This window comes from Nostoc sp. FACHB-280, from assembly GCF_014697615.1.
Lineage (GTDB): Bacteria > Cyanobacteriota > Cyanobacteriia > Cyanobacteriales > Nostocaceae > Nostoc_B.
Window position 1 is genome coordinate 173015 of record NZ_JACJSD010000003.1, and the last position, 57671, is coordinate 230685.

Here is a 57671-nt window from a genome sequence, read left to right on the forward strand (position 1 = left end):
GTGTTGTTAATCAATGGCAAAGCATCGATATCTTAGTGGCGAATGCAGGTATTTTAGCAATTGGTTCTCTAGAAAACGCTTCCGATTCTGATTGGGATAAAGTTTTAGGAACCAATGTTAAAGGCTATGCTTTTTGTGCTAAGTATGCCATCCCTCACATACGTCAGCGTGGTGGTGGTGCCATTGTCAATGTTGCATCTATAGCGGCTTTGATTGCTTTTCCCAATTTTGCATTGTATAACACTACCAAAGGTGCAGTTGTCCAATTAACCCGCAGTTTGGCGCGTGACCTCGCAACAGAAAATATTCGAGTTAATTGTGTTTGTCCAGGTGTAATTGATACATTACAGGTGCAACAATTTGCTGATTGGCAAGGTGTGACCAAAGAAGAAGCAATTAATCAACTCGCGGCGACAATTCCCGTACAGAGGGTAGGAGAACCCCATGAAGTAGCTCAAGCTATTTTATTCCTGGCTTCTGACAAAGCCTCATATATTACAGCAACATCCTTGGTGATAGATGGGGGTTATACGGTGCAGTAGTTAAGGGGGATAAGGGAGACAAGGTAGACAAGGGGAGGGTTTCGACACTTCGCTTCGGCAAAGCTCAGTGACCGAAGCCTATCGAGCATTGAGCGTTCACGTAGCGTCTCCCTTGGGGAGAAGTCAAAATGCTTCTTTTAGCTATTTATAACCTGTAACCTGTAATACTAATTTTTTATTAAGCTGCATAGAATCCGATCCCCTTGAGCATCCCCTTCAAAAGGGGGAAAACGGAAGAAAATATATCAAAGTCCCCCTTTTTAAGGGGGATTTAGGGGGATCGAAATATGTGCAACTTCACATTAAATTGGTATAACCTGTAACCTATCACCTGTAACCTATCACCTGCTTTGATTTTGCAACTCATAGCCCCCAGCTTTAATTGTCAATTTACCTGATTTCCATTCTTGATAAATTGGGCTTTTAACACCATCAGCACTTTGATAAACAGCAAAATGTTCTCGCCAATTATGCTGTTTGCCATTACGCCAAACTTTCGGTAAATTTGCACCTTGATATTGCATTTTTACCTTACCGAAAACACCTTGATATTCCACTTCTCCCTTATCTAGTTGCTGGAGATTTAAGCAAGATTGAGAAATGACAGACTGTTGAAATTTCTCCCAACTACCGTGGGTTGCTGGTTCGCCAACTTCTAGGGCAAAGCCTGTGTATTTTTTACCATTACCTGTTGCTGTCAAAATTTGGTCATCAGGATATCGCTTTTGAATTTTTTGAGTTGCTGTTGTATTCACTCCTTCCACAACTAAATTAATTGGTGTTAATGCCAGCCATGTTTTTTCGTATTTAATAAAAGTTATGCCCTTATTCGTTTCGACCAATGCAGATTTAGGGAGCAAGAATTGAAATGGTGCTTTTGGTTGGTGATTTAGCCAGATTACCAAATTACGATATTGAGCAATGTTTTCACCGCCAACGGAAGCTGTAGAGATTTTTGTGGGGTCGGTTCCTGTGGAAGCAATAAAATAATCTACCCCACGTTTAGAATTAAACGCCATCATTTTAAAACCGTTCCAGTCGCCGCCAGAACCTTGGGCTAATGTTCCTAATTGAAATGTCTGACCAAAATAAAGAGTTTCATAAAACTGTGGTGCAGTATCATTTCCCGGTTTCCAGTTTTCGTAAGTGGGTTTAGAATTAAGTAATTCCACTGGTTTGGGAAATTGCTTTTTCGCTAAGGCCACAATTGCTGGTGGGGGACGGTAGCTGCTGGTAATCAGGTGTACTTCGTCTGGGGATGAGTTGGGATCTAAGATGGGGGAATCACCAAAATATAGTCCTAATTCATGAGTTGCTAAGGCACACCAAACGCAGTTACCGCCGCTATTGTCGCGCTTTGAGGGGCCACCAAAACCACCTCGCCAATATTTCAACGCGCCAGCCGCAAAAAACCAATCAAGTGCAGACTTAGCCAGAGATTTGGTTTCTGGATCTTGAGCAAAATCATAGAGGTTGATATAGCCTGTAATGGTATGTCCCAGGTAGTTTTCTGAGTCCCATTCGCCTTGACCAATTTGGTAGAGAGTGTGGATATCGCGCCGAATACGTTCTTTATAGATTTTGCGTGTGGCTTCGTTACCTGTTTCTTGAGCAAATAAATAAACTGCTACATCCCGCATTCCTTTTAAATTATCAGTGTTACGGCAGTCTACCCAAGTATTGCAGTTATCAGATGATTTCAACCAAAATTTGCGAGGTGTGCTGAACTTGCGTGTCAATGGGTCTTTTTCGGTAAAAATTGCCATTGCTTTTTTCATACGCTGACGATAACTTGGGTCAAGATATTTGCCAAAGTAGAAGTATTTACGGACTTGACCTTTGAGGGTAAAGCTAGAGTAAAAATCAATACCCAATGTATGTTGATGAAATTGCGGATCTGCGTCTTCCGATTGTAAAAAAGCGATCGCCTTTTCTCGATTACCTGCTAAAAAGTCCATCATCGCCTTGGGATAAGACCTTTTTTCATTCTCAAAGGCGGTTGAACCGTAGTTCTTACCAGCAAATTTGGCAATTGCTTGTTGAGAGCGGTCTTTAAACTCAGCTTCCATCTGCGGTGTCCATTGCGACTCAGGTTTAGGCCGGGTAGCTCCCAAACATAGCAAACAGATGATAAAAGCTAAACCAGGGTGTAACTTGTTCATAAGTAATATATTACACCTCAAAAAAATTCCTCTCCGATAAATTACTGCTCAGTAGTAGTTCTACAACAGAACCTTCCAAAGCTGGGAAAAAGAAATATCCTTGTCCTTGGTCGCACTGTAAGGCTTTGAGTTGGGCTAATTGTTCTACTGTTTCAATGCCTTCGGCAGTAACTGACATATTTAAACTGTGGGCTAATGTAATAATGGCTCGCACAATTTCTAAATTTTCCCCTCGACTACCGATATTACTAATAAAAGAGCGATCGATTTTAATCGTTCTCAGTGGTAAGCGGTGTAAATAACTTAAGGATGAATAACCTGTGCCGAAATCATCCATGTGTAACTCGATGTTCAAGGTAGTTAATTGCGAAAGCATCGCGTTGGCTAATTCAAAGTTATCCATTAGCAAGCTTTCGGTAATTTCCAACTTCAAACTACTGGGTTCTAAACCCGTGTCTTGCAAAACTTGTTGTACTTGTTTGACAATATCCGGCTGCATAACTTGTTTACCAGAAAAATTGACACTAATTGTCAAGGGTAAACAAGTTGGAAATTGTTGATGCCAAACTTGCAATTGACGACAAGCTTCATAAAGTACCCATTGACCTATAGAAGCAATCATTCCGGTTTCTTCTGCTAAAGGAATAAATTCTTCTGGAGAAATCATGCCTCTTTCGGGGTGATGCCATCTAATTAAGGCTTCAAAACCAATAATTCTACCCGTCATGAGGGAAACAATAGGCTGATAGTGTAGGCGAAATTCTTCTTGCTGAATCAGTGCATGACGCATCGCTGTTTCTAACTGCAATAGCAGAGATGCAGTTTCGTGCATAGTGGGGTGAAAGATTTCATAACGTGCTTTACCGCGAGATTTTGCCGAATACATAGCCACATCAGCATCTCGCAGGATATGTACAGCTTGCTCATAATTATTTGTACTCAAGGCAATACCCATACTTGCGTTGGTAAATACTGTGTGTTCACTTAATTGAAAAGGTAAAGCGAGTAAATTGTGAATGCGTTCGGCGACTTGAATTGCACCGTTGATGCCATCGATTTCTTCCAGTAAAATTGTGAACTCATCACCACCAAACCGCGCCACCATATCGCCTGCACGTAAAATTGATTGGAGTCGATGGGAAATGGCAATTAACAGTTGATTGCCGAGTAAATGTCCTAAACTATCATTAATGACTTTAAAGCGGTCTAAATCTAAAAAGATGACAGCAAAGACATAATCTTTTTGTTGTTTGCTGCGTTCTAGAGATAGTTTAACTCGCTCCATAAATAAAGATTGGTTGGGTAGTCCTGTGAGGGCATCATGTAAACTGTTGTGCAGCAATAGTTCTTGGGTTCGCTGTCGTTCGAGAATATCTTGTTGCAGCTGTTGATTAACTCTCATCAGTTCAATGGTGCGTTCTGCAACTAACTGTTCCAGCTGACAACGGTATTGTTTGAGTTCTTCTTCGGCTAGTTTGCGTTGAGTAATATCTCGCAGAATGACAACATACTGTCGTAATGACAGGTGAGAGGGCTGGGAAACAGTAGATTCTACAATGTATGAACCATGCTTGGTGGTAAGAGTTTGTTCACTACGCATCGACCATTGTTCTGGTTTACCATGATGGTTGACGAGAAAGAGATTTAAGCTCTGTCCGATTAATTGCTGGGTACTAATTTGAAATAATTCTTCAGCTGCTAAATTGGTTTGGAGAATTGTACCTTGTTCATCCAAAACTAAAACAATATCAGGAACAGTATTGAGGGTAGTAATAAAGAGATTTTTGGCTTGTTGGCGTGCCTGATCAATGGCGGCAATTTGTGGTAGGGTAGTCCAGCAGGCGATCGCTACCCCCACAAACGAAAGCATAACTAACACAATAGCCAGTAAAGAATTGCGTGAGTTGTTATGAAATTCACCCAATAAATCACGCAAAATCCAACTGCCAATGGCAGAAGCACAAATGAGCGATACTAAAACAATTACCTGAAGTACAACAAAATCTGGGCTATTACTAGTAAATTTTTCGGTGTAAACTTCTGTCCACCATTGGGGATGAAATGGCGCAAAGCTACAGCGACGCAAGGCGATATCTCCTATGATTAGCACCAAAGGAATAATCATTCCAATTAATAAATCTTGCCAACTCCAAGCTAACCCACCAACTACTAAAACTACTGCCTCTACCAAAAAAAAACCCAACGACCACCAAGGCCACAAAACTTCTGCTTGATTACGACATAACCACAAGCCAAAATGTAGCCCCATAATTGCTAACAAATAGCATGTGCCTGCCACTGTCACCAGGTGAGATACACTGCCTAAATTCAAACAAAGCAAACTGAGTACAAAAGTAATAAAAATAGCTGGCCCCAAAATACCTTGGCGGGAAACTACCGTAAACACAGGTGATAATTGGCCATCCAAAGCCAATTGGTAGAGAATCCGAGGAGAATTGGTCACGGCTGTGGCACAACTTAGCAGACAAGAAAATGCAATTAGTAATGTGACTAAAAAAGGGGCAAATTGTCCCCAAAAAGGTTGTGATGCCGCTAATAAATTCAAGAATGTATCTTCACCAATGTTGGTATCGGTAACAGTACACATTAAGACCCATGAACCACCAAGAAAGACGGGGGGAATTAGCCAAGTTGCTGTGGTTAAAAACTTCAAAGTTTTTTGTGGAGAACGGCTATCAGCCACAAACGAAGATGTGGTTTCGCAAGCATAAACTGAATAACTGGCAAGAAAAAACCACTTTGCCCATTCTGCAAAAGTTAGGCTATGGTTACTAGCTGGAAATAAATTAATTTCCTGAGATAAAACTAACCAAAATATGCCTTGAGTACAAAACAAAAGTACTAACGAAATTGCCGGGATCACAAAAAATAAGTGCAGTAGTGCCACAGCACGAGTCCCGCTAAAGGCCACAATAAAGGGAATCGCTGTGAAGGCAATTTTTAAGAAAGTCTCTGGACAAGAAATACCTAAAGGTTGAAAATTAACTTTAACTAAGTCTGTGAGGATAATTGCGTATAATGCTGGTGCGGCTGCCCAGCTAAAATAATATGCCAAAGCAACATAGAGACCCAAACTAGGATAGTTTTTGAGTAGCCGAGCCGTATAATTAGGTGTTCCTCCGGTTACATCCAGCCAATGTTTACCCAAACTTTGGATTTGTAAGTTCAAAATACAAGAAACAATTGTCCCAAACACCCACACGAAAATAGCTTTAGATCCCAGTGCTGCATGGATAACAGGTGCAGTGCCAATCCATCCTACATGACCCGTCAGCCCAAAACCCCATGTTTCTAGATAACTCAAGGTACGTGGCAGGCGCATTACTAACCTTTGGGTTTTGTCGGCCTGCACAGAACTATTACTGACCATTGTTTTCTAGCTAGATGTACTGACTATCATCCACTGAATAACTGATCTGGTTTGTTATGGCTTCCGTATAACTGCTGAACTTACCTGGAAAATCTTAAGTGTGAGGGTGAAAATGGGGGAATTGGGAGTGGTGATACAAGGGTTTAGGGGTATAATGGAGAATTTTGACCAAAACAGGCAGAGTACAGGAGGCAGTAATCTATTTTCCCTCTGTCAGGAGTTGCCCCTAAATTTATTTATGGGAATTTCCTCATACCCCTCTGGCTTCTTTAACCGACTCGTTCTATCTCATCTATTTCTTTGGGAACTCCAGCAGTTAATACTTCATGGCCTGTGGATGTGACGAGTACATCATCTTCGATGCGAATGCCAATGCCAATCCAACGTGGGTGGGTTTGTGGTTGGTCTTCGGCTAGTTTTGTATCTGGGACGATGTATAGCCCTGGTTCGACGGTGAGGACTTGACCGGGTTGTAAAATCTGCGGTTTGTCATCACCATGTTGGTAAACGCCAACATCATGCACATCTAAGCCTAACCAATGGCTGGTGCGGTGCATATAATATGGTTTGTATTTTTCTTCTTCAATAATTTTGTCAATTTCGCCCTGGAGAATGCCAAGGTCAATTAAGCCTGCGGTGAGGACGCGCACAGCAGTATCGTGGACTGCTTTAAAGGTGTTACCTGGTTGGACTTGGGCGATCGCTTGTTTTTGTGCTTCTAGTACAATCTCATACAATGTCTTTTGTTCTGGCGTAAACTTACCGCCTATGGGAAATGTCCGGGTAATATCGGAGTTGTAATAATTGTAGGCACAGCCAGCATCAATTAATAGCAGTTCACCATCCTGCATCTGACGATTATTTTCAATGTAGTGGAGGACGCAAGCATTCGCCCCTGAAGCCACAATCGAAGGATAAGCAGGCCCCATTGCACCCCGGTGGCGAAACAGCCATTCAATTTCGGCTTGGATTTCGTATTCATAACGTCCGGGTTTGGTAATTGCCATTGCTTGATTATGTGCTTCAATAGCGATCGCAGCTGCTTGGCGCATCATTTCTAATTCGGTTTCTGTTTTAATTAGGCGCATACTGTGAAGCACTGTACAGGTATCTTCAATGGCAATTGGCCCTGTACCTCGTTTGGGATAAGTCCGCAGTAAACTTTGATAATGTTCTAAAATTTTTTCATTAAATTGGCGATCGCGTCCCAAGTGATAATAAATGCGATCAGACTTTTCTAGATATTGCGGCAACTTTTCATCTAATTCATTAATGGGATAAGCCGCATCAGCACCATAAATTTCTTTCGCTGCATCCACACCACAGCGATAACCAGACCAAACTTCTTTTTCTCGGTCTTTTGGTTGGACAAACAACACAAAGCGATGTTCGGGATGATTTGGTGCTAACACTGCCACGGCTTGCGCTTCATTAAAGCCTGTTAAGTAAAAAAAATCACTATCTTGACGATAAGCATATTCGACATCGTTGTGCATTACTGCCATTGGCGCACTGCGAAAAATCGCCGTACCATTGCCAATTTTCGCCATTAATTGCTCCCGACGCTGCCGATATTCTAATTGCATAGTTTTTCAATTTGTCAGTTAAATACTGTGTTATTTTACCTTACTTAGTACTGAAGGCTGATTCAAAAATAAGTACTCAGCACACTTGATACTGTTTCTAACCTAGCTATGATTAAGCCTCTCAGTAGCGACTGATTGCTGTTATTTTAACGAATATTTTCTCCTGCTTGAGCGATTGTACTCAGAACTTTTTACTCAGATGAGTTTTGTCTGAATTGGGCATTCTAAATTTTGCTTGCTGATAAGTAGATAACAAACTTATTTTATATATTTAAAGCCTGACATAAATAAAAAACGCTGACAAATTACATGATTGATTATCTCGGACTTGCAAAAATAAATAAAATGATTTATACAAACAAAACTTGTATATAAACCTTGATATTTTAATTTGCAAAATGTTTAATTGAAAAACAGTAAAAAGAGAATAACTGTTATTAAATTACAGAAATGACTATGAGCTTTAAGTTAAAACTTTGAGGACAACCAGTGATCAGAACGCACTATGTCTTCAAATTCAAAATCATCTGCATTACAAGCAAATACATTTTCTGACTCTTTGAGAAAATCAAGTGAATTGTTAGATGTTCTAGACAATGCTCAAGGAATTGGCAAAACTTTTTTAGGCAGTAGTTCAGCTTCAATATTAGAAACAAGTTCTTTATCAACACAGCAAAGTACAACCTCAAAAGTCACAGCCAGCGCCAATCCCAACCCCAACCCTTACTTAAAGAGTGCCGCGATCGCGCCTGATTTTAATGGTGATGGTAAAGTCGATAAACTCTGGGTTAATGCTCAAACAGGTGAGATTGTAATTCGCCTCATGGATGGTGGACAAATTGTCTCCCAAGGTTCTATGGGTAAGTTTGACATCAACGCTTGGACTTACAGAATTGCCGATTTCAATAATGATGGCAAAACCGACTTTTTGTTGCGGAATACCCAAACAGGCGAAAATAGAATTGTCTTAATGGATGGTACAAAAGTCGCTAGTACCGCCGCTTTAGAAAAAGTTGATAGCAACTGGAATCCCTTAATTGGTGATTTCAATGGCGATCGCAAAACAGATATCTTCTGGAACAACGCTAAAACTGGTCAAAATGCCATTTGGACAATGGATGGTACAAAAGTTGCTAGTGCCAATGTTCTCGAAACCACAGCAGTTGGTTTAACTCCAACCGTTGTTGATTTTGACGGTAACGGTAGAAGTGACATCTTCTGGCGCAATGCCAATACTGGCGCTAACAGTGCTTGGTTCCTGAATGGCACACAAGTCAGCAAATTTAACCTACAATCTCAATCTTCGGCTTTAACTCCCATTCTGGGTGATTTCAACGGTGACTTAAAGACTGATATTCTGTGGCGTAACACTTCCACCGGCCAAAACAAAATTTGGACTATGAACGGTATCGTTGTTACTGAAGGCGCAGCTAAGACACTAGATTCCTCTTGGCAAGCTAACATTGGTGATTTTGACGGTGACGGCAAAACCGATATCTTCTGGCACAATCAAAAAACTGGTGAGAACACCGCTTGGTTAATGAATGGTACATCAGTTAAGTCTGAAGCCTTCCTTCCCAGCAACAGTGCATCCTTGACACCATCCTTTGGCGATTTTAATGGCGATGGTAAAACCGATGTCTACTGGCGTGATCAAGCTTCTGGTGCAGATAAGATTTGGACAATGAATGGCACAAAAGCTACAGAATCTACTGTCGCTACAAAAGATAGACTTGGTGCTGCTTGGTATACCGGCTAAAAATTGGTGATTTTGGGTGCGATTCTGACCACAGAAGGTAACAGTGATAATCAAGAGTCAGAATTTAGAATCAGTACTCTACTAAAAATTTCATAGCCTCATAGTACTGATGATCAAACTCTGATTAATTCTGATTTCTGTATTCTGGATTTTTACCGTTTAACCTTCTGTTATGGCAGTATGTTCAAAGTCAGAGCATACTGCTTATTTAAAATTAGACGCATTTTAGTAACGTCTTGTATAAGCGAGATCAATCGCTCTCTGTTCATCTTTGATTTATCAAAAAAATATTACACTGACATACTCCTTCTTTCCTATTCCTGACTCCCCATTCCTAACTCCCTGCCGACACAAGTAGATTCAGAAATCAAACCGGATTACTATATATCTCCAGATAGAGTTAATAAACTATCTCTAAGTGGGAATACTAACTTTAACCAACATCACTGGTTATGTACATTGTGAGGTTTATACCCGTGTCAGAAATTAATATCGGTGATTATTTAGCTCACCCCTTGGTGAGATATCGCAATCATCTAGAATTCAATGGCTATCATGTTGATGAAGAAGATGAATTACTGTTATGTCGTCACGCCAGAAAGCATGGTTTAATCGTTAAAAATGTACCAAATCGAGGTGTATTAATTAGAATTCTTTATTCTTGTAATCTGAATGTAGATAGACATAATCTTTTAGAATATGTAAATGAACTGAATTTATTATTTATGTTTATGAAAGCATATATTGATAATTCAGGCAGTAATTTATATATGGAAACTTTTTGTGAGGGTGAATATGATAGAACTAATTTTTCAATAGTTCTAGACAATATTGACTATGACATGGAAATGTTTATCAATCATCATCAAACTAGAGAATGTTTATTATAAAATAAAAATTAAATCGAGATTTTTGGTGGGTTATGCCCACCATTATTTTTCAATTAGAGGTTATTAATCAAGTAAAAATAAATTGTCTCTTATGTAAGGAGATACAGTAATTAGCTACATTTGTTTATACCAAAAAATCGACAATTTCAGTATTTTTAGCCATGAAATCTGCGATCGCACTGGCTCGGTATTGAAATGCGATCGCCTGTGACTTGTCTATACTCAGCATAAATAAATATCACCTTCATATTTCGCAATAATTAATAACTGGAAAGCAAAAATTTATCCTTTGTATTTGTTAACAAGTATTAAGCAAAAATTGATAGATAATCTGTATAACCCAGTGATGTAAAATCCAGAAGATAGTAAAAGGCGATAACAGAGTCTGAATAGCAATGGCACAGGATCGGAAGTCAACGGTTGTAATCACAGGTGCGTCCTCTGGAGTAGGTTTGTACGCGGCAAAAGCATTTGCTCGCAGAGGATGGCACGTTGTCATGGCCTGCCGAGATTTGGCAAAGGCTGAAAAAGCTGCTCAAGAGGTAGGTATACCCAAGGACAGCTATACCCTTCTGCACATTGACCTGGGTTCTTTGGATAGTGTGCGCCAGTTTGTTAACAACTTTAGAGCCAGTGGCAAGTATTTAGATGCGGTGGTGGCGAATGCGGCGATTTATATGCCATTAATCAAAGAGCCATTACGCAGTCCCGAAGGCTACGAATTAACCATGACCACCAATCACCTTGGTCATTTTCTGCTGTGCAAACTCTTGCTGGAGGATATGAAAAAATCTCCGGCTGCGGATAAGCGAATGGTGATTTTGGGAACAGTTACCCACAACCCAGACGAACTAGGTGGTAAGATTCCACCACGTCCAGACCTGGGTGATTTAGAAGGCTTCGCCGCAGGTTTTAAAACACCAATTTCGATGATTGATGGGAAAAAATTTGAACCCGTTAAAGCTTACAAAGATAGTAAAGTCTGCAATGTGTTAACCATGCGGGAACTGCATCGACGCTATCACGAATCAACTGGTATTACCTTCACTTCGCTATATCCGGGATGTGTAGCTGAAACACCACTATTCCGCAACCACTATCCTTTATTCCAAAAACTCTTCCCCTTGTTCCAGAAATATATTACTGGGGGATATGTTTCTCAAGATACGGCAGGAGAGAGGGTTGCAGCCGTGGTGATTGAACCAGAATATAAGCAATCTGGTGCTTATTGGAGTTGGGGAAATCGCCAGAAAAAAGAGGGTAAATCTTTTGTGCAGACAGTTTCTCCTCAAGCGCGGGATGATGCGAAAGCTGAACGTCTGTGGGATTTGAGTGAAAAGCTAGTTGGGTTAGCGTAACTAAGTTACGGTGATGAAGATAGGGTGTAAGGGGTTTGGATACATATACCCTTACACCTTACAAGTGATGAGATGAGAGGTAGACAAGGGGGACAAGGAGGACAAGGGAGACAAAACTGATGACTGGGTTTGGATAAGATATTTTAGTCAACAAATGATAATTTTAATCATGGGAGTGGCTGGTGCTGGTAAAACCACCATTGGTCAAGCATTAGTAGCCGCAACAGGATGGGAATTTTGCGATGCTGACTGGTTTCATTCCACTGCGGCGAAAACCAAAATGAGTCGAGGGGAAGCATTAACGGATGTCGATCGCCAACCTTGGTTACAATCATTGCAAACTGCGATCGCTCAATGGTTACAAGCAGAGAAAAACGTGATTTTGGCTTGTTCAGCACTCAAAGCAAGTTATCGTGATCTTCTTTGGAATCATGATCCACGGGTAAAGTTAGTATATCTTACTGGCAGTTATGAGTTAATTGCCGAAAGATTGCGCGATCGCCACAGTCACTTTATGCCAGCCAATCTTTTACAAAGCCAGTTCGATACCTTAGAAGCACCCACACCCCAAGAAGCCATTTATATTGATATCTCTCAAGATTTAGGTGCGATTTTGCCGCAAATTAGAAATAGCCTCAACGTTTAAGCGCCTGTTCCCAGATTTTTTCCTTACAGCAGTTTGTATATTTGGGGAATACTGTAGAGATGTTATGTGTAACGTCTCTACATAATTTTGGGTTTTACCCGCGATACGCTGTAATAAATATCACACGAATTACAGCATTCGCTAATAGGTAAGAATATTCAAGATAATCATCAAAATTTACATTTTTTTGGATTGAATGTGTATATCAGTGTATTTTAATTTCGTATAAATTGATATAATCTTCCATACCTAATAAAATCAAGCGCAGATTATACATATATTTTTATAATTCTGCAATATCAAGTTGCCTATTAATTAAACTCTTAAAGCAGTCAGCAACCTATTCTGAATTGAGCCTAATTGCCGCAAAAAATATTATCAATAACTCATGCAGATTTTGATTTATTCCTATAACTATCATCCAGAACCAATTGGAATTGCACCTTTAATGACGGAATTAGCAGAGGGACTAGTAAAAAAAGGTCATGAGGTGCGGGTGATTACAGGAATGCCAAACTATCCACAACGGGAAATTTATCCAGGGTATCAGGGTAAGTGGTACATTACCGAAAAAATTAATGGTGTCACTGTGCAGCGCAGTTACTTACGCATCAAGTCAAAACCGAATTTGCTGGATAGATTACTATTAGAGTTAAGTTTTATTGTGACAAGTTTACCGCAAGCCTTGAGAGGTAAACGACCAGATGTAATTTTGCTGACGATACCGCCTTTATTAGTCACATTACCTGCGGCTTTATTAGGAAAAATATACAATTGTCCGGTAGTGTTGAATGTGCAAGATATTCTGCCAGAAGCGGCGGTGCGCGTCGGGTTAATGACAAATAAACGGATGATTAAATTTTGTGAGTTCTTAGAAAAATTTGCTTATAGAAATGCTCAAACCATCAGCGTTATTGCTGATGGTTTTTTAGAAAATTTAGTGAGTAAAGGCATATCTCCCAAAAAAATTATTTGTATTCCCAACTGGGTAAATGTCAATTTTATTCATCCTTTACCACCAAATCAGAATACCTGGAAAATTGCTCACCAATTAGAGGGAAAATTTGTGGTGATGTATTCAGGTAACATTGCCTTAACTCAAGGTTTAGAAACAGTAGTGGCGGCGGCGGCTAAGTTGCGTCATCTTCCCGAAATTACCTTTGTGATTGCCGGTGAAGCGATCGCTCTGCGAAGATTACAACAATATTGTTTAGCCTGTGGCGCAGATAATGTTTTACTCTTACCGCTACAACCGCGTGAACAACTCCCGCAAATGTTAGCGGCGGCTGATATTGGCTTAATTGTCCAAAAACGCAACGTCATTTCCTTTAATATGCCTTCTAAAATTCCTTTGCTGTTGGCGAGTGGTCGTCCAATTGTGGGTTCAGTACCAGCCACAGGTACGGCGGCGAAAGCAATTCGAGACAGTGGTGGTGGGGTAATTGTGGAACCAGAATCTCCACAAGCGTTAGCAGATAAAATTTTAGAGTTGTACCATCAACCACAGCTAAGAGAAAATTTAGGCCAGCAAGGTAGACAATTTGCGGTGGAAAACTATGCTTGTGAACAAGCAATTACAAAATATGAAGAGTTGTTTATGAATGCGATCGCTAAACAGCAATCAAATGTTGATCATGTTTTAAAATTAAATTCTCCAGACTCAATGATTGATATTCACCAAACTCCAAAATTGCGCGATCGCCGTACGGTTAAAACTGGAAAATAGAAACTATAAACTAGAAAGGTTTTATGCCAGAATTACCTGATGAAAATTTATCCACGCCAATATATATTCAAGTTGTTAGTCAAACTCCAGGACGGCTAAGACTGCGAATTTCTCCTCAAAATCCAGAACAAGCAGAAATTCAGTTAACTGCTAATTATCTTAAAACTTTTTTCCCACAGGTTGAACAGTTAAAGGTAAATTCTCAAACAGGCAGTGTGACATTTTATGCTGATACAGATACTAATTTTCCAGAAATTCTTGATAAATTGCAGACTCAAGGCATCATTATTCTTGAGCTTCCTAGGGAAAAAACCCAGTCGGTAAATTTCACCACTAGCTTATCGGCTCTGAATGAGCAAGTTAAAAAAATTACCAAAGAAAGCGTAGACTTACGAATCATTATACCTTTTACTGTCGTGGCGATCGCGCTCCAGAGAATTTTGCCTCCGTTAGCGCGATGGAAAACAACCACTTTATATTTACTTTTGTGGTATGGCTTGGAAAGTTTGGTTAAACTCAGTGATCAAGAGAAGCCACCGGATGGGGAATAGGTGACAGGTTAGAGGTGACAGGTGACAGGTTACAGGTGACAGGTTACAGGTGACAGGTTGCTTTCTACTTCCCAGTTGATTGTGCATAAGCTTCATACACACCTTTGACGTTGTACCAGTTGAGAAAAATCCGAGCTACTTCCAAAGCCAATTGGGGTTTACCTAATTTAATTAGCCAACGTAAAAAGGGAGCCATTGTGCGTTCATTCAGCAGGCCATTAAGAGAGAGAATACCCCAAAGTAAACGGTGCAGCCATGTCATTTGAATCATCATTCGCACTTCCCAAGTGGGATGCTTTTGATAAAACAAAACTCCCATCCGTCCGCGTTGAATTTCTTTTTCAATCAAGTTAGGAATTTGTTCTAAATTAAATGGTGGATGCCAATGATAGCCTACGGCTGCGGGACATTTAATTAGTTGTAGACCTAAGTTTTTTAGTCGGACACCTAATTCTAAATCTTCCCAACCATACAGTTGGAAACCAGTATCAAATAACCCAGATTTTTCTAACCAATGTTTAGGAATAGCAACATTACCTGTAGCAAAAAAAGCCGCAGAGAAATCGGTAATTTTATAAGGTTCCGCAGTGGGATTCTCAAAATTACAAGTATTAATTACTGCACCGTAAGTAAAAAAGCGATCGCTTCCTAATTTCTCTTTTCCCTGCAATAATGCGTCAGCATGAGCTTGCAGAAAGTTTTCCAACACTACTAAATCGCTATCGATAAATATAATCGTATCACCAAGTGCCTGTTCTACCCCCAAATTCCGCGCCGCCGCCGGGCCTGCATGGTCTTGCTGAAAGCATCGCACATGGGGAAACTCTTGTTTATTTGCTGCCAACCATTCTAAGGTTCCATCTGTAGAACCATCATCTACTAAAACAACTTCGTAATCACTCACGGTAGTTGACGCACTCAATTCCTGCAATTCCAAGGCTCGGAGGCACTTTTCTAAAATCGGCAGACGATTATAAGTTGGTATCACAACACTGAAAAACACATTCTCACCCACAACAGAAATTACCCATCTCCAGCTTATGACAATACTGTACTAGACACGGTTCCTGATTGGTAAAGGAGTTGGGAATGGGGAGAGACAAGGTAGACAAGGGAGAGGGGGTGGACAAGGGAGAGGGGGTAGACAAGGGAGAGGGGGTAGACAAGGGAGAGGGGGTGGACAAGGTAGAGGGGGTAGAAATATTGCTCCGTTATCTTCCTTGTCCTCCTTGTCCCCCTTCCCTTGTCCCCCTTGTCTTCCTTGTCCTCTTTGTCCCTCTATTTCACACTTAAAATGAAACGGTATTAGTTCAACCAAAATCCAGCTATTTTTGCATCTTTCAGGCTAAGTCTGGCTAAAATATCATCGCTGCCATCTTTAAATGACAATTTCCATAAGTAAACTTGATAGCCTTGCTGATTCAATTTTGTTAAGAAAACAGAGGTATAACCTTTCTTGAGGCGCGGTGCTAATTGTTCACTAACATGGGTAAATATTTGTTTTGTTAGACCTTTCTTGAAATCTGGACTTCCTTGAGAGATAAACTGGGTATAATTGTTTTGTTCAATGGCATTAATGAGATTTGTAAAAGTTTTTTGTACAGATTGTTCTGGTTGATTAGCTGGTGTTGATTTGACTCGTGCTTCCACAGCAACAGCCTGCACATCGTTTGCCATTACTAAAGTCAAGGGTGACATAGTAATGACTGCTGCAAGTACTAAGGCTATGTTATTCATTTGCATCAAAATTCTCTTAATTGATATATTATCTGTCACCGATAATAGCTCAAAAAACCTCGACTCCCCGACTTTCTGAGCAAGTTGGGGAGCTTGTTAGCTAATTATATCTGCAATAGCCCTTCAGGATTTACAGAGAAGAGCGATCGCCTCTGCAAACCTTCCCGGTGTAAAATCTCGTTGGCGGCTAATAAACCACTACTCACAGCACGTTCCATTAAACCGCAGGGAAAAGGCATTTTCACCCAGTCACCCGCAAATATTAAGTTCGGAATATTAGTACTGCTTTCGGGACGTTCAGCATAACTATGAGGTGGATATCCCGAAAAGTTATGTTGGTTGACTAATTCTCGATGCAATATTTTGGCTTGTCTTAACTCTGGCACAATATCATATAGTTCTTGTTCAAAAGTTTCTAGCAAAGCTGCTTGGGTAGGAAATTGCTTTTCTTTGTAACAATAAGCGTGTAATTCAACCACACTACCACCAGTACGTTGTGACCAATCAATAAATTGTTGTTGAATGCGATGATAAAGGGTGATACTGTCTGTTAATTGATAGCCAGATAAAGAAGTAAAATTACTTTGTTGCCATGCAAAATCGCGGTCAAACCAAAAGCGACATACCGCAAAAGGGTCAGCAATACTCAAATTTTTTACTTGGCTTTGTACTGTTTTATCAACATCGCCATTGATGCGCTGAAATAATGTTTGTACTCCCGGAACATCGGTAGCAAAGACGTAATAATCAGCTTGGATTTTTTCTGGCGATGGCAACTCTTGATTAACTGCTACTAATTGCAATTCATCACCATCTCTTTGTACTACTTGAAACTTAGCTAAATCTCGTTTAGCTGGGCCTTTGATAACTTTACCATCTGCCGCAAATTTAGCCCCATGACAAGGACATTGAAAACTACCATCCTCTGCTTTTTGGACAGTGCAACCTTGATGAGTGCAGGTGAGAGAAATTGCTTCTTGAGAACCTACAGGTAATGCAAATACTTCATCAGCCGCGCCAAAATATTCTATCTTGTCATCTGCGATCGCGGTATTTTGTTTAACCGTCAACGGCGCAGAATTATAATTACCATCAGTGCTATATTTTACGCCGTCAATTTTACCGTCTACAGCCACAACTTCAGTCACAGTTGCATCGGTAATAATTTTACCACCACGCTGCACAATTGCCTGAGCGATAGGTTGGACTAAACTTGTCCCCATATCATCTTTAGTACCATTAAAAGCCAGTCCTTCGGGGTTGCCAAAAAAGTAAAAATGAAAGAACTGCATCAGTTCTCCCACACTCATTAAATCTGGTGCATTCAAGCTAGATTTGGCAAAAGGCAGAAAATATAAATCATATAAACCTTGGGGAAATTCTGTTTCTACCCAATCAGCCACAGATATATTATCAAATCGCTGATAATTTTTGTCTCTTTGAAAGCCAGTGATAGCTTGAAAGACTTGCAGATGTTTGATTTTCGTTAAATTAATACCCCAACGCAACCGATTTGGAGATGCGATCGCTAAATCTATAATATTCCAAGGAAAAGCCGAGTGACTGGGGCGAAATACCTCTGGTTTGTATTTAGCATCTTGATAAACCACAGAATAAAAATTCAGCGATTGAAAATTATCCTTTATCCCCAATTCTGCAACTAAACTATTTAAATTATAGTACTGGGGAAAAAAGCCATGAAACCCATGTTCCATCATAAAGGTTTCACCAGCCGCCTCGATTTGCCAACTAGCAATTTTGCCACCTAATTGGGGAGATTTTTCTAACAGAGTGACAATAAATCCTCGCTGACTTAATTCATAAGCACAAGCTAAACCTGCTAAACCACCCCCAATCACAACAACAGTTTTAGGTTTATTTAATATTTGTGGCAAATCTAGAGTATCTTTTTGAAATACCGTTGGTTTAGGCTTACTAAACCGCGAGTATCCTGTAACTCCAGCAACTGTACCGACACCGAATAACTTCAGCAGTGTACGACGGGAGATAGTAGATGACTCCAGCAAATTAGGTATTTGGCTCATTGGTTACAAAATTAACTTTTCCCATCTAACAAAGTCGTGAAATGATCACTGTGAGTTCGCAGATTGTATTGTTAAGAATATTTCTGTGATCACCGTGCTAAATCCCGAACTGAATTATTTTGCCAGAATGGCAGAAATTGTCAAGAGTAAACAATCCTATAGACTAAATGAGATGAAATATTGGCGCGAAACTATCGCTGTCACCCAGCGCATTTTAATTGAATTACTTCGTCGGCGACGTAGCCTCATTTTTTGGAGTATTTTTCCAATTTCCGTCTTAATTCTTGGTGGTTTTATTTTAGCAGAACGCGCAAAATTGCCAATCAACGCAGCTTTTGAATATACAGCACCTTCCACATTAGTCGGTGCGGCTTTATTTTTCAGTTGTTTGGGTGGGACAGTTGCAACTGTCGTTGCAGAAAGAGAACAACAAACCCTCAAACGTTTGTTTCTCTCGCCATTGAGTGGTGTATCCTACTTTCTTGGAATTTTTTTAGCTCATAGTTGCATTGGCTTAGGACAAGCTTTACTCGTGTATACTGTTGCTGCATTTTGGGGTGCGACATTTAAAGGTTCAATTTTTTTAGGATTAATCATTATTTTGATGAGTATCGCCGCTTATGTCGGCTTAGGTTTTATTTTAGGTACACAATTAGCTAGGCGAATTGAAGATGTAAATTCTTTAGTTGCTGCCTTTGGTGTACCTTTATTAATCTTAGGTGGAGCCTTTCTACCAAGCTCATTGTTTCCAAAAAATTTAATCAAAATTGCCCAATACAACCCGATTTATCACATGAATGAGGCATTTGTAGGAGTTTCGGCTAATGGCAAGCAAATTAATGAGATTGCATCACATTTTTTGTTTTTATTAATTTTTACTTTGGTAATGATAACTAGTGGATGGTTATCTTATCGCAGAATGTTACTGGTAGAAAGAAAATTATGAAGAAGAAGTCAGGAGTCAGGATGGTTAAAGAATCAGAAGAAAATTGATTATTAATAGACTTAAATAAACTATGGATTCTTCAATAACAACAAATTCTAATTCAGACCAATTACGAACTAAGCGAATCATCTCCCTAGATATGCTGCGCGGATTAGTAATGGTGTTAATGGTACTAGACCATGTGCGAGATTTCTTTACTAATGTTCGGTTCCAACCCACAGACTTAACAAAAACAAATATACCCTTGTTTTTGACACGTTGGGTAACTCATTTGTGCGCTCCCACATTTATATTCTTGGCTGGAGTCGCAGCTTATCTTTATTTTGAGAATCGACTGCAAACCAAGCAAGAATTATCACAATACCTCATAATTCGGGGACTATGGTTAGTATTTTTAGAGTTAACAATAGTGCGTTTTGGCTGGACATTTGAACCTACCTACTCTTTTTCATTAGCCGGGGTACTCTGGGCAATTGGTTGGTCAATGGTTGTGTTAGCAGCATTAGTTAGAATGCCAATTACTCTCATAGCCTCTTTCGTAATTGTGCTGATATGTGGACACAATTTATTTGACCAAATTCATGTTGAACAACTAGGAAGATGGGGTTGGTTATGGGCAATTCTTCATGAACCCAAAAGGCTGATGCTTTTTGCTAATAAAAATTTATTTATTGGCTATCCTCTGATTCCTTGGATTGGGGTAATGGCAACAGGTTATGCTTTTGGCACTTTCATGAAGCAGGAAAAAAGTTTGCGACAGCAATTATTTTTACGGCTAGGATTGGGTTTAATTGCTGGCTTTGTGGTTATCCGCGCTATTAATATCTATGGCGATCCTTCACCTTGGACTGTACAGAATAATTTCTCGTTTACCATACTATCATTTATTAACTGTCAAAAATACCCACCTTCATTGCTGTATTTGTTAATTACACTTGGTATAGCAATGCTCTTGCTTTATCTATTTGAAAAGTACAGATTCAGGATTTTTCAACCTCTTGTTTTATTCGGTCAGGTTCCTTTATTTTTTTACATATTTCACCTTTGGATGATTCATTTAGCTGCCATTTTGCTGGCTTTACCCAAATATGGTTTAAAGGCAATTAATCTACCTTTTATTGTTTCTTCCCGAATGCCTAGCGACTATGGATATGATTTACCAATGATCTACAATTTCTGGATAATTATGATAATTCTACTTTATCCTATTTGTAGTTGGTTTAGAAGTTACAAAGCCCAGCATTCTCGCAAGTTACCATCAAACTAACTGTAACGTGAGACATACCTATCCCTCTCCTAAAAGGTGCTACAGTGTACACCGTAGGCTTTTTAAGGAAGGGTCTTAACTATGACTCTCGATTTTTAATATATCAAACAGAATTGCTATAGAATTATCTTATATAGCTGAAAGCTGAGTTCAAGCTGGTCAATAATTTAATTCAAGTGTCAGAACAATGCTAGAAATAAGTAAAAATTACGTTATGGATGAAAATCAGCAGCCTATTGCTGTACAAATTTCTATTGCTGACTTTGAAAAAATTGAAGAAATATTAGAAAACTACGGCTTGGTAAAGTTAATGGACGAGTCAGAAAATGATGAACGACTGAATAAAGAGAAAGCATTGAAATATTACCAAAGCTTAAAGTAAAAGAATGTGGCAAGTTGAATATACTAAAAAGATTATTTATAATATTTTCCTTAAGAAAATATTTTTGAAAACTATATATCACACATAGAAGTGTTGAATTTTAAGTGAAAATTTAGGTTAGGTGAAACGAAGAGGAACCCAACAAAACCTACCTTGATGATGTTGGGTTCCCAAGTTTTAATTTTGCTGACTCACCTGCTATTTTACCAGTTGCGTAAGTCCAGGATTGTTAGCTAATTTCTAATTAGCAATTTTATTCAGTTTTCTCGTCATTAAAAAGCCTTTAAACCTCCGCCAGGTGGCTTTGACAACTTTCCATTGTTGTAGGATATGCAGAAGAATCAAAGCTAAAAATGTATAGGCTATCCAAAAATGAATGCTTCTCCCTAAGTCTACTAAACTAGAGTTTTGTGGAAAAAAATCGGGTAAATTCAACCAAAAAAAATTGACATTATTACTTTTATAAGAGTTGGAAAAGAAGAACCCACTAACTGGAACTGCAAACATCAATAAATAAAGCAGCGTATGGAGTATAAATTTACGTGTCCATTCAGGCGTAAATCTTGGCAAATTTTTAGTGTATTTTCGCCACCATACCTGTAACAACACTAAAATCCGCCAAGTTAGCAAAGCTACTACCAAAGCTCCGATTGATTTATGAAAATCATATAGTTCTGATCTGAATAAAGTTCCACGGGATAAACGCGCCATACCTGAACCAGTTATAAATAAAACTAAATAACAGGCAGACATGATCCAATGTACAGACATGAGTTGCTTAAACGCAGAATTAATCCTACCTTTCTTAACTGCTGATGTTAAATTCATATCAATACATCTGAATTTTGTTATGGTTTTACTTCGCAGTGCTATTGGGCGTTTTTTCTGTTTTGTCGCTAAGTGAGTAATTGTCTTACTTAAATAATCTTAATATATTTTATTTTTTTTGGCGGTTGTGTGAAAAGTAGTTGGTTGTGATTATTAGCACGTTTACGCTGACAAGGGTGGAGGAAATCGAATATCTGCATTGAAATTTTCTATATTTGCTGAATGATGAATAGGTAAAACGTATTCGAGATTTTCGTGAGGACGAGGAATAATATGACAAGAAAGCACCTCACCACCATTGACGCGAGATATTGCTGCTAGTCCTGAGACAATCGCAACGTTAACTTCCCCAACTTCTCCCCGAATCAGTACGGTTATTCTGCCTAAATCAGTATTTTCGTAACCAACCAAAGTGATACAGGCAGCTTTGCACATAGAATCTGCCGCTTCTACTGCGGCGGGAACTCCATAAACTTCAATCATCCCTAGTGCAAGTGTCATACTAATTTTCTCTACCCGAATCTGTTCTGCTGTTGTTCCAAATTGTAAATCAATGAGAACATAATGTTTAGCGCCATTAACTAGGTTTACTACATAATCAAAAATTTAAAATATGCTAACTATTAAAAGCCTGAATAAATCTTATTCTCAAAGAAAAGTTATTCAAGATTTAAACCTGCATATAGCAGCAGGAGAAATTTATGGCTTACTCGGTGCGAATGGTGCTGGTAAGACAACCACAATTAATATTATTTGTAATTTACTGAAAGCTGATAGTGGTGATATTACAATTAATCATCAGCCAATCTCCGAGGCTACAAAAAAAATCATTGGCATTGCACCCCAAGAAAATTTATTGTATAAAACTCTGACTTGCGAGGAAAATTTAAAATTTTTTGCCGATATTTATGGATTAGATAAAATAACTCGTCAGGAACAAATACAAACCACTCTCGCGGCAGTAAATTTATGGGATAGAGCCAAAAGTCCGGTAGAAACTCTCAGTGGCGGGATGCAACGACGGTTGAATATTGCTGTTGCTTTGGTTCATCAACCAAAGTTTTTAATTTTAGATGAGCCAACTACTGGGTTAGATATTGAATCAAGATACGAGATTTGGGAATTAATTAGGCAGTTGAGTAATCAGGGAATGACAATTTTATTGACAACGCATTTATTAGATGAAGCAGAGCGGCTTTGTCATAAAATTGGTATTCTCAAAAATGGGCAAATTTTGGCTGAAGGCAGTTTAGTCGAGTTACGGAAATTAATTCCAGCCACCGAAGTTTTAGTTTTACAAACTGCTGAAAAAGAACAAGCGATCGCCCGCGCTCAAGAATATGGTTTTACACATAAATATTACGGTAATGAGTTAGCTTTTTGGCTACCAGAACCTTTGGAATTAAAAGAAATTCTTGACAAATTTGCCGGGATAAATATTGAGGCGATCGCTCGTCAGCCTGTGCGTTTAGAACATATTTATTTGGAAGTTACCCAAAATGCCTATTCTTGATGCTCACTATGATGATTTGTTTGCAAAAAAGGTGACAGTTCTTTATTTAACTTTCCTGCACGTACAAACTCAGCGTAGGTTTCTGCTTGCACAGCTAACAGTTCTCCTCGCAGTTCTTCAATGGTGAAATCTTGTAAATTTGGATATTCATCCAACAATTTATCAATTTTTTATTGTAAAAAATTAATCTCTCCTACAAGCCGAGTTTTTTGATATAGGACTAGTATTTGATTTCTGAAAAAGCACCGTACATTTGAAGAGTCGCAAAATCGAAGTTAGTGTGTCGGAGAAACCACTTAAACATCCACTTGAGATGAGAAAACGAAGGAATCAAAGCACATAAACGGCGCATCCAGGTTTTAGCTTGCAACCAAATATCCTCAATTGGGTTTTGTGATAGGCAATTAGGAGCGAAGCGAACGCAATGAATTTTCCACTGCTCTGGAGACAAATCACGGTTTATCTCTCCTAAAAAGTTTTGAACTAGATGTGAACGATGGTAAGAAGCACCATCCCAAAAAAGAAGTAATCGTTGGTTGGGAGAAGCGTCTAATAAATACCGCACCGTAGTATGTCTGTTTCTCTCGTTCGTTAACAATGCCAATTGCTATTTCTTGGTCTGAATCATGGCGTAACTTAGAAATTATGTGCAAGTTAACAAGACGTGCCATCTGCAAACTATTGTTGTTACCAAAATGACCATCTAATACCAAGTATGTCAGAGGAATGAAGTTACCTACTAAATTATTAGCTATTTTGTTAGATAAAAAATTCAATCTTTTATGGAAAAGAAAACTCAATAATAAATATTTTTATGTCTGCATATTTCTGTGAGCTTGTGATTAGTATTAAGCACAATATGGAACTGAACAAAAATTCAAATCATTTCTCAGGGCTGTTTACTATCTATTCACAGCGTATCGTGAGTTATATTTTTTACAACCTACCCAAATTTACAAACACACTGTTAGCGTGGAGATACAAACTTTCTTTTCATAGCAATACCAAAGCCAGCAGCAGTTAAGCTGCCAAAGATGGTTAGAGGTTCGGGTACAGATGAGCCTGTTGATTGAGTAAAGTGGACATAAGTTCTAGTACTTAATAAATATGTGCTAGAACCAAATGGGCCTTTTCTAGCTAAACCAATAGAATCACCATATACTAACCCTTCCCACCAAAATCGCTCACTAAGAGATGAAACAGGAATATTCCAAGTACCCCGTAAATTTCCATTAGTATCTTCTATGCTTAAAAAAGCATGATTTGATGAGTCATAGAAATTAATTAATGCTTGCCAAAGAGTTAAACTAGCATTTTGAGCATTATCATAATCTTGGGAAAAAATTAAAATTCCGCTGCTATAGGGTGAGTAAATCTCCAAACTTGTATTAACAAATTTTATATCATACTTTTTGTTTAAAATTTTTAAGCCTTTGATGGCCCGTAAGGCATATTTCTCTTCATTAAGAATAAAAGTTGGCTCGTTTTCATCAGGAGTAATGCTAAAAGCCTCAACCTTACTTATAAAACCATTGCACATTACTGCGATTAATGCCATTACAAGAGCTAGAGATTTTTTACTCATTTACTTTAATCAATTTTTTGATATCTATCGCTGCTTTTTTGAACTAACTTCTTATATCGCGTTTTTGATGAATTAGCAAGTTTTAAGCAACTTTTTGATAAAAACTTAATCAAGTAATTTCAATAATTATTAATAAGTATTAATAAGTATTAATAAACAGATTTAATACTGAGTCTTAGTGATATTTAAACTTTGGGTAGAAGTCTCAAGAGAAATGAGAGATTACAGAGTGTTTAGGATGAATGAGGTACAAACGTAAAATCCGAAACCATGTAGAGACGTTATATTTAACGTCTCTACAGTATTTATAAAATTTGCTGTAAATAAAAAAGTGCGTCAGTGAAAACTAAACGCACTTTATAAATAATAAGCATTAACATTAGGTGAACTAGGAAAAGTTAATTTTCATCACGTCCATGTACTTGAGCGGGTGGACTGGTGGCTTCTACGGCGGTGAATGATTCGAGGATTTTGTAAGTGTGGTGTGAACCTTTGGGAACAACCCAAGAACTACCAGGTTCTAGCAAAATCATTTGTCCTTCGATGTGCAGTTCTGCGCGACCACTAATTACATAACCAACAGTTTCATATTCGCGTGCTGTTGGTGGTTTATCATTTCCTGGTTGTTCGTTTTCCCAAAGGCGCATCGAAACTGTTTTGCCAGAAGCTAGATATTTCTGACCGAGTTTGCCTTTGGGTGAATGGCTAGAATCAATTTTTTTAACGCTGGTGTCAGTCATATTTAATTACCCACCTTAAGGTTTCAGAACAACTTTGATACAGTTATCTTTTTTGTGTTTAAAAATTTCGTAGCCGTGGGGTGCTTGGTCTAAAGGTAGTTTGTGAGTGATTACAAATGAAGGGTCGAGATCACCGTTTTCAATGTGATTGAGTAAGGGTTTTAAGTATCTATGAACGTGGGTTTGTCCCATTTTGAAGGTGAGACCTTTATTCATGGCTGAACCCATCGGTATTTTGTCGAGGAAGCCACCGTAAACCCCAGCGAGTGATACGTGACCACCTTTACCAGCAGCCAGAATTACTTGGCGTAATGCTGTTGGACGGTCTGTTTCTAGACGAACTGCTTGTTTTACTTTGTCGTAGATAGCCATTGCATCTGTGCCATGTGCTTCCATACCAACAGCATCAATACAAGCATCGGGGCCACGACCTCCGGTCATATCCTTAAGTGCTTCGCCGACATCTACCTCTTCATAGTTGAGGATTTCGGCTTTGCCTTGTTCTTTAGCCATTTGCAAACGTTCGGGAATGCGGTCTATGGCAATGACTCTTTCTGCACCGAGGAGAAATGCACTTTTGATAGCAAATTGTCCCACTGGGCCACAACCCCACACTGCAACGACATCGCCGGGTTTAATGTTGCAGTTTTCTGCTGCCATATAGCCAGTTGGAAAGATGTCAGTTAAAAATAGAACTTGCTCGTCTGTGAGATGGTCGGGAATTTTGAATAAACCAACATCTGCAAAGGGTACGCGTGCATACTCGGCTTGACCGCCAGCATACCCACCAAATAAGTGAGAGTAGCCAAATAAGCCGGCAGGTGAGTGACCCATTTGCAGCTCTACCATCCAAGCATTTGGGTTGGAGTTATCACAAAGTGACCATAAATCACGCTGGCAGAAAAAACAGTTACCGCAGGATATTGTGAAGGGAACTACGACGCGATCGCCTACTTTAACATTCTTAACTTCACTACCTAATTCTACAACTTCCCCCATAAATTCATGCCCAAGGATATCGCCTTTTTGCATGGTGGGAATGTAACCATCATAAATATGTAAATCTGAACCGCAAATTGCTGTAGAAGTAATTTTAATAATGGCATCACGCGGGTTAAGAATTTTGGGATCTGGAACTGTTTCTACCCGTACGTCGTTTGCTCCGTGCCAGCAAACTGCTTTCATAATTTTTAGTCCTTTGTCATTTGTTCTTGGTCATTAGTCATTTGTTCATCTAAATAACTAATAGTTGGTGACATACTTTTATATAAAATGGTGCGTTAGGCACTGTTTTTTTCGTGATACATCATATCGAAAAGACGCACCTAACACACCCTAATGGCTATCTTTTTCCCTTTGCCTTTTTACTTTTGCTTTTCCTTAAACTCTATCTCTGAGTTGTTTGGTAGGAGGATTTTGATAATAACCTTCTCTACTGCCTTGGCTACCTTGAGATTGATTACTACCAACTGCTTCGCCAACTTTGTTTTTCGCATCCTTGAGAAACTCTTTTGTAGCTCTAGGAGTATCTTCATCTAAGTTGAGTTTTTCTCGGATATTGTCAGCAGCACCCTTCAGCTTAGACTGAGCATTTCTTACTTGATTATCGTTTTGAATGCCGTTGTTTTGTCCTTCGGGTACACCTTTATAATAGATACCTTCTGGAGTTTTTACATCAGCTTGTGCTACATTCACAAAGCTAAATGATTGACCAAGTAAGAACATAAATCCTACTAAGAAAACAACCATAATTTGGCGTAGGCGAGAAATCACTTGCTTCATAAATAACCTCATTTGCTTTATTTATTTGTGTGTACAACTGAACGGCTATTAGCCAATTCATGGTTTGAGGACGACTTTGACACAGTTATCTTTTTTCTGTTGAAAAATGTGATAACCGTAAGCAGCTTCTTCTAGTGATAGTTGATGAGTTATCACAAACGAAGGATCAAGTTTACCGTCCAAGATTTGCTGGAGTAACAAGTGCATATATTTCTGTCCGTGCATTTGTCCCATTCTGAAGGTAAGACCTTTGTTAAAAGCTGCACCCAAGGGTATTTTGTCTACGAAACCACCATAAACACCCATAATTGCCAGAGTGCCGCCTTTACGACAGGCCACCATCATTTCTCTTAATACGTGGGGACGGTCGGTTTCTAATCTGAGCTTTTGTTTTGTCTGGTCGTAGAAGTCTTCTAAACCAACACCATGCGCTTCTAAACCGACTGCATCAATGCAAGCATCAGGGCCGCGTCCGCCAGTCATTTCTTTTAATGCTTCACCTGCATTCACTTCTTCGTAGTTAATTACTTCGGCTTTGGCATATTTTTTCGCCATTTCTAGCCGTTCGGGGAAGCGGTCGATCGCAATTACTTTTTCTGCACCCATCATATAGGCGCTAATCATGGCGAACAGCCCTACTGCACCACTTCCCCAAACAGCTACTGTATCCCCTGGCTGAATATCACAGAGTTCTGCACCCATGTAGCCTGTAGGGATAGCGTCGGAGATAAATAAGAGTTTTTCATCAGGTATATCTGACGGAACTTTGACAACGCCAACATCAGCAAAAGGTACGCGGATATATTCAGCTTGTGCGCCTGCGTAACCGCCTAATAGGTGAGAGTAACCATAAATTGCTGAGGTGACATTGCCAAATAACTTTTCTTCTAACCAACTGTTGGGGTTGGAATTATCGCACAGCGACCACATATCACGCTGGCAATAAGCACAGTTACCACAACCAATTGTAGAAGGAACAACAACGCGATCGCCTATTTTTAAATTATTAACTCCCCTACCAACTTCAACGACTTCCCCCATAAATTCGTGACCAATAATGTCACCTTTTTGGACTGTCGGGATATAGCCGCCATATATATGTAAATCAGAACCACAGATAGCTGTGGAAGTAATTTTAATAATCGCATCACGGGGATTCAGAATCGTCGGGTCTGGTACATTTTCCACCCGCACTTCATTCGCACCTTGCCAACAGACTGCTTTCATAAATATTAGTCCATAGTCATTAGTCAATAGTCATTAGTAACTCTCTCCCTCTGCCCCCTGCCCCCTGCTCCCCTGCCTCTTCTATCTACTTCCTGTTGGCTGACCTTCTGTAGTGGCGATTTCTCCGGCTTCCATGAGCATTTTGAAGCGGCGCAGGTCATCACCGATTTGCTGTTCTGGTTCTTCGCCGAAAAGTTTGGCGAGAGCTGCACTTAAGCCACCGCCGGGGATGTTGTATTCTAAAACTACTTTGACTTCTGTACCGCGATCGCCTGGGGCTTTTTTAAATCTGACAAAGCCGGAGTTCTCAATATCTGCGCCTTCCACAGAAGCCCAAGAAATAAACTCGTTTTCTCTATCTTCGAGAATTTCTGCATCCCATTCGACATTGTTAGCTAAGGGCGCTTTTGCAATCCAGTGAGAACGTTTTGCGTCGTATACTTTCACTGATTGCAGATGCTTCATAAAAGTGGGTAACTGCTCAAAGTTGTGCCAAAAACGGTAAAGTTCATCGGCTGGTTTATTAATCGTTACCGTCTTTTCAACTTTGATTGGTTTATTGATTCCAATCGCTTCTTGTGCTTGCCCAATTGTGCTTTGCTTGGTTATGCCTTGGTAAACTAAACCACCGCCAGCCAGCGCAGTTAATACACCTTTTAAAGAGCGTTGACTTAAACCTGTGAGTACCATAGCCCCACCACCAATTAGAGAAGCCCAACGTTCTAGATCATTAGCTTCTGGGGCATTTTTACTTGTGCGATCGCCTGTTGAAGTCATAGGATTTTAAATTGTAGATTACTGTTTGCGTCAATATCTCCCTAATGCGATCGCAGAGGCCAGCTTGTATTTCTCCGCGTCCTCTGCGCCTCGGCGGTTCGTTTTACATAGACACCGCCGCACCACTAGTTGGCTTAGGCGATTGCACTTCACCACCCACCCGTAACTGATATAGCTCTACTAAGCGTTGTTCGTCTTTACACAAATCGCGGTAAATTTCTTTAAAAATAGAGGTTGCTACTGGGTCAGTAAACATTGCAGATAAATTACCAACGTCCCCAATACCTGTTTGCAAGTCACCTAAAGCACAACGAATTTGATAAATGTCATCACTACCAGTCATAGCAGTTTTGACTTTGGCATATTGATTAGCAATATTGGCAGCTAAAGAAGGTTTTTCACCTAAATTATTGAGGTATGTTTCTAATAGTTCAATGTGGCGCTGTTTACTTGCAATCATCTCTTGAAAGATGACTTTAACTTGAGTATCTGATTCTTTTTCGTAATATTTTTCGAGAGCTTCTAGAGAATAACGCTCACCACTTAAAGCAGTATTTAAACCTCTGGCAATTTCACCTTTAGTTGAACCACCCCAAGCATCAGCAATTTTCCACCATTCGGCGTTAGTATCTGTTTCATCGGGAAGCGCCACATCTTTACCACCGTAACCAAGGCGACTGAGAATAGCTGTGGTAAAAATTGCCAAGTCCCCAGGTTCACGGGAAGTAATTAAATTACCGTCAACTACAAGTGGTTCATCTTGATAATCTGCACCTGCATTCAGCATATCGCGGCGGATAGCCACAAAACCAGTAGCGCGTCTGTCTCTGAGCAAATCGCCTTCAATTAATAATTGTGGCCCGTGACAAACTGCGGCGACAAGCTTTCCTTGTTGCATAGCTTCCTGCACAAAGCGCACTGTATTTGGGTTGCGGCGCATTTTATCGGGAGCCATACCACCAGGAATTACGACTGCATCGAATTCTGATGCGATCGCTTCTGTAGTTGTACCATCAGGTTGAACGGAAACTCTACCGCGTTTACCTTTGTATTTTTCATTCATCCGCGAACCGAGGACAACTACATCCATTCCTGCTTGTTTCAAGCCATGACAAGGAATTGTAAATTCTGCATCTTCGACATCATTTTCAATCAAAATTGCAACTTTTTTCTTCCCAGAATGATTGTTTTGATATGACATAGATTTACCTAGTTTGATTAATTGTGTGGAAACTTATTAAGAAAGATTGCTGAACTATGCAGGAACTTCACTAGTAGGTGGTGCAGTGAATAGTTCTTCATAATCGTGGCTAAAATGGGCTTGAAACCGAGAAAAAATCTCAGGATTTATCGCATTTTGCAAGACAGCAAAAACTGCCCGGACATGAATTGCAGTAATGGTAGGTTCTATATGTTCTTTTTGGCTGACACGTTTAATAAACTCTTGGAGATTAAAATTTTGACTACTCGCTTTTGTTTGTACTTGCAAATAATGACTTAGTTCCTGTGGGAGTTGTACAGCTAAATCTTGAATGTCATTTTCTGCTACACGTTCTTTAATAGTTTCTAGGGTTGCACGAGTAGCAAGTTCAGCCTCCTCAAGAGAATTAGATTGAGAGAGACTTTGGACATGGGTAATAAACTCGTGATATTCCACTTTTAACCTCCACTGAAATCAATTCAATTTTGGGTATGAGAAATTTGTCAGGAATAAAAATATAAATGATAATTTTACCCAAGAAAAAGTTATGAGTTGAGAAGAAATTCAGGGAGCTTGTTGTGTGGTTTGAGTACTTCTAACTCATAACTAACAGATTCAACTACAAGTGGCTTAACCTTGAATTTACTCTTACAACAGTAGGCTGTAAAAATTACATTAACTTCGTTCTAAGGGGATATATTTTTTTACTACTAAAGTTGTACATCGGAAGTCGGACAAATTTTAATAATAAAAACGTTAGTGTAAGGATGCAGAAAAAACAGATATTATGGCAGAAAAAAATCAGCATCCTGAAGTTAATTCAGAAGATTTACCGCAAGAAATTACTGAATCTTACGGCACTGGAGTCAAAGACTTACCAGGGTACAATATTGGTGAGCGATCGCTAGACCCAAATACCCCAGAGTATCCTGATAGCCCCGAAGTCACCAGTGAGGACGGTTATACTTATTGGCAAGATACCGTAGGCGATGAAGCTGTGGGTGGTACTGTCGCGGTTCCTGAACAAGATGTTACCGAAGAAATTGAAGCAGCCGTTGGTTTAGAAATGAGCGATCGCACCTCCCTCCATACCAACGACATTCTCGAACAACGCGATGATCGTCGCTGGGAACTAGACCCCCAATCATCGGAAGATTATCAAGAACGAGATTAAAATCCAACTTGTAGAGACTTTGTATAAAAGTCTCTATAACTTGAGAAATCAAATAAAATTGCTATAGTTTGCGTAATTTTTCTATTGTTGTAGTAGAAAATCCAAATAGAAGCCGTAAATTCTACCGCCGCAATAAGCCAAAATTTTTATAGGCGAGAATTCGAGAAGATTGAAAATGGACATCAAACACGGCTTCATTGGCGCAGTAGGGAACACACCTTTAATTCGTTTAAACAGTTTTAGTGAAGAAACAGGATGTGAAATTCTGGCGAAAGCAGAATTTCTCAACCCTGGCGGTTCTGTGAAAGACCGAGCCGCACTGTATATTATTCAAGATGCCGAAGAAAAAGGTTTACTCAAACCCGGTGGTACTGTAGTGGAAGGAACCGCAGGTAACACAGGTATTGGACTGGCGCATATTTGCAACGCTAAAGGCTACAAATGCCTGATCATTATTCCTAACACCCAGTCCCAAGAAAAAATCGATGCACTTACAGCGTTAGGTGCAGAAGTTCGACCAGTCCCCGCAGTACCTTATAAAGACCCAAATAACTACGTCAAACTATCTGGTAGAGTTGCCGCAGAGTTAGATAACGCCATTTGGGCAAATCAGTTTGATAATTTAGCTAATCGCCGCGCCCACTACGAAACCACAGGCCCAGAAATTTGGACACAGACAGATGGTAAAATAGACGGATGGGTAGCCGCAACTGGTACAGGTGGAACCTTTGCTGGTGTGGCATTGTACCTGAAAGAACAAAATCCGGCGATTAAATGTGTTGTTGCCGATCCTCTAGGTAGTGGACTTTATAGCTATATCAAAACTGGTGAAATCCATTTAGAAGGTAATTCTATTACTGAAGGCATTGGTAACAGTCGCATCACAGCCAATATGGAAGGCGCACCTGCTGATGATGCCATTCAAATAGATGACACAGAAGCTTTGCGCGTCGTTTACCAATTGCTACGGAAAGATGGCCTCTTGATGGGTGGCTCAACAGGTATTAATGTGGCGGCGGCTGTTGCTTTGGCAAAACAATTAGGCCCTGGACATACTATTGTCACTATTCTTTGTGATAGTGGTTCCCGCTATCAATCACGCATATTTAACCGTGATTGGCTGGCTTCTAAAGGGTTATCAGTAAATTATTAAAAGGAAATAGAGAACAGGCAACAGGGGACAGGAAAATCCCCATCATTAAAATCCGATGATTGGGACAAAAACATATTTTTTCTTGCACTACCTGTCTCGAAAAAAATGTTTTATCTCTTTCCAAAAATAAATTTAGGGGTTTGGAAACCGATATTCAGACAGTGTTTTATGACTGTTACCTGTTCCCTATTACCTGTTTCCTTTGCTCAATGGACATCTCCAGTTGACCGATGACCATTGACTATTGACAAATGACATTGAGAAATGACAAACATAACTCAACCATCAAATTCAGCGGCTAGTAGCCAAGCATCCACTCACAGGTGCGTGCGGGTGTGCCAAAATCGCACCTGTAAAAAGCAAGGCGCGGCTAAAGTTTTAGAAGCTTTGGCAAATTTACCAGTCCCCGCAGATGTGACTGTAACAGCTAGTGGTTGTTTGGGACAATGCGGTAATGGGCCGATAGTGCTGGTTCTACCTGATATGGTTTGGTATAGCGGTGTGCAAGCCAATGAAGTACCTCTATTGGTAGAACAACATTTACATTGTGGTGAAAGAGTCAAACAGATGCTTTATTATCGATTTCATCCTCAAGGATAAATCTAATTACAGACAACCAGGTCTGCTCTATTGTTGACTCAAGTGAGGCATCCGATGAATATTCAGCAGCTACGTCAATCATTAAAAATGAAGTGGCTGGGTTACTATAAACAAAATCGTCCCTGGCTAGTGAAAATGCGAGTTTGGGGAAATTATAATGGCCTGCGAAGACCATCATCTGGCTTTATTTTGGCGACTTTATCGGTTTTAGAACCAGAATTTGAGCAGATGCTGGCTTTTATGATGGATTTAAATAATAATCCCGATGACATAGTTACAGCTTTGGGACTGAACTTTAATCCTGATGACGAATTGCGTTTAACAAACTTAGATGAAGCTTCGCCGATAAAGGAAATTCCTGAAAATAAATCGCTTGAAGAACAACCTGTGCGATCGCTTGCCACAGCTAACGATATAATTCCTCAATCTCCACCTAATATCCAACATCCCGAAAACGTCACTTCCGATTTACCACAGGCGCACAAACTTTTACCAGCTTTTGCAGTTGCAACTAAAGTGACCCTCAAATCCTCTAGTAAATCACGCCAAAATATACCAATATCATCTTTAGCCCTAGCCACAACAGTTCCCAGTAATGGTAAAACGGTCGCATTAGCAGTGGAACTTCCCAATCATGGCAAATTAATGCCCAGAAGTGTTGTAGTTTCTCGTCAGATAGCGATAAATAGCCAAGCGAAACCTGCACCATTGTTGACTGAGACTACTGAAGTGTCTACTAATGGCAAATCACCACAAAATTTACAACAAAACTCACCTCAAAAAACTCCACCTTTGACTCATAGCAATGCTCGTAGTCTAGCTTCTTGGGTTGATGAATTTTGTCAAGGTAGAGTTTGAGAAGTTGCTAATTAGGGTTTGTACATTAGGGATGTGATTTTAGCGATCGCATCCTGACATAAATCAAGCAACCGCAAAATCAGTATATTGCCTAACATCCTCTGGACGAAAAGCTAAAACAATTTTATCTTTGGGAATACCTGCGGCTACGAGTTCATTGGCAATACCGTATTCAGTCCCATCACGCTGAATCCAAACTTTTCCATCAATAATTTCAATATGGATAATACAACCATGAACTCGTTCATCTCCCTCCCATCCCAAAGTCATGACTATGTAATTAGTAGCTGTGCGATCAATAATCAGTCTTATTTCTAATTGACGATTGGCGTAGGGTATTTTTATATATTCAGTCAAAATCTCCTCGATAATTTTCTGATATTTGTCTAGGGTATCCATAGTGTTCTTTGTGCATCTTGAAAAATTTTTAACAACAATCAACAATTACTCAAACACAACGGTACGATTACCATAAACCAGCACACGGTTTTGTAAATGTAACCGCACCGCCCTGGCTAATACAACTCGCTCTAAATCTTTACCTTTCCTAACCAAATCTTCTACTTCATCACGGTGGCTGACTCTCACTACATCTTGTTCAATGATTGGCCCTGCATCTAAATCTGTAGTTACATAATGAGAGGTTGCACCAATGATTTTCACACCTCTTTCAAACGCTCTATGATAAGGATTTGCACCGACAAAAGCTGGTAAAAATGAGTGATGAATATTAATAATTTGAGGAAATTTAGCAATAAAATCAGCACTAACAATTTGCATATATTTTGCCAAAACAACCAAATCAATTTTGTATTGGTGTAATAATTCTAATTGTTTAGCTTCTTGTTCTGGTTTGTTTTCTTTGGTAATGGGAATGTGATGAAAATCCATCCCAAATTGGTCTGCGGCTACTTTTAAATGAGGATGATTGCTAATAATTAACGGAATTTCGGCGGTGAATTCTTTAGCACGATGTCGCCAAATTAAATCGTAGAGACAATGGTCTTGGCGGCTGACCCAAATCGCTATACGTGGTACAGAGTCAGAAAAATGGAGTTCCCATTTAGCGCCTAAAGGTTGAGCGATCGCATTAAACGCCGGGCCAATTAAATCTTTGGGTAAATTAAATCCTGCTAACTGCCATTCTATCCGAGTGAGAAATAACCCCGCCGAAAAATCTGTGTGCTGATCTGCATGAATAATATTGCCACCATTGGCATAAATAAAGTTAGCAATTTTGGCAACAAGTCCTCGTTGATCAGGACAAGAAATGAGCAGGGTAGCAGTTGTCGTGGACATAAAATAATTTGTAATTGAAAAAAATCAAAAGCTAAAGTTTGCGTGAATTTATTCTGAATTCTTTTATTTAGTATTGGTTGGTGTTGGTAGAGGAAGATTAGTGGGCAAAGGTGTTGATTTACTGTTATCAACAGTTTGTCGCCATTCTGATAACTCCCGGTTAACGGCATTGACAAAATCGGTAGATACTAATAATACATTGATATTGCCGTTTGGTTGTGTAGCTGAGTCAGCTTGAGCATAGACAAAACGATTATTAAAATTAGATTTGCCCAAAATTAACTGATGGGTTTGCTGATTTTTCAGTTTAATCTCAACGGTGGCGTTGGGTTGAGCTAAACCAAATTCTGTGAGTTGATTAGCAGAGGTTGATATAATGCGATCGCTTTTACCTTTAACCAACAAATCCATTAAATAAGAAACGATCGCATCATTGGCTGAATCTGATACTGGATATTTCAGCAACCATTTAGGATTACTCCCCTGAGAGTTGCGTTCTAACATCAGAGTGTAAGCTTTTGTTTTCACTGTCAAAGACTGCACATCATCTTCCGCAAAAGTGAAAATTTGCTGTTGTTTCGCCTTGACTTCTTCTTGCTGAGTTGCACTTCTAATTTCATGGAAATACACGAAACCACCCAAACCCAGCGCCAACAATACTAATATTAAAGTTGTCTTTGGAAATTTCATTGTTTAATTAGGGACTGACAATTAAAAAAATATCCATTATTTAGCGACAAGGAAGACAAGGAGGACAAGGGAGATAGAGGTCTTGTTGAGTGAACAAAATTGGATAATTTATTTTTTGGAGTACCTTTAATCATTAATGTATCTATCTCTGTTTACCTACTTCCAACTTCCTAATACCAATTTAATGTGAAGTTGCACATATTTCGATCCCCCTAAATCCCCCTTAAAAAGGGGGACTTTGATATATGTTTTTCCGGTTCCCCCCTTTTGAAGGGGGGCTAGGGGGGATCTGATTCTATGCAACTTCATAAAAAATTGGTATAAGTTTTTACCTTCTTCGCCACCAAATGAAAGCGGCTGTTAAAAAGCCAAGCAAAGGTAATACCAACAAAGATGACAATGTTAAAACATTGGCTTGTGATGTTGATAAAGTGATGCGACGATTTTTCGGTTCTTTGGGACGGATGGAAAGAGTCTGCTGATCCTGTTGACTCAGCCAAGATACAGAGTTGAGGAATACATCACCGTTTAATTGCTGTTGAAACACTCCATCGGTAGCAAAATCTGAATTTCCAAAGACTACTAAACGTGATTCTTTTGGAGTTTGTTCAGATTTCTCGGCTGTTGTGGGTGTGGGTGTTGCTTGGGTTGTTGGTGTTGGTAACGGTGAGGGTGTTGCTGGGGTTGTTGGTGTGGGAGTTGCTTGTGCTTGGGTTGTCGGAGTTGGTAATGGTGTTGCTTGTGCTGAGTTTGTTGGTGTGGGTGTAGCTGTGGGAGTTGCTTGTGCTTGAGTCGTTGGTGTTGGTAATGGTGTGGGTGTTGCTGGTAATTTTCTCGTCAACGCCACGCCTAAAGTTAGTGGCCCTTTGAGGTCTTTGTCAGGATTAAATTCTAATTTTTCGCTTTTTAGGTCGCTTTCCGCCCAACTATTAGGATAGGCTTTGGTTCGCACTAGGGGCGTAGACTCAACACCAGCCACGGAGGTAATTTCTACTGGTCTAGCCAAACGATAAAAAGAAATACCGTTGCCAAAATCCTTGGTAATTGGGTGTTGTCCGTAGTCTGTGATGATGGGTGCTGCGGGGCCAAGTCCCACACCTGCACCGGAAACATCAACTGCTAAACGGTTATCCAGACGCACACCCCACTCTTGTAATAAGGGGCTGAGTTTGGGGTCAGTGTCAGGGTCAATCATTAGCAGCAAGTTACCGCCACGATTGAGATAATCTTGTAAAGCTTTCACCTCTGCGTCAAAAAAGCCACGTTTAGCACCGGCGACGACTACAACCGCAGCATCATTGGGAACTTGCAATTTATCAGCCAAGTTGAGTGGTTCAACGGTGTAACCTTTCTCGCTTAATCCTTGCACAGCCTGAGAAATACCACTTTCGCCACCAGTTAAGGGATGTTCACCATGACCTTGCACAAAATAAGCTTTAATAACTGTGGAATTAATTAATTGTTGTAGTCGGTTAGTTAATTTAATTTCTGATAAGCGTTCGTTGACATTTAACGATTGCACTAATTGGCGTTTGTTACCCGATTCTAAATAAACTTCTCCATATTCTTTTACCCCAAATCTTTCCGCGATTCCAGGTCGGCTTTGGGGGTCAACATATTCAAATTGAAATTTAGAACTTTGACGTTGATAATTTTCTAATAATTCTCTATCTTGGGGATTTTGATTAGTATCAAATACCCAAATTTTGACTTGTTGTGGTAGCCGGCGGACTAATTCTTGTGATTGGGGTGCAAGGGTAAATAACTGAGTTTCAGTTAAATCTTGGCGTAGTTGATAACGAACACCTAAAAAGTTAATTAACCCTAAAATTACCAATACAGCCGCAGTCGCAACAACCGCATTAGTTCCGGCTTGGGTAGAACGACTCGCCCACCAACGGCTGTGCTGACTTTGCCAAAATACCCAAAATCCAATAATGGCAATTCCGGGAATCATAAATGCTAGGGGTAATAATCCCCAGCTACCAGATACTAACCCGGCTGTGAAACCGACCATAAATAGAAACGGCCCCAGCCAAAACAAATATTTCCAAGGTTGCTTTTTTGTGATTTTTTTCATATTTTGTTCTCTGTCATTTGTCTTGACCAATGACCAATAACCAATGACTAATGACTACTTATTTATTGCCGTTGAAAACGCAGAGCATCAATTGATTGTGCTGTGAGAAAGATACCTAAAAAAATGTAACTAGCAAATAAAATTAAGGCGCTGGTGTCAAAAATTCCTTGAATAAAGGTGTTGAACTGTTTGAGTAATGATAAATGAGCGATCGCTTCGCCCACGGGGCCGCCTATACTTTTAGCAATTAAATCCACAAATAACAGTAACAACACTAAAGCAAAGGTCATCACAGCAGCCAGAATCGTACTGTCTGTTAAGGAGGAAACAAACATTCCCAGTGATAAAATTGCGGCTGCCAGCAAAATTAAACCTAAATGACCAACTAGAAGAATAACTGGCGACATGGGAGGGTTAGAAGCACCAATGGCGATCGCTTCAAATATCAACAGTGGTGCGACCATTGTAATTAAGAATGTCACTACACCTAATAATTTGCCAACTGCTACTGCCCAATTCGTTAAGGGTGAGGTGGCTAATAACTCTAATGTGCCACGTTTGCGTTCTTCGGCGTACAGTCCCATCGACAAAATTGGCAAAATAAACAACAATAACCAACCCATCCGGTCTAAAAATGCCCGAATAAATTCATAAGGGACATCAATTAACGGTACTGGTACACCCAATTGTTGACCTTGTAAGTCGATGGCTGCAACGGAGGGTAAAATTCCATCGGGGCCGAACAAAATGGTGACAAAAAATAACCCGGAGATCAACCAAAATACCCCGGCGATCGCATAAGCTAAGGGCGAGACAAAGTAACTCTGTAACTCTCGGCGATAAATGGCAATAATATTCGCCAGTACTATACCCATTTATGCTGCTTCTCCTTCGTTGGCGATTGAGTCTGTCTCTGGTTCAAAACGCTTTTCTTCTGTGGTCAGTTGCAAGAACACATCTTCTAAGGTGGCGCTAACTCGGCGCATTTCTTGTAACCCAAACCCAGCGCGGATTAAGGTGGCGGCGATTTCTCTTCCTGGTTCGGTTCCCGGTTGAGCAATCACGCGCAAATAAGCCCGTCCGTCTGTAGGATTGATCAGATGATGACCAGGAATTGATTCTACCAGACTCACGCCAGCAACATTTTGTAATACTTGTTTGGCGAGATTTGCTTCGCCATCAATTTCTAATTCATATCCTGAGCCACCTGTCAATTGTGTCATCAGACTTTCGGGTGTATTAGTAGCTACAACTTTACCCCGGTTAATAATAGCAACACGGCTACAAGTCATACTCACTTCTGGCAAGATGTGGGTAGACAAAATGATGGTATGTGTACCGGCTAGGCTTTTAATTAAATTGCGGACTTCGATGATTTGTCTGGGGTCAAGTCCAACGGTGGGTTCATCTAAAATAATGGCTGGTGGATCATGCACGATCGCCTGAGCAATACCGACTCTTTGGCGATATCCTTTAGAAAGTTTGCGAATAATGACTTTTTGCTTATCTTCTAAATTACAGCGTGCGATCGCTGCTTTGACTTTTGCGGTGCGATCGCCTGCGGGGACACCTTTGATTCTGGCGACAAAATGCAAAAATCCCTCCACCGTCATCTCTGGATATAACGGCGGTGTTTCTGGTAAATAACCAATGCGTTGACGCACCGCCAAAGAATTATCATGGACATCAAACCCAGAAATTTTCGCTGTACCGCTAGTTGCGGGTAAATACCCCGCTAAAATTCGCATCGTTGTGGTTTTACCAGCGCCATTCGGCCCCAAAAACCCTAAAATTTCCCCTGGTTCAACCCGAAAAGTTACATCCGTAATCGCTGGGGTAGAACCGTAAGTTTTACTGAGATGTTCAACTTCAATCATCGGTCTGGTCTGTGGGCGATCGTAAACTAGAGAATACCCAACAATCTTAGATCATGATGGAATAGTAATTGGTTTTGTGCCTATAAAACACGCAAAATTTTTAGTAACTTTTACTACTTAGTTTGAGTCTTTTAACTTGCCAGCAACATTAATACATTAAACAAAATACTAAAATAACTTGCTTAATCAGACAGATAAAAAAGTTTAAAATGCTGTTTACATCTCAGATATTTTGGCATTTTGGCAGTTAGTTAAAATTTGTCTATGCTAAATTGAAGAATACTACAAGAATGACCTTGAGCTAAACACTAAGCATGGTGTAAAAACTCTTCTTATTGTCTAAATCATTAGTCTTCTTGACGACCTATTAAGTTTAATTCCTATTCTTTTTTCTAACCCAAGGTGTGTCGCCACTTTCAAGCTATTTCGACGGGTGCAAGCCCGTCTTTTATTTTGCTGATATAGCAAAGTGCTGATTGCTAATGTAGCCGCTCTATATTTTCAAAGGTTTCAGTTATCAACCTAGTCTCATACAAAATTCTGGTAATTATATCAGCAGTTTTGAATTTTAAAGGAATTTATGGCAATTATTTTATTTCAATGTAATCAAGAATACCTGTCTCGCTTAATATCAGCTTTTATAAGTTTTGGATACATCCTATAGGAAGATGCTACGAGGCAAAATTCATGAGTAAATAAATGCGGGATGTTGTTATGCACTGGATTTATAGTCAGGTTTGGTGGTGAGCCAAACCTTTTTTCTTTTTGCAGTTATTAAAAGAATTGCCTACAAATCTATCAGGTAAAAATGATGATTAATAGTCAATACTTGTACAAAATACTTAAGTTTTGTGTCAATCTCTATATTCTCCAATAACTTCAATTTGACCAACGATGTTTTCGTTCAACTGTTCTAGTTCTTCTGCCGGAATCCACCATTCTGTATGATATGAAGCTCCTACTTGATGCACTTCATATTTATCCATAAATTCTTTTTTGACTTCAAAGCGTGTGACATAACCCACACCACTATCTGGAATATTCCATTTAGTGGCAATTTCTTTTGCATATTGCTCGTTGGTTACTGGGTAAAAAATCGGCTGTTCTGGTAGTCGCGGGGGCCATTTTTTGAAACCACTTTGTTGTACCAATGCCAACTCTTTGGTGCCAGTCGGACGATACAGAGTTACTGTTTCTTCCATGAATCATTTTTGTATTCGTTTGAGCTAAAACAGAAATGTACTGCGAAGAATTCCAATAGTAACCGGGTCACTGTCTGGTGTATGACCAGGTTCCAATATATGAATTATCCCTGGTGTAATGTAGATGTTATCTGTCATTTTAAAACGATAAAAAGCTTCTATTTGCGTGGTGGTTCCTGGTTGTCCGCCGGCACGTCCTAAACCTGTATTCTCAAAATCTGGGACATTATTACCCACGGGTAAAGTACTACTAGTAATTTTTGGTGGTTGTCCAACATAAATACCACCTAAATTACCTTGAGCAAACAAATCGGGGAAGTTTAAAAACACCATGTAATTGGTTGTTTCGACACTACCCGATCGCCCAGGAATAGAAGAAGTAGTATAACCACCCCACGCGCCGACAGTGAAGCGGGGCGAAATTTGCCAGCTGAGTGTCCCACCATAGGCGTTGGTTTGTAAAGGTGCATTAGTCGCTGTTAAACATTCATCGCCAACAAAGGTGAGCAAACAACCATCAGAAGCATAGTTATTAACGTAATACAAACTCAAATCAACACTATCAGTTGGTGTTAATAACAACTGCACTGCTGCCGTTGTCGTTCCATCAAACAAACCACTACGTTCACCCGCTTTCCCTGGAGTGTAACTAGTATATAAAGCTTGTAAACTGGCACGTTTGGCAAATTGCCAATCTACAGCAATTCCACCATGACCAAAGCCGATATCTAAAATTGGGTTTCTTTGGGCTAACCAAGATAAAGGCCCCGTAGCTGCACTCTCGACTCGAACGGGGCCACGGAAAGCGTTGGTCATGTTTACGCCTTCTGTTCCTACCATCACCGCTAATTTGTCAGTGACTAACCAGCGATAATTCAAGTCAATTACAGTTAATTTGTTATCTGTGGGATATTCGTAACTCAGGGCAAAGTCATTGCTCAATTTAGGTTTTGTGCTACCGTCAGCAGCCACTAACCCGGTAAATAGATAACTACGGGGCGTTAATTGAGTAGTTAAACTCAGGTAGGAAAAGTTAATTACATTAAAGTTTGTGCCATTATCATCTGAGTCTTTCACACCATCTCTAGGGTTAACGTCACCACGGTTAGAACTCCGCCCTTGAACACCTACAATTAACAGTCCGTTAAGTTTAGTTGTGGTAGAAAATTGGTTCGCTTCCAGTGCCGCAGTCCGCGCTTCTAAACTATCTACTCGTCCCCGCAAGGTGGTTAATTCATTGCTGAATTCTGATTGTAAGCGTTGAATTGTATCTAAATCTGCACGAGTTACTAGTTCGGCGCTGGGTGCTGCAACTGCAAGAATTTGGTTGATTTTATCTAAGCAAGCATTCATCCCGGCAGCAAATTCATAGCGAGAGACAGCGCGATCGCCCCGAAATGAATTATTAGGATAGCCAGCAATGCAGTTATAGCGTTCTACTAAAGATTGCAACGCGGTAAAAGCCCAATCACTAGGTTGGACATCATTCAATTGTGACACCGATGTAACTTGTGCCATCGGTTCGGTATTTTCTATTACACCCTGATCAATAGAAGCGGCAGGAAAAATCGAGGAATTTTGATTGTCTAAACTTAGACTGGGTTCTATCTCAGTATTTGTATAATCTTGGGCAGAGGCTATCTGTGATCCGCCGTTTAATCCCGCAATCACAAAAGACGCAATTATCCAGAATTTTAGATGATTGTAGCGAATCACGTTAAGTTCCAATTGATTAAGCTCTACATTGAATACTGAAGTTCGAGTGTAAGCAAAATTATCAGTTTCGGCATGAGAAATTTCACCGACTTTGTACCAAATAAGACGAAACAGATTCTGGGCAACTAGCAAAAACGCGAGTATAAAAGTAGAAATAACCAGCCTTGCACCACTTACTAGATTGACCGAGAAGCAATATGGCACATCAATCACGCAGACTATCGCTAAAATTCTTGAGACGCAATCAAACTTCCTCTGAAATCGCCGAAAAAGCACCACAACAGGGAAATTTACTGTCATCAACCGTAGCGGTTACTGTTCTATTTAGTAGTGCTGGGTTAATTCTCATATTTGCTTGGATTAGTTGGCTGTTTATCTTCAATCCCGACAAAATTGTTTGGATGAACAAGTTTTTACCAGAATGGGCGCAAATTCCCTTTGGTTATAGTGAACATCCCCACACCCTTCCCGAAATTGAAGCCAGCATACAAGCACAAAAACAAACATCCGGCGCAACTCTGGCTTTAGATAAAAACGACAACGCATTTTTATTGCCGGTTTTTCAGCAACGTCCTAACTGTCAGTCTAATTGTGAAGAACTGGTAGCATTGCGAGTTTATCAACTAGCAACAGACTCAGAATTTCAATCAAAAAGCGAAAAATACTATCGTTTAGCAACTCAATTAGCTGTAACTGGGATAGACAAGTCATTTGTGGATAGTAAAGCCGAGAATGAGGATAATAACCTCTTACCTTTCACAACAATCAAAGGTTTTGATGATGAAACACCTGCATCAGGTGTTTGGTTGAATTTGCAAGGAGAATATCAAAAAGGCACAAGTGCGATCGCCTACGGTCAGATTTTATATTACAATCCAGAACGCTCTAACTTAATTCAACTGCTCTCGTGGAAGAGTTCTAACGGCCAATCACCAAAATGGCAACAAGTGACTGGCAATGATGATAAAGAATTAATTTTAGATCAGACAGTCGGTTTAGAACCCCAATTACGGGTTTACCAAGTTAAACCAACTAAACTTTATCTCAACCCAATTCAGTTAGATAAAATTTCTCTCAAACCACCAGCTATTAAAGAGACTCCTTACCAAAACGCCATCTCAATTGCCCGTAGTGGTTTATGGACACCAGCCCTAGAATCGTTAAAATCTCTGCAAAAACAACGCAAAAACGCTTTACCCGCCACAGCCCAAGCCCAAGTGGATTTTATTCGCTTACACTCTGAATTCACCAAAGCACAAGCCGAAAAAACTTGGGCTAGTCCTAGTGAACAAGTCTTAGCAGATTTAATTGATGGGCGTTGGGATAAAGCTTTAAAAGTATTTAAAGCATCACCCCAAAATGCCCAAGAAATTTCTATTCTGTTAAAAGCCGAAAAAGGCAAGTTGTGGAATCGTGTAGCATCAGCATTAGAAGTTAATCCACAACAGCCAGATGTACTCACATGGGGGGCGTTAATCTTAGCTGTTCAGCAAGGAGATGCAAGTGCTACAGCTTGGCTAGAAAAACAGCCAAAAATCTCCAAAGATACCATTGCAGAAATTCAAGCTTTGCTCAAACGATTGCATCATGAATCGGAAAAATGAAGAGGCAGAATTAAGTCAAAAATTAAAAGTCAAAAGTCAAAAATTTTCTTACTTTTTAATTTTGACTTTTGATTTTTTTTTAGGGGTGTAGGTGTGAAAAATCCTTACGCCCATTTTCAACAGATAGCCTTTATGTATGAGTTTTGAATTTAATTGACAATAAAGTGACAGCACTGACAGCTAATATTATGTGCAATCGCACCTGATTCAGGAATTGGGATAAATCTTCCCGAACCACTAATTGTATGTTTAACGGAGAGGGAGGGATTCGAACCCTCGTTGAAGTTGCCCCCAAACAGCATTTCCAGTGCTGCGCCTTCAACCACTCGGCCACCTCTCCAGGTGTCACAATTTTTTATTGTAATATAAACTTATAGAAAATGCAAATATCTAGCAAGACATTTTAGAGTAGAGAAAAGCCAAATTCAAAATCAAGATGTCCCGTACATACAAAATTAAAATCCGCGATCGCGCCACTGGTAAAGAATACACTCTTCAAGTCCCAGATGACCGCTACATCTTACACTCTGCCGAAAAACAAGGTGTGGAATTGCCTTTTTCTTGCCGTAATGGGGCTTGTACAGCTTGCGCTGTCAGGGTTTTGTCGGGAGAAATTGACCAACCAGAGGCGGTTGGCTTGTCGTTAGAGTTACGCCGACAAGGTTACGCTTTACTGTGTGTAAGTTACGCCCGTTCCGATTTGGAAGTAGAAACACAAGACGAAGATGAAGTCTATGAACTCCAATTTGGGCGTTACTTTGCTAAAGGTAGAGTGAAAGCGGGTTTACCGTTAGACGAAGATTAAGACTGGGAGGAGGGGACAAGGGGGATAAGGTGGACAAGGTGGAAACTATATTTCTTCTCCCCTGTCTACCCCCTCTCCCTTGTCTCCCTATCTCCCCAACTCCCTCGGCTTCTAAAGGGTGCAAAAGAATCAAAATGCGAATATCTAATATTATTTCAGGGCGTTTTGGGTTTTGGACGCGAAAAATAGCTATATTAGCTTGCTTATTACTATTGGTAAGTTGTCAAGCCAAAAATCAGCCTACAGACAATCAAATCTTGGTGAAGGTGGCGCGTGTTGTGAGTGGGCAAAGTTTAGAAGTACTAGGTATGGGTGAACAACCTAATTTTGCTTCGCCAGTGCGCTTAATTGGCCTTGATGCACCAGATTTGCGGCAAAATCCTTGGGGTGATGAAGCGAGACAAAGCTTAGAAAAGTTAATTGGTGGTGTAGAACAATCAATCAAGCTAGAGTTTGATATTGAAAATAAAGATAAACTGGGGCGGACATTGGCTTATGTCTGGAAAGACAACCAGTTATTAAATGAACAAATAGTCAAACAAGGATATGCGCTGTTTGTGGGGCGATCGCCTAATCACAAATATGATCAACGCCTAGAACGCGCCCAACAGTGGGCAAGAATTATGGGAGAAGGAATTTGGAACCCAAAAAATCCTATGCGCCAAACTCCGGCTGAGTTCCGGTTTTTGAACAGATGAAATAACAGATATTTTGGGAAAAGAAAATTAAATCATGATTCTTTTTTGCCTTGTTCTTCAATTGTTTGTCGTACTATTTCAATATCTAACTCAAGTACACGAGCAATTTGTTCTACACTCAGTCCCTCATTAAGTAATCGTGGGACTGTTTTTAATTTTGTAGCTAGTTCTGTTTCTTGCTGAACTTCTTCTTTAACTTCTTGATAAAATCGGGTTTGTCGCCATTCTGTTAAGCCAAACATCGCTTCCAACTCCTGTCGTGTATAGGATGAAAATTTATAAATGAGCATCCTTTCTACTAATTCTAAGAGGTGACGACGATTTGCTGCATCTGCTTTTTGTATCTGCTTCATCAGGTTTTTTGCTTCTTGTATTGCCTCATTTTCAGTAGCAACTACCAGCCTGATAATGCCAAAACCAATAGATGATGATTGATCAGTTAATTCATCCAGATAAACTACGCGAATTTGACCAGCAGCTAGTGAATTTTGATACGCAAGAGGTATACCAGGATCAATACTGCGTTTTGCCCAAATTACCACAGCTTGCCAGGATTGCTGAGGTCTATATTGATTTAAGTAGAGAAATGCCTCTGTAATCAACCGCCAGTATAAATCGTCATCACGTTGATACTGTATCTCAACAAAATATATTGGGTCTTTTGAATACTCAGGTTTGGGCAGAAATAAGCCATCAATACGCCGTGCTAGTTCTTTTATTTCTACAGACGAAAATTCATAGTGTAGTGCCAATGCTGGAGGCTGTTCTAGCAATTCAAATAAAACGCTGGGGAGATTTTGCAGCAGGGTGTAAAAGATAGTGTCTGTTTTCATTCATGATTGCTGTTTTGTCTCAGTATATAACTACAGCGATCGCACCTTTGAATGTATGATTCAGGGTTGAGTCGTGACTGCTGAGTGTGGGACTATTGACTTTTGAGCATTGACCATCAACTTACCCATGACTCAACTACAAATTTTTCTCGATATTGCTACTGAGGCGGCTTTAACAGCAGGTGCAGTTTTACAAGGTTATTTAGGCAAATTAGAAGATGCAGTAACTGAAAAAGGCCGCCCTGGTGATTTGGTAACGGCGGCGGATAAAGCCTCAGAAGCAGTGGTGTTAGAAGTACTCCACCGTCACTTGCCGCAGCATTCTATTTTGGCGGAAGAATCAGGTAAGATAGGCAATCAAGATAATGAATTTTTATGGGCGATCGATCCCTTAGATGGCACCACAAACTACGCCCACCAATATCCTTTTTTTGCCGTTTCTATTGGGTTGTTAATTAATGGTACGCCGCAGGTAGGCGTAATTTATGACCCACTGCATAATGAATTATTTCAGGCGGCGGCTGGTTTAGGCGCAACTCGTAACCGCCGCCCCATCAAGGTTTCTCAAACTAATGAATTACGTAAAAGCTTATTAGTAACTGGCTTTGCTTACGATCGCCGCGAAACCTCAGATAATAATTACGCCGAATTTTGTCACTTAACTCACCTCACCCAAGGAGTTAGACGTAGCGGTTCAGCATCCATTGATTTGGCTTATGTCGCCTGTGGTCGTGTGGATGGTTACTGGGAACGCGGACTTTCACCTTGGGATATTGTTGCTGGCATCATTTTATTACAAGAAGCAGGCGGTAAAGTCACCGCTTATGATGGTAGCCCTTTACAAATCAACTCAGGTCGCATTCTCGCTACTAACGGTTACATTCATGAAATTCTCAGCCATGAATTAACACAAGTTCCACCCCTATCTTCTTGGAAATAGTCAACGAAAATATAGCAATATTTTAGACGGCGAGAGAAGCTTTTAATTGCCAAGCGGAATTGGAATATTCAATGTGTATTTATTAAATATTCATCATTTAAAAATCTTGAGCAATGAAAGCTTTTATCCCTTACGTCGCTTTTTTAGGACTTAGTGCTAGTTTACTGGCATACAGTTCTAGTTTACAAGCAGTCACTCCTAGTAGTGAAAAATTTATTGCTTTAGGTACAGAACCTTTTTGGAGCGTAACTGTTAGCAAAAATGGCATTGTTTACTCTTCGCCGGAGGTTAAAAAACAAGCATTTCCTTATGTGAAACCTCTAACAGCCCAAGCCCGTCCGGCTGATTTGGTCAGAGTTTACCGACTCAGGGGTAACAATACATTGGTCTTACAAAAAGTTAGTGCTTGTAGTGATGGAATGTCCGATAAAAATTACCCTTACTCGGCTGTTTTGATATTAGGTAACAAAGTGTTAGAAGGTTGCGCCCAAAAACAATAATTTAGACCAATGATATCATGTCCGGTTAATCAGTTATGATTCCAGAAATCTGTACAGAGGCAGAACTTAAAAACCTACACCTGTCAGCCACAAAATGAGATTTAACAGTTGATCAAACTTGATAAGCTGTTTGACAATATAATTAACGTGTGCCTGTTGGAAAGACTCACGTTAATTATGAATTAGTATGTCTTAATTCGGGCGCGTAAAGACAAATTTTCTTTTGATAGCAATACCAAAGCCAGCCGCAGTCAAACTACCCAGAATAGTTAGAGGTTCCGGTACAGATTTTTTTGCTGATAGCTGAAAGTTGGCGTAAGTGAGTTTGGTAAAATTAAAAGTTGAAGCGTTAACTCTTCCCACGCGTACTAAACCAATAGAATTATCATCAATTATTCCCTGCCACCAACCTGCATTAAGAACATCACGAAAAACAAAGGGAATATTCCATTGATGAGATAAGTTTCCGTCAATATCTTCTATTGTGGAAAATAAATTACCTGATGAGTCGGATAAATTAATTAAGCTTTGCCAAAGAGTTATCCCAGCCTGACGAGCATGATTTTGATTACGGAAAAAAGTGGTAATTCCTTTGTTTGTGGGTGATAAATCTTCAAAAGTTCCAGTAATAAAATTTACATCATATTTATTATCTAAAATTTCTAAGCGTTTGATAGCCTTTAAAGAATTATTTTCTTCATTCAAAATAAATGTTGGCCCATTTTTATCAGGAGTAATGCTAAAAGCTTCAGCTTTGGTGATGATACCACTACACACCAATGCGAATGCTGCTGTGAAAACAGCGAGATATTTTTGATTCATAAAGGTAGAGTCAATTTTTTTGACGTTTATTTGCTGTAGCTTTTTAAGCTAAATTTCTTTTATCGTGTTTTTTTGTGCTTTAGCAATATTTATGTAAAGTTTTGATAAAAAAATTAATACAATCTCTGAATTATTTTTATTTACTGCTTTAAACACAAACTGCGATCGCTCTGACTAATTTTAGAGTTAGTCTGCAAATAATCATGTAGAAAATCGCAACCCCGTTTCAGCAAATTTTCGAGTTTAATATCTATCAAAGTGCGAAAAACTAGCATTCCTTTACCGCTACCTACGGCCAGACTTTTACCATCTGGGCTAAAAGCCACACTCGTTAATTCGTCTTTATCGCCTTTGAGTGCAATTAGTAATCTGCCATCGCGGTTCCAGAGTTTAAGTTTATCTTCACTGGCCGCGACAATCATTTTGCCATCGGGACTAAAACTCACACTAATGAAACTATCACCATCTCCAGAAATATCATTGAGTAGTTTACCGTCTCGACTCCAAATTTTGACTGTACTGTCAATACTTGCAGAAGCTAAAGTTTGACCATCACCAGACCAAGCCACACCATTCACCGGACGGTTATGACCTTGTAAAGTTTTTTCAAGTTTGCCCTCCCGACTCCAAATCATCACTGTTTTATCGTCACTGGCGGAGGCTAATAATTTACCATCAGGACTAAAATCCACCCAATTTACAGCGTCTTGATGTCCTGTTAAAGTGTGCAGCAGTCTACCATCACGACTCCACAACTTGACGGTTTTATCTTTACTAGCTGAGGCGATAACTTGACCATCGGGCGACCAAGCGACCGCCAATACAGTATCTTGATGTCCGATGAAAGTATGCAGCAGTTTACCGTCAAGCTGCCAAATTTTGACAGTTTTATCTTTACTACTAGAAGCAATATTTTGACCATCTTTTGACCAAGCCACACCCCAAACTTGACCTTTGTGACCTGAGAAAGTGCGTAAAATTTGCCCTTGGCTATTTAAGATTTTGACTGTGGAATCTCGACTGGCGGCGGCGATGTTGCGGCTATCAGGGCTAAAACTGATACTCGTAATCCAGTCGGCTTGGTCGCTGTTGGGGTTACGTAAAAGCACATCATCCCAGCGCCAAAGTTTCACAGTTTTGTCCCGACTAGCGGAAATCACAGTCCGACTATCAGAACTAAAACTCACACTGTTTACCCAATTGTTATGACCTCGGAGAGTTCCCAACAGCAGACCTGTGGGACTCCACAATTTCACGGTTTGGTCGAGACTAGCTGAGGCAATTGTATGACCATTGGGACTAAAACTGACGCTGGTGATTTCTGCTGTATGACCAGAAAAAGTTCTGATGAGTTGACCTTGGAGATTCCAAAGTTTAATTGTTTGGTCTAAACTGCCGGAAACAAGGGTTTTACTGTCGGGCGACCAAGCTAGGCTTTTGACAGCATCATTATGTGCTGGCCAAGTTTTGAGTAATTTACCTTCCCGGTTCCAGAGTTTGATAGTTTGATCAGCACTTGCAGAAGCGAGAGTTTGATTATCTGGCGACCAAACAACATCTAAAACGGAACTTTGATGTCCGCTTAAGGTGCGGAGTAATTTCCCATCACGACTCCATAATTTTACGGTGTTGTCGGTGCTGGCTGAGGCGATAACTTGCCCATCGGGACTGAAACTAACACTATTAACTACAGCCGTATGACCTTTGAGAGTGTGGAGTAATTTACCTTCTCGACTCCATAATCTCACAGTCATATCTTGACTACCAGAGGCGATGATTTGCCCATCGGGACTAAAACTCACACTGTTGACTATATCTTCATGTCCCAACAGGGTTTTAAGTAAAGTACCATCAGCCCGCCAGAGTTTAATTGTATTATCGGCGCTACCGGAGACAATGAAAGCGCGGTTCCGGCTAAATACTGCACTATTCACTCCTCCTGTATGACTTTCTAACCTGTTAACCTCCCTGACTCCCGAAACTGCTTGATATAAAGCCGTTTGTACTTGCTGTCTGGTTGAGGGGTCTACCCAAATAGCTTGTTCTAATTTTCTTCCGGCTTTGATTCCTTCTTTTAACGCATCAATACCTTTTTGAGATGCAAACAAAGCTTCACTAGAAACACTCAGGGTTTTAATTTCGCTATCTAAAACGCTAACGATGGAAATTGATAAGCCAAAGATAGCTAAAAATGCTACCGATAAAGCAACTTTTAAAGAACGATTTAATCTGGCTTCGTTCAGTCTTTGTTTTTCTTGGGCTGCTGCGAGTTGTGCTGTGAGTTCTTTTTCTTTCAGCACCGACCTTAATTGTTCAATTTCTAACTGACTTAATTCTTCACGCTTGCGTAATTCTCGTAATTCTGTAACTAAATCTAACCCTTGTGGGGGTGGAGATTCTGGAAATCTAGCTTGTTGCTTTTTTTGGCGTAGTTCACTTTTGAGGCGTTCAATTTCAAATTCACTTTGATCCACTTTGCGACGTAACTGATCAAGTTTGGCTTGTAAACTTGATTCTTGTTCTTGTAAGTAGCGAATCAAATCTACTAAATAATCATGAATGAGTTGATAGCGTTCTGGTACATCAGGAAATAACACAACCAACCCAGAACTAACTAAAATATTCAAGACTAATTCTAATTTACCTGCATCTTCTAATTCAGCAATTTCTGTAGTTAATTCGGCACGAGTTTTAAAAGGTCTTTGATTGGTTTCATCTGTGAGTAAATATAAAACTAATAACGCGGCGCGTTCATTTTCAGGGCCGCAGTCTTTGATTAATTCTTTAATATACCGCTCAATTAGTTTGTTGGGGCGATATGGTTGATATTGGGCTAATGTATTAATTCGCTCATCTTGGAGTTGTGCGCCGACAACTTGTAATTCTATGGGTCGGACTTCGCCTAAATCTGCTGATAAATCTTCGACCAAAGCCTCGATTAACGCAGGTTCTAAATTCATCTGCGATCGCTCGGTTAATTTTTTAATAATTACCTTGGCATATTCAGGAGAAAAATTATTTAATTGATAGCGAATACTTTTATCGAGAATATTATAATCAATTGCTTCTAAAGCGGCAAGATTTTTAAATTCCAACAACCGATATAAATAATCTTCCCGGATGGAAAAGACGATTTTGACAAAGGAAACATTTAAACAATCCCGCAAAAATCGATCAAATTTTTGCCTTTCTGCTAACTTACTACAAGTAAAGAAAAATTCTTCAAATTGGTCAAAAATTAAAACTGTAATTAAATGTTTATTGGCATTTTCAGTTAATTTGGTCAAAATATCGGCGGTGGTGATGGGGATATTAGTATCAGATGTGCTGACATCTATCACTTCCTCTCGTTGAATGTGAGACATGGCCGCCGTTAAAGCTTTGCCAAATTCGCGCACCCAATCTGTGTAAACTTGAATTACAACAGGCACAGCAATTTGATCGCCTACGGTACGGTTTTGTAAGGCTGGAACTAACCCGGCGCTGACGGTGGAACTTTTACCGACACCAGACTGACCGTGAATAATCATTAATTTTTGGTCAGCGCGGCTGATTTTGCCAATTAAGTTATTAATATCGCCTTCTCGACCGGAAGCAGCAATTTCTAAGGCGACGCTGCTGGTTCCCGAAGGTGACATCAAAGCGGGGTTAGTGGCTTGTCGTTGGGGTTGTAAACGTCCCGCGCCAATGAAAGCCCGAAAACCATATTGTTGTTCAACAGAACGCCGTTTTTGGCGGATAGTATAAGCTTCTGAATATCGCCCAGCCGCAAAGTAAAGCGATCGCAGTGTCCGCAATAAGCGAATATAACGATGGGCGTTATATTGATGGGCGCTATTTTCTAACGCATTCGGTAGTGCTTTTGCAGCTTTTTCTAAATATTCGTTAGCAACTTTATGGTCGCCTAAACTTTGTTGAGCTTCAGCTAAAATTAAATAATAAATTTGCGCCAGTAATAAAGGAAATAAATATTGATGAGAAGCGCCTTGTCTTTGAGCTTCTCCTAATTTTAATAAAGATACATGGGCTAAAATACTCGCCTGCATCCACCGTGACTGTTGCAAAGCAACTTGGGCTAAAAAACCATAATCACAAGCCAGTTGAATTTGACTACCATAAATTTGGTGCAGTTCTAAAGATTTTTGCGCTACCGTCTGTAATTCTGACCACTCTTCTAAATGTTCTAAAACTTCAGCGAGTTGACTAATAAATTCGGCAACAATATCAAATCGCTGTGCCAACTCCAAAACATTACATGATTGTTGTAAATAAGCTTTCGATTCATCCCAACAACGGCGATTTTCAATTTGATTTTGTTCGGCGAGGCGGATATAACATAAGCCTAAATAATAAAGTAATACCCCTTGGCGGACTAAAGGGGAAGTATGATTACTAAGAATATCTAATTCTGTAGTCCAAGTATTGGGAATTGTCGAGAGGGAATTTTCCGTACGGTTTTCTAAGGCTAATTGTTGCCAAACTTTTAAACTTTGTTGAAAATGATTTAAGGCTTGCTGAATGCGATCGCTCACATAATTATCCAACCCAAACACAAACTCTAAGCTGGCGTATAATTCGGGTTCTAAAGTAATTCCGCGATGACGCAATTCCTGAATGGCAAAATGCAGTTCATCGTTATGTTCCCAGATTTGCTCTAAGGTTGAATACTGCTCTGTACCTGAATTATCTTGATGTTGTGTCGGTAAAACTGTTGCAAATAACGAGTCAGTTTCCTGGCGTAAAAAATCTTGCAATTGTGTTGTCGTCATTTCAAAGCGAATTGGTGTCGCCGCCCAACTCGCAAAATCTGGTGCTAACCGCACAACTTTTTGCAATATTTCATCATTCACCCAAAAAATCATCGGGAATAGGTGACGTTTGGGAAATTCATCCCGAATTTGATTAATTGAACTGAGTAAATCATCAATATGTTCTACCAATTCTAAACCCAGAATATTCAATGCAGATGGTTGCGGTTCATCAGCCCGCAACTGGATATGAATTGTGCTGTAAAGACTTCTCGCATTTTGGGGAATCACGAGTTTCTGGACTGGACTTGATGCAGATGCTTCTATTTTTTGGAGTATTTGCGTTTGTAAAACCCGATAGTTACAACAAACCAACACTACAGAAAATTGTCCCCGCGATAGGGAAATTGCTCTGCTTAAACTGCGTAAAGCCCGCTCGTTAGCTGATTTTATATCTGCTTGTGAATCTTCAACCATGATTGAAATTTTTGCGTCTCGGCGATAACTGGGTTGACAGCAAACCAAGCACCTCGATGGTCACGATATTCAAACACAAATAAACTGCGTAAAAGAGCGTGATAGGCGATGTCACCACCAACTCTTTGCTGTTCTACCACCTGGAAAATTAGCTCCCATTCTTCTTGGTCGATGGCGTGGGCGCGGTAGTCTCGTTGACGTTGAATTACTAGTTCTACGCAGTCGCGCTCAAAAGGTGGGTCTTGTTCTCTTAAGCAGTCAAACAGCAACCCCAGTAAATCCCGGACATGACCACCGCTAATTAAGCACAATCGATCTAAAGTTTCCAGGTTATCAAATATCTCTGTAACTAAGCTTAAGCGATCGCTCACTTCAATGTCAGGGAAAGCTCTGGCTAAGACCATTTGTCGCATTAGTGATAGCCCTTGGTTAAATATTTCCCCAGAACGCAACCGTACAGGGATCATCGGTAAAACTTTGGGCGCAACCCCACCACCCAAACGATGTTGCAGTTCGGCGCTATCGTTAGAAAAAATTAACGACAAAGGGATAGTGTAAACTAAATGACAAGCTAGTTTACGTAATTGTTCGCCACGTTCAATAAATAAGTATTCTGGCAGCGATCGCCCCGATGGTAAAGGCCGAATTGCAACCCTATCCAAGTTATCAACAATGACCACTAGACCTTTTTTACCTTGATTTTTCAGTTCGTTATTGGCGCGTTCTAGGAGTTCTTTATTGATGGACTGCAAAATATTTTGGGTACGCGGTTCGAGATAATCTCTTAACCGTCGCCGCAGTTGGGGACTTTCTTTGGTTTTGGCGGTGATTTTTGCTATCCCTACAGATAATTCTGCTTCTACACCCAAGTCGATTGGTGTTTGTAAAAAATCAACAACTTCTGTAAATAATTTGGCAAAGTAACTTGGCTTGAGGCGAATTTTATTAGCTTCCAGACTTTCGCTGACTTGTCCCGCGATCGCTAGTAAAATATCTGTCACATCCACATCCGCCATTTCTAAGACATGGGTAGACTCAAAATAAACTACATGAAATTTCTGCTCTTCCAACTCGGCTTTTAACCGCAATAATTCGGTCGATTTTCCACAACCCAAATGTCCCGTAAACAATTGACAAGTGGGAGTATCAGGCGAAATCCGCGTAATTGTTCGCAGCAAAGCCTCAATGATTTTGCCACCCCGAACCGCCGCAAAATCGATATAATAACGGCGATCGCTTGCATCTCCCATGATCAGAGGGCGACTAGGATTGCAAGCCTGATAAAATCGTTCTAAATCTAAAGGCATAATTAATTTTATTTACTCTGGGAACAATCAGGGAGAGTGCAACCTGCTCAATAAAGATATTTATTTTGATTAATTTATGTCGTGTGCAACTTTCTCTTAAACCTAACCCCCAACCCCTTCCCTACGAGGGAAGGGGAGCAAGACTCAAAGCCTCTCTCCGCGTCGGGGAGAGGTTTGGAGAGGGGTTTAAAAAATAAGTTGCACATCGTGTTAATTTAGGTATTTATACAATAAAAATTCCTGAATAATCCGACTGTAATTGAGATTTTTTAGATTAATTTATATTTATTTTTTTATATCACATAGTAGCAGTCAATGTAGGGCAATCACACAAATTCCATCCGCGTGCATCTGCGGTTAATTATTTTTTCCTGTACTTCACTGATTCTATAGCCGCTATATATTTTTTCTCAAATAAAAATAGATCCCCGACTTCTTCAAGAAGTCGGGGATCTTGTCTTTCAGCGCCTATTTTAATCAATGGTTAGTGAGAACCAATACCGTAACCGTTAATTTCGCTTTTTCTGCAACTTTGTTAATCTATCTTTTAACACCAGTTCGCGTTTCGTGTCTTCTAGAGTATTAGCGATCGCAATTGCTCGTTCGTAAAAATTCCTGGCTGTAGCATAATTACCTAACCGCTCATAGAACGCTGCATAAGATTCAAATGATTTTAACTGTTCTGGCAGATTTTGTAATTCTTGGGCGATGACTAAACGTTCTTGGAGTAATTCAAAAGCGCGTTCATTGCGTCCGACAGAAGTATGCGCTTTTACTAAACCATCAATGGCGCGTAATTGAATATTGCGATCGCCATTTAGTCGCGCCAACCGCATTGCTAACCCATAAGCACCGATGGTATCGGGATAATTCCCCGCAGCCAGATAAGCATCACCTAAATTATTGAGAGTGTTCGCTTCGCCAATCGGATCATTTTTTTGGCGACGATAACTTAAAGCAGTTTCATAAAGTTTAATCGCCTTATTATAATCACCCAGTCTCGCAGTCACTAAGCCTAAATTGCTCAAAGAAAGTCCTTGACCTTCGATATTGTTCACACCTTGAGCAATAGTTAATGCTTCTTGCACAGCTTTTCCGGCGGCGATAGTTTCCTCTTTTTGCAGAAGAATTGCGGCGATATTATTTAAGGCGAAAATTTGGGCTTGAAAATCTTTGCTATCCCGTGCGATCGCTAATCGTCGGCGTAAAGCTTCTTCCCCTTCTTTGTAACGCTCTTGTTGAATATAAGCTTTAGCTAGTAATTCATAAGTTAACCCGGTAGCTCTGACATCACCAATAGAATGATAAATCTCTAAAGCTTGTAAGCAAGAGTCGATAGTTTTTGCCGCATTACCTGAGCGATATTGCTGTTCACCAATCCGCAGCAAACTATCAGCTTCATCTCTGTCATATTGCCAACTAGAACTGTTTACAGGACGATGAAGTTGTTGAGTAATATCACTCGCATTTGCCACAATTGGAGTTAATAAAAAAGTCAACAGTAAAAAGAAAAAACTAAAAAATGGGAAATGATCACCCCGTCGCCCAGTAGTGATACCCTTCAGCAGCCAAAATTCGTAGCTTCTAGAATTTAAGGTGTAAGCGGATGGGAATAAATGCCGTTGCTGCATAAAACTTACCTGTGAA

Annotated in this window: 49 protein-coding genes, 1 tRNA gene and 2 pseudogenes (1 of these 52 cut by a window edge); 20 read left to right on the plus strand and 32 right to left on the minus strand. The window is 39.9% G+C overall.

Annotated features, from left to right (window positions below; all coding sequences use genetic code 11):
- Positions 1-542 carry the 3' portion of an SDR family NAD(P)-dependent oxidoreductase gene (locus tag H6G75_RS03505; RefSeq protein ID WP_190978596.1) on the plus strand. The gene continues 223 nt to the left of window position 1, outside the view, so the window shows 542 of its 765 coding nt (coding positions 224-765); its start codon lies off the left edge, out of view; it ends in the stop codon at positions 540-542.
- 341 nt (positions 543-883) lie between these two features.
- On the opposite strand, the gene H6G75_RS03510 is transcribed toward H6G75_RS03505, so the two are convergent.
- From H6G75_RS03510 to H6G75_RS03520, 3 genes are all read right to left on the minus strand, one after another.
- Positions 884-2611 carry a hypothetical protein gene (locus tag H6G75_RS03510; RefSeq protein ID WP_190978657.1) on the minus strand — a complete coding sequence of 576 codons (1728 nt, stop codon included), beginning with the start codon at positions 2609-2611 and terminating at the stop codon, positions 884-886.
- 103 nt (positions 2612-2714) lie between these two features.
- Positions 2715-6095, minus strand: coding sequence for an EAL domain-containing protein (locus H6G75_RS03515; protein ID WP_190978597.1), 3381 nt, complete (start codon positions 6093-6095; stop codon positions 2715-2717).
- 269 nt (positions 6096-6364) lie between these two features.
- On the minus strand, positions 6365-7681 hold the full coding sequence (locus H6G75_RS03520; protein WP_190978598.1) for an aminopeptidase P N-terminal domain-containing protein: 1317 nt from the start codon (positions 7679-7681) through the stop codon (positions 6365-6367).
- Between the two features lie 505 nt (positions 7682-8186).
- On the opposite strand from H6G75_RS03520, the gene H6G75_RS03525 reads away from it, so the two are divergent.
- The 6 genes from H6G75_RS03525 to H6G75_RS03550 all read left to right on the plus strand — a co-directional run bounded on the left by H6G75_RS03525 (position 8187) and on the right by H6G75_RS03550 (position 14611).
- Complete coding sequence (locus H6G75_RS03525; RefSeq protein ID WP_190978599.1) at positions 8187-9440, plus strand: VCBS repeat-containing protein; 1254 nt, start codon at positions 8187-8189, stop codon at positions 9438-9440.
- 452 nt (positions 9441-9892) lie between these two features.
- Entirely contained in the window at positions 9893-10330 is a 438-nt protein-coding gene (locus tag H6G75_RS03530; protein WP_199337699.1) for a DNA mismatch repair protein, read from the plus strand.
- A gap of 395 nt (positions 10331-10725) precedes the next feature.
- Complete coding sequence (locus H6G75_RS03535; protein ID WP_190978600.1) at positions 10726-11688, plus strand: protochlorophyllide reductase; 963 nt, start codon at positions 10726-10728, stop codon at positions 11686-11688.
- Positions 11689-11842: 154 nt separating this feature from the next.
- Entirely contained in the window at positions 11843-12334 is a 492-nt protein-coding gene (locus H6G75_RS03540; RefSeq protein ID WP_190978601.1) for a gluconokinase, read from the plus strand.
- Between the two features lie 388 nt (positions 12335-12722).
- Entirely contained in the window at positions 12723-14060 is a 1338-nt protein-coding gene (locus tag H6G75_RS03545) for a glycosyltransferase family 4 protein (protein ID WP_190978602.1), read from the plus strand.
- 23 nt (positions 14061-14083) lie between these two features.
- Positions 14084-14611 (plus strand): HMA2 domain-containing protein, encoded by a 528-nt coding sequence (locus tag H6G75_RS03550; RefSeq protein WP_190978603.1) that lies wholly within the window; start codon positions 14084-14086, stop codon positions 14609-14611.
- Between the two features lie 64 nt (positions 14612-14675).
- Here H6G75_RS03550 and H6G75_RS03555 read toward each other — a convergent pair whose 3' ends face one another.
- The 3 genes from H6G75_RS03555 to H6G75_RS03565 form a co-directional block, all read right to left on the minus strand.
- Complete coding sequence (locus H6G75_RS03555) at positions 14676-15626, minus strand: glycosyltransferase (RefSeq protein WP_190978604.1); 951 nt, start codon at positions 15624-15626, stop codon at positions 14676-14678.
- 290 nt (positions 15627-15916) lie between these two features.
- Entirely contained in the window at positions 15917-16354 is a 438-nt protein-coding gene (locus tag H6G75_RS03560; RefSeq protein ID WP_242051442.1) for a hypothetical protein, read from the minus strand.
- A gap of 98 nt (positions 16355-16452) precedes the next feature.
- Positions 16453-18393, minus strand: a complete 1941-nt coding sequence (locus H6G75_RS03565) for an FAD-dependent oxidoreductase (protein ID WP_190978605.1) — start codon at positions 18391-18393, stop codon at positions 16453-16455.
- A 172-nt stretch (positions 18394-18565) separates the two neighbouring features.
- Here H6G75_RS03565 and H6G75_RS03570 point away from each other — a divergent pair, with 172 nt between their 5' ends.
- From H6G75_RS03570 to H6G75_RS03580, 3 genes are all read left to right on the plus strand, one after another.
- Positions 18566-19339 (plus strand): ABC transporter permease, encoded by a 774-nt coding sequence (locus tag H6G75_RS03570; protein WP_190978660.1) that lies wholly within the window; start codon positions 18566-18568, stop codon positions 19337-19339.
- A gap of 70 nt (positions 19340-19409) precedes the next feature.
- Positions 19410-20606, plus strand: a complete 1197-nt coding sequence (locus H6G75_RS03575) for a DUF1624 domain-containing protein (protein WP_190978606.1) — start codon at positions 19410-19412, stop codon at positions 20604-20606.
- A gap of 214 nt (positions 20607-20820) precedes the next feature.
- Positions 20821-20988 carry a hypothetical protein gene (locus H6G75_RS03580; protein ID WP_242051443.1) on the plus strand — a complete coding sequence of 56 codons (168 nt, stop codon included), beginning with the start codon at positions 20821-20823 and terminating at the stop codon, positions 20986-20988.
- A 240-nt stretch (positions 20989-21228) separates the two neighbouring features.
- On the opposite strand, the gene H6G75_RS03585 is transcribed toward H6G75_RS03580, so the two are convergent.
- Positions 21229-21816, minus strand: coding sequence for a cytochrome b (locus H6G75_RS03585; RefSeq protein WP_190978608.1), 588 nt, complete (start codon positions 21814-21816; stop codon positions 21229-21231).
- A gap of 162 nt (positions 21817-21978) precedes the next feature.
- Positions 21979-22317: a carbon dioxide-concentrating mechanism protein CcmK gene (locus tag H6G75_RS03590; RefSeq protein WP_190978609.1), complete on the minus strand. Its 339-nt coding sequence runs from the start codon at positions 22315-22317 to the stop codon at positions 21979-21981.
- 112 nt (positions 22318-22429) lie between these two features.
- Here H6G75_RS03590 and H6G75_RS03595 point away from each other — a divergent pair, with 112 nt between their 5' ends.
- A complete protein-coding gene (locus tag H6G75_RS03595) occupies positions 22430-23329 on the plus strand; it encodes an ABC transporter ATP-binding protein (protein WP_190978610.1) in 900 nt (299 codons plus the stop codon).
- On the opposite strand, the pseudogene H6G75_RS03600 reads toward H6G75_RS03595, so the two are convergent.
- The 10 genes and pseudogenes from H6G75_RS03600 to H6G75_RS03650 all read right to left on the minus strand — a co-directional run.
- Positions 23320-23544, minus strand: a pseudogene (locus H6G75_RS03600) (sodium:proton antiporter); the annotation flags it as partial. The gene H6G75_RS03595 and the pseudogene H6G75_RS03600 overlap by 10 nt on opposite strands.
- A gap of 5 nt (positions 23545-23549) precedes the next feature.
- Positions 23550-24072: pseudogene (locus H6G75_RS03605) on the minus strand (hypothetical protein); the annotation flags it as partial.
- 224 nt (positions 24073-24296) lie between these two features.
- Positions 24297-24914 carry a PEP-CTERM sorting domain-containing protein gene (locus tag H6G75_RS03615; protein ID WP_190978611.1) on the minus strand — a complete coding sequence of 206 codons (618 nt, stop codon included), beginning with the start codon at positions 24912-24914 and terminating at the stop codon, positions 24297-24299.
- A 398-nt stretch (positions 24915-25312) separates the two neighbouring features.
- Positions 25313-25654: a cupin domain-containing protein gene (locus H6G75_RS03620; protein WP_190978612.1), complete on the minus strand. Its 342-nt coding sequence runs from the start codon at positions 25652-25654 to the stop codon at positions 25313-25315.
- A gap of 15 nt (positions 25655-25669) precedes the next feature.
- Positions 25670-26839 (minus strand): zinc-dependent alcohol dehydrogenase, encoded by a 1170-nt coding sequence (locus H6G75_RS03625; RefSeq protein WP_190978613.1) that lies wholly within the window; start codon positions 26837-26839, stop codon positions 25670-25672.
- 195 nt (positions 26840-27034) lie between these two features.
- On the minus strand, positions 27035-27436 hold the full coding sequence (locus H6G75_RS03630) for a hypothetical protein (protein ID WP_190978614.1): 402 nt from the start codon (positions 27434-27436) through the stop codon (positions 27035-27037).
- Between the two features lie 57 nt (positions 27437-27493).
- Positions 27494-28663 carry a zinc-dependent alcohol dehydrogenase gene (locus tag H6G75_RS03635; RefSeq protein ID WP_190978615.1) on the minus strand — a complete coding sequence of 390 codons (1170 nt, stop codon included), beginning with the start codon at positions 28661-28663 and terminating at the stop codon, positions 27494-27496.
- Between the two features lie 81 nt (positions 28664-28744).
- The gene (locus H6G75_RS03640) at positions 28745-29440 is read right to left on the minus strand and encodes an SRPBCC family protein (protein WP_190978616.1); all 696 of its coding nucleotides are present in this window, start codon (positions 29438-29440) and stop codon (positions 28745-28747) included.
- A gap of 103 nt (positions 29441-29543) precedes the next feature.
- On the minus strand, positions 29544-30641 hold the full coding sequence (locus tag H6G75_RS03645) for a DJ-1/PfpI/YhbO family deglycase/protease (protein ID WP_190978617.1): 1098 nt from the start codon (positions 30639-30641) through the stop codon (positions 29544-29546).
- Between the two features lie 54 nt (positions 30642-30695).
- The gene (locus H6G75_RS03650) at positions 30696-31097 is read right to left on the minus strand and encodes a DUF2267 domain-containing protein (protein ID WP_190978618.1); all 402 of its coding nucleotides are present in this window, start codon (positions 31095-31097) and stop codon (positions 30696-30698) included.
- A gap of 331 nt (positions 31098-31428) precedes the next feature.
- Between H6G75_RS03650 and H6G75_RS03655 the strand changes: the two genes are divergently transcribed.
- The 4 genes from H6G75_RS03655 (at position 31429) to H6G75_RS03670 (ending at position 34426) form a co-directional block, all read left to right on the plus strand.
- The gene (locus H6G75_RS03655; RefSeq protein ID WP_190978619.1) at positions 31429-31815 is read left to right on the plus strand and encodes a DUF6335 family protein; all 387 of its coding nucleotides are present in this window, start codon (positions 31429-31431) and stop codon (positions 31813-31815) included.
- Positions 31816-31990: 175 nt separating this feature from the next.
- Positions 31991-32968: a cysteine synthase A gene (locus H6G75_RS03660; protein ID WP_190978620.1), complete on the plus strand. Its 978-nt coding sequence runs from the start codon at positions 31991-31993 to the stop codon at positions 32966-32968.
- Positions 32969-33232: 264 nt separating this feature from the next.
- Positions 33233-33568 (plus strand): ferredoxin, encoded by a 336-nt coding sequence (locus H6G75_RS03665; protein ID WP_190978621.1) that lies wholly within the window; start codon positions 33233-33235, stop codon positions 33566-33568.
- Between the two features lie 54 nt (positions 33569-33622).
- Positions 33623-34426, plus strand: a complete 804-nt coding sequence (locus tag H6G75_RS03670) for a DUF5331 domain-containing protein (RefSeq protein WP_190978622.1) — start codon at positions 33623-33625, stop codon at positions 34424-34426.
- 63 nt (positions 34427-34489) lie between these two features.
- Here the strand turns inward: H6G75_RS03670 and H6G75_RS03675 are convergent, their stop codons facing one another.
- The 8 genes from H6G75_RS03675 to H6G75_RS03710 all read right to left on the minus strand — a co-directional run bounded on the left by H6G75_RS03675 (position 34490) and on the right by H6G75_RS03710 (position 43290).
- Positions 34490-34825 (minus strand): XisI protein, encoded by a 336-nt coding sequence (locus tag H6G75_RS03675; RefSeq protein ID WP_190978623.1) that lies wholly within the window; start codon positions 34823-34825, stop codon positions 34490-34492.
- A gap of 45 nt (positions 34826-34870) precedes the next feature.
- Entirely contained in the window at positions 34871-35725 is an 855-nt protein-coding gene (gene purU, locus H6G75_RS03680) for a formyltetrahydrofolate deformylase (protein WP_190978624.1), read from the minus strand.
- Between the two features lie 63 nt (positions 35726-35788).
- A complete protein-coding gene (locus H6G75_RS03685; RefSeq protein WP_190978625.1) occupies positions 35789-36415 on the minus strand; it encodes a DUF4340 domain-containing protein in 627 nt (208 codons plus the stop codon).
- 328 nt (positions 36416-36743) lie between these two features.
- Positions 36744-38495: a Gldg family protein gene (locus H6G75_RS03690; protein ID WP_190978626.1), complete on the minus strand. Its 1752-nt coding sequence runs from the start codon at positions 38493-38495 to the stop codon at positions 36744-36746.
- A gap of 62 nt (positions 38496-38557) precedes the next feature.
- Positions 38558-39370, minus strand: coding sequence for an ABC transporter permease (locus tag H6G75_RS03695; protein WP_190978627.1), 813 nt, complete (start codon positions 39368-39370; stop codon positions 38558-38560).
- The gene (locus H6G75_RS03700) at positions 39371-40372 is read right to left on the minus strand and encodes an ABC transporter ATP-binding protein (protein WP_190978628.1); all 1002 of its coding nucleotides are present in this window, start codon (positions 40370-40372) and stop codon (positions 39371-39373) included.
- An 854-nt stretch (positions 40373-41226) separates the two neighbouring features.
- Positions 41227-41574, minus strand: a complete 348-nt coding sequence (locus H6G75_RS03705) for a hypothetical protein (protein WP_190978629.1) — start codon at positions 41572-41574, stop codon at positions 41227-41229.
- Between the two features lie 24 nt (positions 41575-41598).
- On the minus strand, positions 41599-43290 hold the full coding sequence (locus H6G75_RS03710) for an iron uptake porin (RefSeq protein ID WP_190978661.1): 1692 nt from the start codon (positions 43288-43290) through the stop codon (positions 41599-41601).
- 197 nt (positions 43291-43487) lie between these two features.
- Between H6G75_RS03710 and H6G75_RS03715 the strand changes: the two genes are divergently transcribed.
- Positions 43488-44894 carry a hypothetical protein gene (locus tag H6G75_RS03715; RefSeq protein WP_190978630.1) on the plus strand — a complete coding sequence of 469 codons (1407 nt, stop codon included), beginning with the start codon at positions 43488-43490 and terminating at the stop codon, positions 44892-44894.
- 253 nt (positions 44895-45147) lie between these two features.
- Here H6G75_RS03715 and H6G75_RS03720 read toward each other — a convergent pair.
- A tRNA-Ser gene (locus H6G75_RS03720) sits at positions 45148-45234 on the minus strand.
- Between the two features lie 96 nt (positions 45235-45330).
- Between H6G75_RS03720 and H6G75_RS03725 the strand changes: the two genes are divergently transcribed.
- Both H6G75_RS03725 and H6G75_RS03730 read left to right on the plus strand, forming a co-directional pair.
- A complete protein-coding gene (locus H6G75_RS03725) occupies positions 45331-45699 on the plus strand; it encodes a 2Fe-2S iron-sulfur cluster-binding protein (RefSeq protein WP_190978631.1) in 369 nt (122 codons plus the stop codon).
- A gap of 134 nt (positions 45700-45833) precedes the next feature.
- Positions 45834-46397: a thermonuclease family protein gene (locus H6G75_RS03730; RefSeq protein ID WP_190978632.1), complete on the plus strand. Its 564-nt coding sequence runs from the start codon at positions 45834-45836 to the stop codon at positions 46395-46397.
- A 32-nt stretch (positions 46398-46429) separates the two neighbouring features.
- Here H6G75_RS03730 and H6G75_RS03735 read toward each other — a convergent pair whose 3' ends face one another.
- Positions 46430-47230 (minus strand): Rpn family recombination-promoting nuclease/putative transposase, encoded by an 801-nt coding sequence (locus H6G75_RS03735; RefSeq protein ID WP_190978633.1) that lies wholly within the window; start codon positions 47228-47230, stop codon positions 46430-46432.
- A 127-nt stretch (positions 47231-47357) separates the two neighbouring features.
- Between H6G75_RS03735 and H6G75_RS03740 the strand changes: the two genes are divergently transcribed.
- Together H6G75_RS03740 and H6G75_RS03745 are read left to right on the plus strand one after the other, a co-directional pair.
- Positions 47358-48170 (plus strand): inositol monophosphatase family protein, encoded by an 813-nt coding sequence (locus tag H6G75_RS03740; protein WP_190978634.1) that lies wholly within the window; start codon positions 47358-47360, stop codon positions 48168-48170.
- A gap of 113 nt (positions 48171-48283) precedes the next feature.
- The gene (locus tag H6G75_RS03745) at positions 48284-48670 is read left to right on the plus strand and encodes a COG3650 family protein (RefSeq protein WP_190978635.1); all 387 of its coding nucleotides are present in this window, start codon (positions 48284-48286) and stop codon (positions 48668-48670) included.
- Between the two features lie 192 nt (positions 48671-48862).
- Here the strand turns inward: H6G75_RS03745 and H6G75_RS03750 are convergent, their stop codons facing one another.
- The 4 genes from H6G75_RS03750 to H6G75_RS03765 all read right to left on the minus strand — a co-directional run bounded on the left by H6G75_RS03750 (position 48863) and on the right by H6G75_RS03765 (position 57655).
- On the minus strand, positions 48863-49492 hold the full coding sequence (locus H6G75_RS03750) for a PEP-CTERM sorting domain-containing protein (RefSeq protein WP_190978636.1): 630 nt from the start codon (positions 49490-49492) through the stop codon (positions 48863-48865).
- 140 nt (positions 49493-49632) lie between these two features.
- Positions 49633-54717: an eIF2A-related protein gene (locus H6G75_RS03755; protein WP_190978637.1), complete on the minus strand. Its 5085-nt coding sequence runs from the start codon at positions 54715-54717 to the stop codon at positions 49633-49635.
- Entirely contained in the window at positions 54690-56024 is a 1335-nt protein-coding gene (locus tag H6G75_RS03760) for a P-loop NTPase fold protein (protein WP_190978638.1), read from the minus strand. The genes H6G75_RS03755 and H6G75_RS03760 overlap by 28 nt, the downstream gene beginning before the upstream one ends.
- 509 nt (positions 56025-56533) lie before the next feature.
- Positions 56534-57655 carry a tetratricopeptide repeat protein gene (locus tag H6G75_RS03765; protein WP_190978639.1) on the minus strand — a complete coding sequence of 374 codons (1122 nt, stop codon included), beginning with the start codon at positions 57653-57655 and terminating at the stop codon, positions 56534-56536.
- Positions 57656-57671 lie beyond the last annotated feature (16 nt).

Coding starts and splice junctions, on each gene's coding strand:
- H6G75_RS03510 (WP_190978657.1), bottom strand. CDS start 2,611: ATGGAAGCTGAGTTTAAAGACCGCTCTCAACAAGCAATTGCCAAATTT.
- H6G75_RS03515 (WP_190978597.1), bottom strand. CDS start 6,095: ATGGTCAGTAATAGTTCTGTGCAGGCCGACAAAACCCAAAGGTTAGTA.
- H6G75_RS03520 (WP_190978598.1), bottom strand. CDS start 7,681: ATGCAATTAGAATATCGGCAGCGTCGGGAGCAATTAATGGCGAAAATT.
- H6G75_RS03525 (WP_190978599.1), top strand. CDS start 8,187: ATGTCTTCAAATTCAAAATCATCTGCATTACAAGCAAATACATTTTCT.
- H6G75_RS03530 (WP_199337699.1), top strand. CDS start 9,893: ATGTACATTGTGAGGTTTATACCCGTGTCAGAAATTAATATCGGTGAT.
- H6G75_RS03535 (WP_190978600.1), top strand. CDS start 10,726: ATGGCACAGGATCGGAAGTCAACGGTTGTAATCACAGGTGCGTCCTCT.
- H6G75_RS03540 (WP_190978601.1), top strand. CDS start 11,843: ATGATAATTTTAATCATGGGAGTGGCTGGTGCTGGTAAAACCACCATT.
- H6G75_RS03545 (WP_190978602.1), top strand. CDS start 12,723: ATGCAGATTTTGATTTATTCCTATAACTATCATCCAGAACCAATTGGA.
- H6G75_RS03550 (WP_190978603.1), top strand. CDS start 14,084: ATGCCAGAATTACCTGATGAAAATTTATCCACGCCAATATATATTCAA.
- H6G75_RS03560 (WP_242051442.1), bottom strand. CDS start 16,354: ATGCAAATGAATAACATAGCCTTAGTACTTGCAGCAGTCATTACTATG.
- H6G75_RS03565 (WP_190978605.1), bottom strand. CDS start 18,393: ATGAGCCAAATACCTAATTTGCTGGAGTCATCTACTATCTCCCGTCGT.
- H6G75_RS03570 (WP_190978660.1), top strand. CDS start 18,566: ATGAAATATTGGCGCGAAACTATCGCTGTCACCCAGCGCATTTTAATT.
- H6G75_RS03575 (WP_190978606.1), top strand. CDS start 19,410: ATGGATTCTTCAATAACAACAAATTCTAATTCAGACCAATTACGAACT.
- H6G75_RS03580 (WP_242051443.1), top strand. CDS start 20,821: ATGGATGAAAATCAGCAGCCTATTGCTGTACAAATTTCTATTGCTGAC.
- H6G75_RS03585 (WP_190978608.1), bottom strand. CDS start 21,816: ATGAATTTAACATCAGCAGTTAAGAAAGGTAGGATTAATTCTGCGTTT.
- H6G75_RS03590 (WP_190978609.1), bottom strand. CDS start 22,317: ATGACACTTGCACTAGGGATGATTGAAGTTTATGGAGTTCCCGCCGCA.
- H6G75_RS03595 (WP_190978610.1), top strand. CDS start 22,430: ATGCTAACTATTAAAAGCCTGAATAAATCTTATTCTCAAAGAAAAGTT.
- H6G75_RS03615 (WP_190978611.1), bottom strand. CDS start 24,914: ATGAGTAAAAAATCTCTAGCTCTTGTAATGGCATTAATCGCAGTAATG.
- H6G75_RS03620 (WP_190978612.1), bottom strand. CDS start 25,654: ATGACTGACACCAGCGTTAAAAAAATTGATTCTAGCCATTCACCCAAA.
- H6G75_RS03625 (WP_190978613.1), bottom strand. CDS start 26,839: ATGAAAGCAGTTTGCTGGCACGGAGCAAACGACGTACGGGTAGAAACA.
- H6G75_RS03630 (WP_190978614.1), bottom strand. CDS start 27,436: ATGAAGCAAGTGATTTCTCGCCTACGCCAAATTATGGTTGTTTTCTTA.
- H6G75_RS03635 (WP_190978615.1), bottom strand. CDS start 28,663: ATGAAAGCAGTCTGTTGGCAAGGTGCGAATGAAGTGCGGGTGGAAAAT.
- H6G75_RS03640 (WP_190978616.1), bottom strand. CDS start 29,440: ATGACTTCAACAGGCGATCGCACAAGTAAAAATGCCCCAGAAGCTAAT.
- H6G75_RS03645 (WP_190978617.1), bottom strand. CDS start 30,641: ATGTCATATCAAAACAATCATTCTGGGAAGAAAAAAGTTGCAATTTTG.
- H6G75_RS03655 (WP_190978619.1), top strand. CDS start 31,429: ATGGCAGAAAAAAATCAGCATCCTGAAGTTAATTCAGAAGATTTACCG.
- H6G75_RS03660 (WP_190978620.1), top strand. CDS start 31,991: ATGGACATCAAACACGGCTTCATTGGCGCAGTAGGGAACACACCTTTA.
- H6G75_RS03665 (WP_190978621.1), top strand. CDS start 33,233: ATGACAAACATAACTCAACCATCAAATTCAGCGGCTAGTAGCCAAGCA.
- H6G75_RS03670 (WP_190978622.1), top strand. CDS start 33,623: ATGAATATTCAGCAGCTACGTCAATCATTAAAAATGAAGTGGCTGGGT.
- H6G75_RS03675 (WP_190978623.1), bottom strand. CDS start 34,825: ATGGATACCCTAGACAAATATCAGAAAATTATCGAGGAGATTTTGACT.
- purU (WP_190978624.1), bottom strand. CDS start 35,725: ATGTCCACGACAACTGCTACCCTGCTCATTTCTTGTCCTGATCAACGA.
- H6G75_RS03685 (WP_190978625.1), bottom strand. CDS start 36,415: ATGAAATTTCCAAAGACAACTTTAATATTAGTATTGTTGGCGCTGGGT.
- H6G75_RS03690 (WP_190978626.1), bottom strand. CDS start 38,495: ATGAAAAAAATCACAAAAAAGCAACCTTGGAAATATTTGTTTTGGCTG.
- H6G75_RS03695 (WP_190978627.1), bottom strand. CDS start 39,370: ATGGGTATAGTACTGGCGAATATTATTGCCATTTATCGCCGAGAGTTA.
- H6G75_RS03700 (WP_190978628.1), bottom strand. CDS start 40,372: ATGATTGAAGTTGAACATCTCAGTAAAACTTACGGTTCTACCCCAGCG.
- H6G75_RS03705 (WP_190978629.1), bottom strand. CDS start 41,574: ATGGAAGAAACAGTAACTCTGTATCGTCCGACTGGCACCAAAGAGTTG.
- H6G75_RS03715 (WP_190978630.1), top strand. CDS start 43,488: ATGGCACATCAATCACGCAGACTATCGCTAAAATTCTTGAGACGCAAT.
- H6G75_RS03725 (WP_190978631.1), top strand. CDS start 45,331: ATGTCCCGTACATACAAAATTAAAATCCGCGATCGCGCCACTGGTAAA.
- H6G75_RS03730 (WP_190978632.1), top strand. CDS start 45,834: ATGCGAATATCTAATATTATTTCAGGGCGTTTTGGGTTTTGGACGCGA.
- H6G75_RS03735 (WP_190978633.1), bottom strand. CDS start 47,230: ATGAAAACAGACACTATCTTTTACACCCTGCTGCAAAATCTCCCCAGC.
- H6G75_RS03740 (WP_190978634.1), top strand. CDS start 47,358: ATGACTCAACTACAAATTTTTCTCGATATTGCTACTGAGGCGGCTTTA.
- H6G75_RS03745 (WP_190978635.1), top strand. CDS start 48,284: ATGAAAGCTTTTATCCCTTACGTCGCTTTTTTAGGACTTAGTGCTAGT.
- H6G75_RS03750 (WP_190978636.1), bottom strand. CDS start 49,492: ATGAATCAAAAATATCTCGCTGTTTTCACAGCAGCATTCGCATTGGTG.
- H6G75_RS03755 (WP_190978637.1), bottom strand. CDS start 54,717: ATGGTTGAAGATTCACAAGCAGATATAAAATCAGCTAACGAGCGGGCT.
- H6G75_RS03760 (WP_190978638.1), bottom strand. CDS start 56,024: ATGCCTTTAGATTTAGAACGATTTTATCAGGCTTGCAATCCTAGTCGC.
- H6G75_RS03765 (WP_190978639.1), bottom strand. CDS start 57,655: ATGCAGCAACGGCATTTATTCCCATCCGCTTACACCTTAAATTCTAGA.